The organism is Acidithiobacillus ferrooxidans ATCC 23270, from assembly GCF_000021485.1.
GTDB lineage: Bacteria > Pseudomonadota > Gammaproteobacteria > Acidithiobacillales > Acidithiobacillaceae > Acidithiobacillus > Acidithiobacillus ferrooxidans.
Map to the genome: position 1 here is coordinate 1 of NC_011761.1, position 57,671 is coordinate 57,671.

The 57,671-nt window shown below is 60.1% G+C and carries 52 protein-coding genes and 1 pseudogene (1 of these 53 running past the window's edge); 25 read left to right on the plus strand and 28 right to left on the minus strand.

Annotation, left to right across the window (positions count from 1 at the left end):
- Positions 1-85: 85 nt before the first annotated feature.
- From dnaN to AFE_RS00040, 8 genes are all read left to right on the plus strand, one after another.
- A complete protein-coding gene (gene dnaN / locus AFE_RS00005; RefSeq protein WP_009560802.1) occupies positions 86-1,183 on the plus strand; it encodes a DNA polymerase III subunit beta in 1,098 nt (365 codons plus the stop codon).
- A 1-nt stretch (position 1,184) separates the two neighbouring features.
- A complete protein-coding gene (recF, locus tag AFE_RS00010) occupies positions 1,185-2,237 on the plus strand; it encodes a DNA replication/repair protein RecF (RefSeq protein ID WP_009560801.1) in 1,053 nt (350 codons plus the stop codon).
- Positions 2,237-4,639, plus strand: a complete 2,403-nt coding sequence (gene gyrB, locus AFE_RS00015) for a DNA topoisomerase (ATP-hydrolyzing) subunit B (RefSeq protein WP_012606471.1) — start codon at positions 2,237-2,239, stop codon at positions 4,637-4,639. Before recF ends, gyrB begins: the two co-directional genes overlap by 1 nt.
- A gap of 144 nt (positions 4,640-4,783) precedes the next feature.
- Positions 4,784-8,290: an FAD-dependent oxidoreductase gene (locus AFE_RS00020; protein WP_012535741.1), complete on the plus strand. Its 3,507-nt coding sequence runs from the start codon at positions 4,784-4,786 to the stop codon at positions 8,288-8,290.
- Between the two features lie 94 nt (positions 8,291-8,384).
- Positions 8,385-8,897, plus strand: coding sequence for a Csu type fimbrial protein (locus AFE_RS00025; RefSeq protein WP_009568596.1), 513 nt, complete (start codon positions 8,385-8,387; stop codon positions 8,895-8,897).
- A 10-nt stretch (positions 8,898-8,907) separates the two neighbouring features.
- Positions 8,908-9,654, plus strand: a complete 747-nt coding sequence (locus AFE_RS00030; RefSeq protein WP_225487352.1) for a fimbrial biogenesis chaperone — start codon at positions 8,908-8,910, stop codon at positions 9,652-9,654.
- On the plus strand, positions 9,620-12,064 hold the full coding sequence (locus AFE_RS00035; protein WP_012606472.1) for a fimbria/pilus outer membrane usher protein: 2,445 nt from the start codon (positions 9,620-9,622) through the stop codon (positions 12,062-12,064). Before AFE_RS00030 ends, AFE_RS00035 begins: the two co-directional genes overlap by 35 nt.
- A complete protein-coding gene (locus AFE_RS00040) occupies positions 12,061-12,525 on the plus strand; it encodes a Csu type fimbrial protein (protein ID WP_009562187.1) in 465 nt (154 codons plus the stop codon). The genes AFE_RS00035 and AFE_RS00040 overlap by 4 nt, the downstream gene beginning before the upstream one ends.
- Positions 12,526-12,547: 22 nt before the next feature.
- Here AFE_RS00040 and AFE_RS00045 read toward each other — a convergent pair.
- From AFE_RS00045 to AFE_RS00090, 10 genes and pseudogenes are all read right to left on the minus strand, one after another.
- A pseudogene (locus AFE_RS00045) lies at positions 12,548-12,658 on the minus strand (cell division topological specificity factor MinE); the annotation flags it as partial.
- A 25-nt stretch (positions 12,659-12,683) separates the two neighbouring features.
- Positions 12,684-13,118, minus strand: coding sequence for a DUF2442 domain-containing protein (locus tag AFE_RS00050; protein WP_012535745.1), 435 nt, complete (start codon positions 13,116-13,118; stop codon positions 12,684-12,686).
- A 332-nt stretch (positions 13,119-13,450) separates the two neighbouring features.
- Positions 13,451-13,702, minus strand: coding sequence for a cell division topological specificity factor MinE (minE, locus tag AFE_RS00055; RefSeq protein WP_009562192.1), 252 nt, complete (start codon positions 13,700-13,702; stop codon positions 13,451-13,453).
- 1 nt (position 13,703) lies between these two features.
- A complete protein-coding gene (gene minD, locus AFE_RS00060; RefSeq protein ID WP_009562194.1) occupies positions 13,704-14,513 on the minus strand; it encodes a septum site-determining protein MinD in 810 nt (269 codons plus the stop codon).
- Between the two features lie 18 nt (positions 14,514-14,531).
- Complete coding sequence (gene minC / locus AFE_RS00065; protein WP_012535746.1) at positions 14,532-15,263, minus strand: septum site-determining protein MinC; 732 nt, start codon at positions 15,261-15,263, stop codon at positions 14,532-14,534.
- A 30-nt stretch (positions 15,264-15,293) separates the two neighbouring features.
- Positions 15,294-15,620 carry a ferredoxin FdxA gene (fdxA, locus tag AFE_RS00070; RefSeq protein WP_012535747.1) on the minus strand — a complete coding sequence of 109 codons (327 nt, stop codon included), beginning with the start codon at positions 15,618-15,620 and terminating at the stop codon, positions 15,294-15,296.
- Complete coding sequence (gene topA, locus AFE_RS00075) at positions 15,617-18,172, minus strand: type I DNA topoisomerase (RefSeq protein WP_012535748.1); 2,556 nt, start codon at positions 18,170-18,172, stop codon at positions 15,617-15,619. The genes fdxA and topA overlap by 4 nt, the downstream gene beginning before the upstream one ends.
- Before the next feature lie 3 nt (positions 18,173-18,175).
- Positions 18,176-18,616, minus strand: a complete 441-nt coding sequence (locus AFE_RS00080) for a DUF494 domain-containing protein (protein WP_009562199.1) — start codon at positions 18,614-18,616, stop codon at positions 18,176-18,178.
- A 9-nt stretch (positions 18,617-18,625) separates the two neighbouring features.
- Entirely contained in the window at positions 18,626-19,723 is a 1,098-nt protein-coding gene (gene dprA, locus AFE_RS00085; protein ID WP_009562201.1) for a DNA-processing protein DprA, read from the minus strand.
- Complete coding sequence (locus AFE_RS00090; RefSeq protein ID WP_009562203.1) at positions 19,720-20,769, minus strand: LysM peptidoglycan-binding domain-containing protein; 1,050 nt, start codon at positions 20,767-20,769, stop codon at positions 19,720-19,722. The genes dprA and AFE_RS00090 overlap by 4 nt, the downstream gene beginning before the upstream one ends.
- Before the next feature lie 82 nt (positions 20,770-20,851).
- On the opposite strand from AFE_RS00090, the gene def reads away from it, so the two are divergent.
- From def to AFE_RS00140, 11 genes are all read left to right on the plus strand, one after another.
- On the plus strand, positions 20,852-21,355 hold the full coding sequence (def, locus tag AFE_RS00095) for a peptide deformylase (RefSeq protein ID WP_009562205.1): 504 nt from the start codon (positions 20,852-20,854) through the stop codon (positions 21,353-21,355).
- Positions 21,348-22,289 carry a methionyl-tRNA formyltransferase gene (gene fmt / locus AFE_RS00100; protein ID WP_012535749.1) on the plus strand — a complete coding sequence of 314 codons (942 nt, stop codon included), beginning with the start codon at positions 21,348-21,350 and terminating at the stop codon, positions 22,287-22,289. Before def ends, fmt begins: the two co-directional genes overlap by 8 nt.
- Before the next feature lie 5 nt (positions 22,290-22,294).
- Positions 22,295-23,590 carry a 16S rRNA (cytosine(967)-C(5))-methyltransferase RsmB gene (rsmB, locus tag AFE_RS00105; RefSeq protein WP_012535750.1) on the plus strand — a complete coding sequence of 432 codons (1,296 nt, stop codon included), beginning with the start codon at positions 22,295-22,297 and terminating at the stop codon, positions 23,588-23,590.
- Entirely contained in the window at positions 23,581-24,180 is a 600-nt protein-coding gene (locus tag AFE_RS00110; RefSeq protein ID WP_009566309.1) for a DUF4390 domain-containing protein, read from the plus strand. Before rsmB ends, AFE_RS00110 begins: the two co-directional genes overlap by 10 nt.
- The gene (locus AFE_RS00115; RefSeq protein WP_009566310.1) at positions 24,153-26,363 is read left to right on the plus strand and encodes a sensor histidine kinase; all 2,211 of its coding nucleotides are present in this window, start codon (positions 24,153-24,155) and stop codon (positions 26,361-26,363) included. The genes AFE_RS00110 and AFE_RS00115 overlap by 28 nt, the downstream gene beginning before the upstream one ends.
- 21 nt (positions 26,364-26,384) lie before the next feature.
- A complete protein-coding gene (locus AFE_RS00120) occupies positions 26,385-27,791 on the plus strand; it encodes a sigma-54-dependent transcriptional regulator (RefSeq protein WP_009566311.1) in 1,407 nt (468 codons plus the stop codon).
- 147 nt (positions 27,792-27,938) lie between these two features.
- Complete coding sequence (locus AFE_RS16445) at positions 27,939-28,106, plus strand: hypothetical protein (protein ID WP_009566312.1); 168 nt, start codon at positions 27,939-27,941, stop codon at positions 28,104-28,106.
- 11 nt (positions 28,107-28,117) lie between these two features.
- A complete protein-coding gene (locus AFE_RS00125; RefSeq protein WP_012606474.1) occupies positions 28,118-29,713 on the plus strand; it encodes an ATP-binding protein in 1,596 nt (531 codons plus the stop codon).
- Positions 29,710-31,122: a sigma-54-dependent transcriptional regulator gene (locus AFE_RS00130; RefSeq protein ID WP_229129755.1), complete on the plus strand. Its 1,413-nt coding sequence runs from the start codon at positions 29,710-29,712 to the stop codon at positions 31,120-31,122. Before AFE_RS00125 ends, AFE_RS00130 begins: the two co-directional genes overlap by 4 nt.
- A gap of 422 nt (positions 31,123-31,544) precedes the next feature.
- A complete protein-coding gene (locus AFE_RS00135) occupies positions 31,545-33,044 on the plus strand; it encodes an outer membrane protein assembly factor BamB family protein (protein ID WP_012535754.1) in 1,500 nt (499 codons plus the stop codon).
- A 116-nt stretch (positions 33,045-33,160) separates the two neighbouring features.
- Positions 33,161-34,519: a porin family protein gene (locus AFE_RS00140; protein WP_041645227.1), complete on the plus strand. Its 1,359-nt coding sequence runs from the start codon at positions 33,161-33,163 to the stop codon at positions 34,517-34,519.
- 71 nt (positions 34,520-34,590) lie between these two features.
- Here the strand turns inward: AFE_RS00140 and mnmE are convergent, their stop codons facing one another.
- The 10 genes from mnmE to AFE_RS00190 form a co-directional block, all read right to left on the minus strand.
- Positions 34,591-35,946 carry a tRNA uridine-5-carboxymethylaminomethyl(34) synthesis GTPase MnmE gene (gene mnmE / locus AFE_RS00145; protein WP_012535756.1) on the minus strand — a complete coding sequence of 452 codons (1,356 nt, stop codon included), beginning with the start codon at positions 35,944-35,946 and terminating at the stop codon, positions 34,591-34,593.
- Between the two features lie 37 nt (positions 35,947-35,983).
- Complete coding sequence (gene yidC / locus AFE_RS00150; protein WP_009560912.1) at positions 35,984-37,570, minus strand: membrane protein insertase YidC; 1,587 nt, start codon at positions 37,568-37,570, stop codon at positions 35,984-35,986.
- 15 nt (positions 37,571-37,585) lie between these two features.
- The gene (yidD, locus tag AFE_RS00155) at positions 37,586-37,801 is read right to left on the minus strand and encodes a membrane protein insertion efficiency factor YidD (RefSeq protein ID WP_009560913.1); all 216 of its coding nucleotides are present in this window, start codon (positions 37,799-37,801) and stop codon (positions 37,586-37,588) included.
- Complete coding sequence (gene rnpA, locus AFE_RS00160; RefSeq protein WP_225487353.1) at positions 37,798-38,184, minus strand: ribonuclease P protein component; 387 nt, start codon at positions 38,182-38,184, stop codon at positions 37,798-37,800. Before rnpA ends, yidD begins: the two co-directional genes overlap by 4 nt.
- The gene (gene rpmH / locus AFE_RS00165) at positions 38,153-38,287 is read right to left on the minus strand and encodes a 50S ribosomal protein L34 (RefSeq protein ID WP_009560916.1); all 135 of its coding nucleotides are present in this window, start codon (positions 38,285-38,287) and stop codon (positions 38,153-38,155) included. Before rpmH ends, rnpA begins: the two co-directional genes overlap by 32 nt.
- Positions 38,288-38,357: 70 nt before the next feature.
- Positions 38,358-40,025, minus strand: a complete 1,668-nt coding sequence (gene ettA, locus AFE_RS00170) for an energy-dependent translational throttle protein EttA (RefSeq protein WP_009560917.1) — start codon at positions 40,023-40,025, stop codon at positions 38,358-38,360.
- Positions 40,026-40,122: 97 nt separating this feature from the next.
- Positions 40,123-41,025, minus strand: a complete 903-nt coding sequence (locus tag AFE_RS00175; protein ID WP_012535757.1) for a LysR family transcriptional regulator — start codon at positions 41,023-41,025, stop codon at positions 40,123-40,125.
- 61 nt (positions 41,026-41,086) lie between these two features.
- Positions 41,087-42,199: an HlyD family secretion protein gene (locus AFE_RS00180; RefSeq protein ID WP_009560918.1), complete on the minus strand. Its 1,113-nt coding sequence runs from the start codon at positions 42,197-42,199 to the stop codon at positions 41,087-41,089.
- Positions 42,174-43,628, minus strand: coding sequence for an efflux transporter outer membrane subunit (locus AFE_RS00185; protein WP_009560919.1), 1,455 nt, complete (start codon positions 43,626-43,628; stop codon positions 42,174-42,176). Before AFE_RS00185 ends, AFE_RS00180 begins: the two co-directional genes overlap by 26 nt.
- Positions 43,609-45,264 (minus strand): MFS transporter, encoded by a 1,656-nt coding sequence (locus tag AFE_RS00190; protein ID WP_012535759.1) that lies wholly within the window; start codon positions 45,262-45,264, stop codon positions 43,609-43,611. Before AFE_RS00190 ends, AFE_RS00185 begins: the two co-directional genes overlap by 20 nt.
- Before the next feature lie 486 nt (positions 45,265-45,750).
- On the opposite strand from AFE_RS00190, the gene AFE_RS00195 reads away from it, so the two are divergent.
- The 6 genes from AFE_RS00195 to AFE_RS00220 all read left to right on the plus strand — a co-directional run bounded on the left by AFE_RS00195 (position 45,751) and on the right by AFE_RS00220 (position 51,173).
- The gene (locus AFE_RS00195) at positions 45,751-46,944 is read left to right on the plus strand and encodes a TDT family transporter (RefSeq protein WP_070807677.1); all 1,194 of its coding nucleotides are present in this window, start codon (positions 45,751-45,753) and stop codon (positions 46,942-46,944) included.
- A 39-nt stretch (positions 46,945-46,983) separates the two neighbouring features.
- The gene (tetH, locus tag AFE_RS00200; RefSeq protein WP_012535761.1) at positions 46,984-47,796 is read left to right on the plus strand and encodes a thiosulfate dehydrogenase; all 813 of its coding nucleotides are present in this window, start codon (positions 46,984-46,986) and stop codon (positions 47,794-47,796) included.
- Between the two features lie 24 nt (positions 47,797-47,820).
- Positions 47,821-48,831 carry a substrate-binding domain-containing protein gene (locus AFE_RS00205; RefSeq protein ID WP_009566763.1) on the plus strand — a complete coding sequence of 337 codons (1,011 nt, stop codon included), beginning with the start codon at positions 47,821-47,823 and terminating at the stop codon, positions 48,829-48,831.
- A gap of 52 nt (positions 48,832-48,883) precedes the next feature.
- Entirely contained in the window at positions 48,884-49,966 is a 1,083-nt protein-coding gene (locus tag AFE_RS00210; RefSeq protein ID WP_009566762.1) for a TQO small subunit DoxD, read from the plus strand.
- A 97-nt stretch (positions 49,967-50,063) separates the two neighbouring features.
- A complete protein-coding gene (locus AFE_RS00215; RefSeq protein WP_009566760.1) occupies positions 50,064-50,711 on the plus strand; it encodes a rhodanese-like domain-containing protein in 648 nt (215 codons plus the stop codon).
- Positions 50,712-50,771: 60 nt separating this feature from the next.
- Positions 50,772-51,173, plus strand: a complete 402-nt coding sequence (locus AFE_RS00220; protein WP_009566758.1) for a rhodanese-like domain-containing protein — start codon at positions 50,772-50,774, stop codon at positions 51,171-51,173.
- Positions 51,174-51,203: 30 nt separating this feature from the next.
- On the opposite strand, the gene AFE_RS00225 is transcribed toward AFE_RS00220, so the two are convergent.
- The 8 genes from AFE_RS00225 to AFE_RS00260 all read right to left on the minus strand — a co-directional run.
- Positions 51,204-51,722: a TlpA disulfide reductase family protein gene (locus tag AFE_RS00225; RefSeq protein WP_012535762.1), complete on the minus strand. Its 519-nt coding sequence runs from the start codon at positions 51,720-51,722 to the stop codon at positions 51,204-51,206.
- A 72-nt stretch (positions 51,723-51,794) separates the two neighbouring features.
- Positions 51,795-52,877 (minus strand): TQO small subunit DoxD, encoded by a 1,083-nt coding sequence (locus AFE_RS00230; protein WP_012535763.1) that lies wholly within the window; start codon positions 52,875-52,877, stop codon positions 51,795-51,797.
- A 52-nt stretch (positions 52,878-52,929) separates the two neighbouring features.
- Complete coding sequence (locus AFE_RS00235; protein ID WP_009565530.1) at positions 52,930-53,943, minus strand: substrate-binding domain-containing protein; 1,014 nt, start codon at positions 53,941-53,943, stop codon at positions 52,930-52,932.
- Between the two features lie 21 nt (positions 53,944-53,964).
- Positions 53,965-54,777 carry a thiosulfate dehydrogenase gene (tetH, locus tag AFE_RS00240; RefSeq protein ID WP_009565532.1) on the minus strand — a complete coding sequence of 271 codons (813 nt, stop codon included), beginning with the start codon at positions 54,775-54,777 and terminating at the stop codon, positions 53,965-53,967.
- A gap of 34 nt (positions 54,778-54,811) precedes the next feature.
- The gene (locus AFE_RS00245) at positions 54,812-55,282 is read right to left on the minus strand and encodes a hypothetical protein (protein WP_009565533.1); all 471 of its coding nucleotides are present in this window, start codon (positions 55,280-55,282) and stop codon (positions 54,812-54,814) included.
- 46 nt (positions 55,283-55,328) lie between these two features.
- Positions 55,329-56,111: a hypothetical protein gene (locus tag AFE_RS00250; protein ID WP_009565535.1), complete on the minus strand. Its 783-nt coding sequence runs from the start codon at positions 56,109-56,111 to the stop codon at positions 55,329-55,331.
- A 3-nt stretch (positions 56,112-56,114) separates the two neighbouring features.
- Entirely contained in the window at positions 56,115-57,173 is a 1,059-nt protein-coding gene (locus tag AFE_RS00255; protein WP_009565537.1) for a YeeE/YedE thiosulfate transporter family protein, read from the minus strand.
- Between the two features lie 136 nt (positions 57,174-57,309).
- Positions 57,310-57,671, minus strand: partial view of a MarC family protein gene (locus AFE_RS00260; RefSeq protein WP_012535764.1) — the 3' portion only. Its footprint extends 295 nt past the window's final position; only the last 362 of its 657 coding nucleotides appear in the window; its start codon lies beyond the right edge, outside the window — the gene reads right to left on this strand; it ends in the stop codon at positions 57,310-57,312.

The following is a 57,671-nucleotide window of genomic DNA, read 5'->3' on the forward strand; positions in this document are numbered from 1 at the left end:
TAGTTAAAAGAAAAAATATAAATTATTTTTATAAAGAGACGCCATCGATCCCTTTCCAGTCCTGGCATTCTAGGAGCACATCCCGATGAAAATCACCATAGATCGTGAAGATCTTCTCCCCATCCTGGCGAATATGGCCAATATTGCCGACCGGCGCCCGGTACAACCAATTCTGGCCCATGTCCTTATCGAAGCCGCAGGCCAACACTGCCGCTTCGTCGCTACCGATCTGGAAGTCCAGCTTTCCGCCGACCTGGATCACCCGGTAGATGCGCCGGGCACTTGCGCCGTCCCCGCTCGCAAACTCTATGACATCTGTCGGGCGTTACCCGAACACACCCCCATAGAATTTCATAAAGACGGCGAAAAGCTGCTCCTGAAGGCCGCCAAGAGCCGCTTTACCCTGCACATATTACCCGCCGATCAATTTCCGTACCTCAGTACCCACAGCAGCCTCTGTCAGGGTAACGGCAATGCCAAAACCTTTCGCGAAGCGCTCGCCGTCGTCGCCAACACCATGGCACAGAACGACGCAAGGCTTTTTCTGAACGGCGTCCTCATCGAGGTGGAAGGTCAGGAGCTGCGTCTCGTAGCCACCGACGGTCATCGTCTGGCCATGATGACCCTGCCTTTTGCCAGCAGCCTGGAAAGCGGAAGCTACCAGGCCATACTGCCGCGCAAAGCCGTCCTCGAACTACTGCGGATTCTCGATGACGGCGACATCGTTCTGGAAATGTCGGATGCCAGCTTTCTGCTCAATGATGGTACACAGCAGTTCGCCTGCAAGCTCATCGACGCCAAATATCCCGATTACCGCCGGGTCATCCCCCAGGGACACCCCCGCTTCGCCATACTGGACCGCCAGGCCTTCAAAAGTGCCTTGCAGCAGAGCGACGTTCTGGTCAGCGACCGTAATCCGACCACCCATCTTCATCTGGAAAACGACCAGATGACCCTGCGCAGCCGCAATGAGGAGCAGGAGGAAGGCGAAATCCAGATTCCCGTCGAGTATCAGGGTGACACCCTGGATATCGCTTTCAACAGCCGCTATCTGACGGACACGACCCAGATATTCCCCCAGGAAAGTTTGCGGATGCGGGTCAAGGACAGCGACAGCAGCGCCGTTTTCACCCCGGTAGACAGCAATAATCCCCTGTATATCATCATGCCCGTTCGTCTTTGAGATGCCCCTGGAGGCACTGCATATCCAGTCTGTGCGTTGCATAGAAACCTTGGATCTGAAAACGGACCGCCAGTGGAACTGGCTGATAGGCGCCAACGGCGCGGGCAAGAGCTCGGTGCTGGAAGCCATCCACGTGCTTGGTACGGGGCAGACCTGGCGACATGGGTCCCGCCATGTCCTGCGGGAGGGGGACGACGCCTATCTGGTCAGTGCGCATCTGTCCGGTCATTTCCTCGCCCTGCGCCGGCGTGGCGAAGAACGAGAAATACGCTATGATGGGGAGCCGCTCGGTTCTGCCTGGCTACTGCTGGATATTTTGCCTCTGCAAAGCCTGCACGAGGACAACAGCCACTTTGTCTCGGGGACGGCGGAGGGCCGCCGGCGCGTACTGGACTGGGGCATTTATTACGCAGACCGGTATTACGGCACGGTATTTCGCCAATACCGACGGGCGTTGCAGCAACGCAATGCCTGGCTGAAAAGCGATCATGGCCGACAACCCTGGGACGATGGTGTCATCGTCGCCGGCGAAGACATCCAGCAGCGGCGGCAGGCCCATCTCGCCGCTGTGCAGCTCGAAGTCGTGACCCTCTGGGAACGCTGGTCCGGATCATTGTCCGGGCTCAGTCTGCATCTGCACAGCGGTTGGAAGGAAGGCATGGCGCTGGGCGACTGCCTGCTGCGGGATCACGAACAGGATCGCGAAGCGGGCTATACCCACAGCGGCCCGCATCGCGCCAATCTGGCATTCCGGGTACGCGGCAAACCGGCACCGGATATTCTTTCGCGGGGCCAGTTGCGGGTATTGGGTCTGGCCTATCGTCTGGCGCAGGTGAAAATCCTGAAGCAGGCCGGGTTGCCCCTGCCGACCATACTGATCGACGATTTCGCGGCGGAGCTGGACGCTTCGGCACGGGATTGGTGGGTCAACGAACTCGATCTGCTGGGTGTGCAGATCTTTGCTGCGGTCACCACCGCCCGGCAGATTCCGGCGACGGTGGGCGGCAGTCATTTTTGTCTGGCAGCAGGCCAGCTTGAGAAGGAAACGGCATGATGATGGAAACATACGATTCTTCCAGTATCCAGGTGTTGAAAGGTCTGGAAGCGGTACGCAAACGCCCCGGCATGTATATCGGCGATACCGATGACGGCAGCGGACTGCATCACATGGTCTTCGAAGTAGTGGATAACGCCATCGATGAGGCGCTCGGCGGGTATTGCGATACCATCATCGTGACCATCCACGAGGATGAATCCGTCAGCATCAGCGACAACGGTCGTGGTATACCGGTGGACATGCACGCCGGGGAGGGCCGATCCGCTGCCGAAGTCATCATGACCGTGCTGCATGCAGGTGGTAAGTTCGATGACAACGCCTACAAGGTTTCCGGCGGCTTGCACGGGGTTGGTGTCTCGGTGGTCAACGCCCTTTCGGAAACTCTGCAATTGCGCATCTTCCGTGACGGTTATGTCTGGACCCAGGAGTATCACGATGGCGAACCCCAGGCACCCATCGCCCGCGGCGATGCATCACGCAAACATGGCAGTACCATCCGCTTCAAACCCTCGCCCCAGGTTTTTGCCGATACCCATTTTCACTTCGAGATCATCGCGAAGCGCTTGCGCGAACTGGCCTTTCTCAATTCCGGCGTGCATATCACCCTGCTGGATGAGCGGGCCAGCCGGGAGGAAACCTTTCATTATGAAGGCGGTATTCGCGCTTTCGTAGAGCATCTCAACCGCAGCAAAACCGCCATTCATCCCAGTGTGATCACTCTCACCGGCGAGCGCGACGGCATTGTCGTCGAAGCGGCCCTGCAGTGGAACGAAGGCTATAACGAGGCGGTGCTCTGCTTCACCAACAATATTCCCCAGGCCGATGGCGGCACCCATTTGGCGGGCTTTCGCGGTGCCCTGACCCGTACCTTGAACCAGTATATGGAACGGGAAGGCATCATCGCCAAGGCCAAGGTTGCGGTGAGTGGCGAGGATGCACGCGAAGGATTGACAGCGGTGCTTTCCGTCAAGGTACCGGACCCCAAATTTTCTTCGCAGACCAAGGAAAAACTGGTCTCCAGCGAGGTCAAACCGATAGTCGAGTCCTCCATGTCCGAGGCGCTGACCATGTTTCTGGATGAGCATCCCAAAGAGGCGCAGGCCATCGCCGCCAAGATCGTCGAAGCGGCGCGGGCGCGGGAAGCCGCCCGGCGGGCACGGGAACTGACCCGCCGCAAGGGGGCGCTGGACATTGCCAACCTTCCCGGCAAGCTGGCCGACTGTCAGGAGAAAGATCCGGCCCAGTGTGAAATCTATCTGGTGGAGGGCGATTCCGCAGGCGGCTCTGCCAAACAGGGCCGGGATCGCCGGCATCAGGCCATCCTTCCCCTGAAGGGCAAAATCCTCAATGTGGAACGGGCGCGTTTCGACCGGATGCTTTCGTCCGACGAAATTGGCACCCTGATTACCGCGCTGGGTACCGGTATCGGTGCCGGGGATTTTGATGTGGCTAAGCTGCGTTATCACCGGGTCATCATCATGACGGACGCGGACGTGGACGGCAGCCACATCCGCACCCTGTTGCTGACCTTTTTCTATCGGCAGATGCCCGATCTCGTGGCACGCGGCCATATTTACATCGCCCAGCCGCCCCTCTACAAGGTCAAGAAGGGCAAGGAGGAACGCTACCTCAAGGATGACGGCGAACTGGCCGCCTATCTGCGTGAAATTGCCATGCAGGGCGCGCAATTCCGTCCCGCGGCGGATGCCGAGCCGGTAACGGATGAGCAACTGGGCGGCATGATGCGTCAATACCAGAACATCGAGGCACTGGTGCAGCGTCTGGAACGGCGTTATCCCAGTACTCTGCTCTGGGCCTTGGCCACCTTGCCACCCATCGTTGCGGAGTCGGCGGATAGCGCCACCTGGGACGATTTTGCGCGGCAGCTCCGCGCGGCACTGGAAGTGAATGCCCTGCCCGCCGAACATTACACGGTGGAGCGGGTGGGTGAAGCGGAGGCCTTGCGCCTGGTGGTGCGCCGCGAACATCATGGCAGCGTGGAACTGCGTTTCTTCGATCAGGATTTTTTTGCCGGGGGCGAATATCGACATCTGGCGGATTATGCGCGGCAGATCGAGGGCAAAATCGGCGTGGGAGCGCGTATGGAAAGGGGCGAACGAGGGCTTGCCGTCAGCCGTTTCCGCACCGCCATGGACTGGCTTCTGGCGGATGCCCGCCGTGGCGTCGAGATTCAGCGCTACAAGGGACTCGGTGAAATGAATCCGGAACAGCTCTGGGAAACCACCATGAATGCCGCAAACCGCCGTCTGGTGCGGGTGGATGTGGAAGACGCCATCGCCGCCGACGAGGTCTTTTCCATGCTCATGGGCGACGCGGTGGAACCGCGTCGGCGCTTTATCGAGGAGAATGCGCGTTTTGTATCCAGACTCGATATCTGATCGCGCGGCGGCTTCCTGATCAAAACGCAGTGATATGGGTCAACGGATGATATTTCCTCCGGCCATCCTGAAAAGATGACAGAATCCCATATTGCCAGCAGAATATGACAGCTTTGTGAATGCAGTCGCAGCGCAGTCGCTGGTATGACTCGGGAGATCCTGGTGCTTAATTTACTAAACTTTGAATATAAAGAACTTTTTACTTCTGAAGGGCTCGCGCGGCTGGATGGGGAATTTCTTCGTGTCCTGGCGGAAAAAGACCAGACCCTGGTGGAAGACCTGCAGGTATATCGTGCCGCCGGAGCGCGGCCTGCGGATAAAGCCCAGAGCGAGTTTCTGCTGCGGCTTGCGCCGCACCTGGAACGATTTGTCGCGCAGCTCTTCCACCTGGGGTCGGAAGTGGCGGCGTTGCAGGCCCGGACCCGCAGTCATGACGTAGTCATGGCGTTCAAAAAGCATTTCGTGTTGCGCCGCGCGCGCCGTTACCGGGGCGAATTCCCCGAATCCTTTGCCGATCTGGATCAGTGGTTGGACAGCGAAATCCGGCAGCGTGGCTGGCCGCTGGAAGATCGCGAATGGGCCATTGCCCGGCTGGGTGAAGCATGGCTCGAGGATGAAGCGGCTCATGCCGTGGCCATCGACCGTCTGACCCGGTGGTGTGCCCGCATCCTGAGTGATCCACAGGCCGCCCTGGCGGTGCAGGGCTGGTCCAGTTTCCGTCTCCCCCAACGAGTGGACCACGAGGCGCTGGTACCCTTGAAACGTCGGGAGGATCTCCCCGGTGCACCCTTCGTGGCGCCGGACGGCACCCTGCGGCGCCGCGACAGCTTTCATCTGACCGATCTGCGTATGGACGCCCGCAGCGTCCAGAATGAAGTCCATTATTGTTTGTACTGCCATGATCACGAAGGTGATTTTTGTTCCAAGGGCTTTCCGGAGAAAAAGGGCGTGCCGGAACTGGGTCTCAAGGTGGACCCCCTGGGCGTCACCCTGACAGGCTGTCCCCTGGAAGAAAAAATCTCCGAGATGCAGGTACTGAAGCGGGACGGATTCCATATCGCCGCCCTGGCCATGGCCATGGTGGACAACCCCATGGTCCCCGCCACCGGACACCGCATCTGCAACGACTGTATGAAGGCCTGCGTCTACCAGAAGCAGGATCCGGTGAACATCCCGCAGATTGAAACGCGGATCCTCACGGATGTGTTGAATCTGCCCTGGGGCGTGGAACTCTACGATCTGCTGACCCGCTGGAACCCGTTGCGCGCCGTGCAATACTTGGCGCAGCCCTATAACGGGCGCAAGGTACTGGTGGCGGGCATGGGCCCGGCTGGCTTCACCATGGCCCATCATCTCCTGCAGGAAGGTTGTGCGGTGGTGGGTATCGATGGCCTGAAAGTCGAACCCCTGCCCCGGCAGTGGCTGGAGCAGCCCATCCGCGACTGGAGCCATCTCCAGGAGGACCTCGACGAACGCATTCTGCTCGGGTTTGGCGGTGTGGCCGAATATGGCATTACCGTGCGCTGGGACAAGAATTTTCTCAAGTTGATCTACCTGACCCTGGCGCGGCGCTCGAATTTCCAGATTTTCGGCGGCGTACGGCTGGGCGGGACCATCACCCTCGAAAACGCCTGGGAACTGGGTTTCGATCATGTCTGCATCGCTACCGGCGCGGGTCTGCCGCGGGTGGTGCCCATGGGCGAGAGTCTGGCGCGCGGTATGCGTCAGGCCAGCGACTTCCTCATGGCGCTGCAGCTCACCGGAGCGGGCAAGCGGTCCAGTCTCGCCAATCTGCAGGTACGCCTGCCGGCGGTGGTGATTGGCGGTGGCCTCACGGCGGTGGATACCGCCACCGAGGTACAGGCCTATTATGTGCGGCAGGTAGAGAAGGTGCTGGCGCGCTACGAAGCGATGGTGACCCATTCCGGAGAAGAAAAACTCCGCGCCGGACTCTCCGCCGAGGATGCCGGGATTCTCGACGAGTTCCTGACCCACGGCCGCGCCGTGCGTGCCGAGCGCGAGCGCGCCGCAGCAGGGAACGAATCGCCCAATTTCGTGCCGCTGATCCAGTCCTGGGGCGGCGTCACCCTGGCATACCGGAAGGGGATGCAGCAGGCACCCGCCTATACCCGCAACCATGAAGAACTCATCAAGGCCATGGAAGAAGGGATCTATTATGGTGAGGGTCTCGATCCTCTCCGGGCAGAATTAGATAGCTATGGGCATATCGCGCACATGGTCTTCCGCCAAATGCGCGAGGTGGAAGGGCGCTGGCTGGCCAGCGATCAGGACGTGCGGCTTCCCGCGCGGGCCGTCTTCATTGCCGCCGGCACTGTCCCCAACACCATCTATGAAAGGGAATATCCGGGGACTTTCCAACTGGACGGGGACCACTTCCTGACCCATGTGGCCCACGACAACGGGCCGTTGCAAGCGGTGCAGGTGGCCGAGCACTGCAAAGCCCCCGAGGCCGGTCCCTTTACTTCCTATGGTGATGCGCAGGGACACCGGATCAGTTTTATTGGGGATACCCACCCGGTCTTCCACGGCAGCGTGGTCAAGGCCATCGCCTCGGCCAAGGCGACGTATCCGCAGGTCATGCAGAGCCTGGGGACGCTGGATACCGCCGTGGATCCCGACGTGCATGGCTTTCAGCAACGGTTGCAGCATCTGCTGAGCATGCGGGTACTCCGCATGGATCGCAGCAACCCCGCCGTCACCGAGATGTGGGTGGAAGCCCCGCTGGCGGCCCGCAATTTCCGGCCGGGACAGTTTTTCCGTTTGCAGACCTTCGAGAGTCACAGCCCGATCGTGGACGGTACCCGCCTGCAGATACCGGTGCTGACGGTCAGCGGTGCAGGGGTGGAAGGCGACGCGGTGCGCCTCATGATCCTGCAGTGGGGCACCGGACCGCGTCTGGTGGGACGTTTGCAGCCGGGCGACCCTCTGATACTCATGGGACCGACCGGCGCGCCCACCGACATCCCCAGCGGCAAGACCATACTGGTGGTCGCGGGACGCTGGGGTGCGGCGGTGATGCTGGATATCGGCCCGGCCTTGCGGGCGGCGGGCAACCGCGTGCTCTATGTGGCGGCATTGGGCAAAGCCAGCGAACTGGATCACCAGGCGGAGCTGGAAGAAGCCGCGGACCAGATCATCTGGTGTACGGGCAGCGGCTCGTTGATCGAGACCCACCGCCAGCAGGACCTCAGTGTCGAGGCCTCTGACATGGTCGCCTTGTTGCGGGCCTATGGGGCCGGGGAGTTGCCGGGGCAAAAGGCCCATGGGATGGAGATCGCCCTGAACAGTGTGGATCGCCTGATGGTCATGGGGTCCACCGGCCTGCTCAAGGCCTTTCAGCAGGCCCTCCAGGGGGAGCTACAGCCCTATTTCCGGGCCGATCTGGAGGCTACGGCGACGGTGGGCAGTCCCATGCAGTGTATGCTCAAAGGCGTCTGCGCCCAGTGTCTGCAATGGCAGATCGACCCCGAAACGGGACAGCGCACCAAGGCGGTATTTTCCTGCGCCCAGCAGGATCAGCCCCTGGCCTGGGTGGATCTGGACAACCTGACCGCCCGCCAGAGTCAGAATCGCTTGCTGGAAAGACTCTCCAGTCAGTGGCTGGATCACCTAACGTTCAGGGGAATATGAAAAAGACATATTATTTACTCGATTTAAATCCAATTATGCTGTGGAATTTGCGTTATACTTACACCCAGGTAGTATAACAAATGGGAGGTGTATCGTGAAATTGTTTCGGGAACAGCACAAAAAATTATTCTTCGGCCTCAGCGTGCTGTCAACGCTGACCCTTGGTCTGTTATCTGGTCAGACCGAGGCCTCTACAGCCACTGCCACGTTCACGGTTACCGCTACCGTTGCGGCCACTTGCACGATTTCCGCCACCAACCTGGCTTTCGGCACCTATACCGGTGCGGTAACAAACGCCAACTCCACGGTTACCGTCACCTGCACCAACACCACACCCTACAATGTTGGTCTTAACGCAGGAACGGCCACTGCTGCAACCGTAAGCACACGGGCAATGACTGGCCCCAGCTCGGCAACCTTGTCTTACGGACTCTTTCAGGATGCGGCGTACACCACTAACTGGGGCAACACCGTGGGCACAGATACGAAAACCGGAACGGGGAATGGCAGCGCCCAGGCACTGACCGTTTATGGCCAAATTCCGGCTGGGCAGTATCCTGCACCAGGAACCTATACCGATACCATCACCGCGACGATCACCTACTGAAGGGAGATGTATGATGTGGAGCGGTGCTGCAAATATCCGGCGCCTTATTGTCGGCGTCACGAGTATATTTATTATCTCGTTTGCCGTCGGCATAGCCAGCGCAGTATCCCTGACCGTGCTGCCGGTCATCATTCAGATGGCGCCCGGGCAGAAGGCAACGACGTTGACGGTCATCAACCACGGTAACCGCGAGATCGCCTTTCAGGTTCGCACCTTCGCCTGGACACAAGTGTCTGGCCACAACAAATTGACGCCCACCGCCGAATTGCTGGCCAGTCCACCCCTTGGCACCCTTGCGCCAGGTGGTCGCCAGATTATTCGCATGGTGTTGCGCCGACCCCCACAGGGAAGGGAGGCCAGTTACCGAATCCTGCTGGATGAAATCCCGCCGCCAGCGGCGCCCGGGATGGTCCGGATCGCACTGCGTATGTCGATCCCGATCTTTGCCGAGCCCCAGACTCGGGTTGCGCCCCATGTGCTATGGCAGGTGGAAAGACGCAACGGACAGACTTTTCTGGTCGGTATTAATGACGGTACACGCCACGAGACTCTCCGCGACATCAAACTCCAGGCCCCTGGCGGGGGCACGCTGAAAGTCGAGTCCAATATCAACCCTTATATCTTGGCGGGGGCCACAATGCGCTGGCACATCGTCACACCGTCCTCTCCACTGGCCCCTGGCGCAGTCCTGCAACTAACGGCACGCACCAATACCGGGCATATTGACCAGTCGGTCCGGGTTGTTGGCAGTCCATGATCAATCGCGCTCCTTCGCGATACGGTTCGCCGCCGCGATCGTCGTCGCGCTGATCTTGATGGGTGCGGCACAGAGGGCAATAGCTGGCGGTGGTGAGACGCTGCTGCTCTCCGTAGTGGTCAACGGCTACCATACGGGCAAGATTGGCGAGTTTCGGTTGAACAAAGGCACGTTGCGCGCTCGGCCACAAGAGTTGCATGATCTTGGCTTCAAGGTTCCCAAGTCCATTCCGGTCGGGACGGATGGCCGCGTCGCCTTGTCCGAACTTCCCGACTTTGCTTGGCATATCGATCAGGCCACGCAGACGCTTTACGTCACGGTGGGCAGCAAACGGCTCTTGCCTCAACTCCTGCACACCGAAACAAGCCCTGCCAGCGAGCTTCCGGTGCAAAGCGGCCTTGGGGCGACCCTCGACTACGATGTCACCGGCACTTCGGTCGCAGGCCAGAAACTGGGTGCCGGGCAATTCAACTTCCGGGCCTTCTCGCCTTGGGGTGTGGCAAGTTCGGGTCTGTTGGCCTATGTCGGCGGCGGCCCTCAGGGCCTGGGAACAAACGCCGTAATACGCCTGAACAGCACCTATACCTATTCGGATCCGGAAACACTGCGCCGCTATCGCGTCGGGGACTTCATTACCGGTGGTTTGAGCTGGACCCGTCCGGTCCGCCTGGGTGGCATACAAATCAGCTCAGACTTCTCTATGCGACCTGATCTAATTACCTTCCCATTGCCCGGCGTCAGCGGAACCGTCGCCGTTCCCTCGACGGTCAACGTGCTGGTCAACGGCATGCAGGTGCTTTCGAGCCAGGTGCGGCCCGGTCCCTTCGAGATCCCGCAGGTCCCGATGATCACTGGTGCCGGAACGGTGGTGACGACGGTGACCAATGCGCTCGGGCAACAGGTCACTACGACCCTGCCGTTCTATGCCAGTGCGAATCTGCTTGCGCCTGGACTGCAGACCTTCTCGGCCGGGCTTGGATTCGTGCGGCTCAACTGGGGTTTCCTCAGCAACGACTATGGCCCATTGGCCGGATCCATAACCTTTCGCCGTGGCCTCACGGACGCGCTGACGGTGGAAGCCCATGCCGAAGGTACGCGGGGAGTGGCCATGGCAGGCGGCGGTATCGTGGTGAATATCGACAATCGTGGCGTACTGAATCTTTCCGCCGCAGGCAGTACATCTCAAGGGCACACCGGTGCGCAGTTCTCCGTCGGGGTCCAGCGCATCGGCCGTGTTTTCAGCGCTGGCGCCTCGGCGATCTTTGCCGATCCCGACTTTCGCGATATAGCAGCAATGAACGGAGATCCGGTCCCGACGCGCCAGATCAGTGCCAACGTCGGTCTGTCCCTCGGCCGTTTCGGCTCCTTTGGTATCAGCTATGCCGGTATCGACCGTAATGCCGCATCGATGCCAATCCCGGTATACGCTCCACCCGGAACCGTGGTGACGGAAGGCGGGGCGCCCGTAAGCGTATATTATTTCCTGCCTGCCGAACACGCTCATATCCTTTCGGCCAGCTATTCGCTGCAGATTGGCCCAGTATCGTTCTACGCCACGGGCTACCATGATTTCGCCAATAGTGGCGACAGTGGTGTGCAGATGGGAGTGACCATTCCGCTCGGCAGCCGGAGCTCGATCGGGGGTAGTCTGGCATCCTCTTCGGGAAACGATTCCGCTCAGGTGCAGCTCATGCAGTCCCCGGTCACGATCGGGGACTGGGGCTATCAGGCCTACGCCACCACTGGCCGGACCAGCCAGGAATTCGGCCAGTTGCAATACAAGTCGCCCTGGGGACTTGTTTCGGCGGGCGCCAGTCGGATCGACCGGCAAACCCTGGTGCAGGGCGAGGTACGGGGCGCTCTTTCTTTTATGGATGGCGGATTGTTCGCGTCCAACACCATCAACAACAGCTTTGCCATCGTTGATACCGATGGTTTCGGAAATATTCGCGTCCTGGACGAGAATCGGTTGGTTGGGCGAACCGACTCGGCTGGACAACTGCTGGTTCCGGACCTGCGCTCTTACCAGGCCAACCATATCGCCATCGATCCCAATGATGTGCCGATCAATGCCACTCTACCCTATGCGACTCGCGACGTGCGCCCACCGGACCGGTCCGGTGTTGTCGTGAAGTTCCCCATACGGGCGAGTTACGGCGCGCTGTTACGTCTAGTGGATCAATCGGGCAAGAATCTTCCGGTCGGTAGCGTCGCCACACTCCAGAAAACCGGTGTCAGTGTCCCGGTCGGCTACGATGGTGAGGCCTACGTAGTCAACCTGAGCCCCCACAATCGGCTGCTTGTCGAGCGGCCGGATGGGCAACGCTGCATCGTTACCTTTACGTATCATCCCATAGCCGGCACGATTCCATCGATTGGCCCCCTAACCTGCCGGAAGGACGGACCATGAAACGGAAGCTCGCTTTAGCCGCACTGCTGATTTTTGCGCCGACGGCGGTCGATGCGGCCTGCAGCGTTACCGCCACCGGCGTTGCGTTCGGAACCTATGTGCCGTCCGCCGCCTCGAATTCCACCGGCACAGTGACGGTCAGTTGTAGCGCTACCCTTGGGCTGTTGTTCAATTGGACGATCGCGCTCAATGCGGGTGTCAACAGCGGTGGCAGCTTTTCCAACCGACGGATGGCCTCCGGAAACTCCTATTTATCCTACCAACTCTATACCGATTCCGGGCATACTACGGTATGGGGCGACGGTACAAGCGGCACCGCGACGGTCAGTGGTAATTGTCTAATTAGTTTCCTGGGCATACCCTGCTCTGGCAGCGCCACCGTCTACGGCCAGATTCCTGCCCTGCAAAATCCAAGCCCCGGCGCCTACACCGACACCATTACGGTAACGGTCACGTACTGACTGGTGATCCTAAACTCGGCGGTTATCCCCGCCGTTCCATGCTCACCTTGATGTTTTCCTTGTCCACCGGGATATATTTGGCGATCACCGCCAGGAGTTCTTCCTGCAATGCCGGCAGGAAGTCGGGGCGGTCTATAGTGGACCCCCTCATCCCGTTATTACGGTACGGCCTTCTTTTCCGTTGATGGCGGACGTCCGCCAAGCCGTCCGTTTTTTCTGGCTGCCTCTGCCTTGGCGGGACTTTTTGATATACCCCCTTTCCGTCCAAGGCTACGCATCCATGCGGATGCGCCGAGAACCCCCCGCGCCAATGCGGGGACGTACAGATCAGCGTCCAGCCGCGGGAAGCGTAACCCAATGCCATGCCCTTCTATGACGATCTCTGCCATGTCTGCGGGGGTGGCATGCTCCATGCCTTGAATCAACGCCGGTGGGATGTGCAGGCCAACGCCGTTGTTCAGCTCGACAACGACTTTTCCCGTAGGTTGGTCATAGTAGGCGGACACCGCCAGCGGGCCAGCGGCAAGCGTCTCCTGTCCACGCTGATTTGCAGCGTCCCAGTCGCGCTCAAGAATTTTGTCTACCTGGTCCATGGTGCCTCTCCAACTTTCCACAGAATAACGTCAATCGGGATATGCATTCTTCCAAAATGTGACGCATCACCGTTCTGGAAAAGCCGATATTCTCCCGTAGCTCCGGTGGCCCATCCGGGCAATGCAATATCAATACAGCTCTACAATCTCCTTGTACCACGTGCACATGAAAGGCATCACCCCCATAATTTTCACCAAGGACGCTTTTTGTTCTCATCGTGCCCTATTGGTTCTGGCTTATCGTCAGCAAGTCATCGCATTGACTTACGGGGTTACCACGTCGGTTTCGGGCCACCGACCTCTTGCTTATAGTTTTTGAGTGGCTGCCGTGCTCAGTGCTGATCCGGGAAAAGAACGTTCAATTCCAGCACTTCAAAATCTCCCCGCCGTTCCATGCTCACCTTGATGTTTTCCTTGTCCACGGGAATGTATTTGGCGATCACCGCCAGGAGTTCTTCCTGCAATGCCGGCAGGAAGTCGGGACCGTCGGCATCCCGCTCGTGGGCGAGGATCAGTTTCAGACGATCCTTCGCGACATTGGCGCTCTTTTTGCGGGAACCGAGGAAGTAATCAAGAAAGGACATGTCAGCCTCCAAAGAGTCGTTTGAAGAACCCCACCTTGACCGGCTGAATAAAGCGCAGGGGGCGCTCTTCACCGAGGAAGCGGGCGACGACGTCCTTATAGGCCTCTGCCACATCGCTGTTTTCCATGTGAATGGCGGGTATGCCCTGATTGGAGGCCTGGAGGATCACTTCGGATTCGGGGATCACGCCCAGCAGGGGGGTGCGCAGCAGCTCCTTCACGTCGCCCAGAGAAAGCATTTCCCCATCCTCGACGCGCTTGGGGGAGTAACGGGTGAGGAGGAGATGCTCCTTCACCGGTTCCTCCCCCTGTTCCGCCCGCCGCGAGCGGGCGGCGAGAATGCCGAGAATACGGTCGGAATCGCGGACGGAGGAGACTTCCGGATTGGTGACCACAATGGCTTCGTCGGCATGGTAGAGCGCCATGAGCGCACCCGACTCGATCCCCGCCGGTGAATCGCAAACGATATAGTCGAAATCCTTGCGCAGTTCATCCATGACCGCCGTTACCCCTTCGGTGGTCAGGGCATCTTTGTCGCGGGTTTGGGACGTGGGCAGCACGTAGAGGTTCTCACAGCGCTTATCCTTGATGAGCGCCTGCTGCAATTTGGCCTCGCCCTGGATGACATTGATGAGGTCGTACACGACCCGTCGCTCGCAACCCATGATCAGATCGAGGTTGCGCAGACCCACGTCGAAGTCGATGACGACGGTACGATAGCCACGCAGGGCGAGGCCGCTGGCAAAGGCGGCGCTGGTGGTGGTTTTGCCGACCCCACCCTTTCCGGAAGTGATGACAATGATTTTGGCCACGGTTCTTTTCTCCAGGATTTATATGTTTAAAGCCGTAATATGCAATTGCTCGTCGCGGCTGTAAATCTGTGCCGCTTTGCCCCAGAGGGGATAGCCAGGTTCCAGCGTCCGGTAGAGACCCGCGACAGAAACCAGTTCCGCCTCCAGGCTCATGCAAAAAATTCGCGCTGTCTCCTGCCCGTTGACACCGGCAAGGGCGCGGCCACGTAAGGGGCCGTATACGTGGATGTTGCCGTCGGCCATGATCTCGGCGCCGGCGTTGACGGCGGCAAGACAGACGAGATCGCCACCGCGGGCGTAGCTGCGTTGGCCACCGCGTATGGGGTGATCCATAATCAGACCGCCCGGATTTGCGGGGACGGGTTGCGCTGGCGGCGGCGTCTCCGGTTGCAGGGCGGCGTTACGCTCCTGGCCCCGCAAAACGGGAAGGTGCAGCGCTTGCGCCAGAGCCTGGTGGCCGGGCGCGGCATTACGCAAACCGACCGGGAACCAGTTGGCGGCGCGCAATACCTCCAGGATTTCGGGCAAAGCCAAAGGCGCTTCTTCGGGTATGGCACTCAGATCCAGGACCACCGGTGCATGGCGATGGAAATCGGCGGCCGCTGGGTGGCGACGATGCTCTTCGGCGATGCGTTGGGCGAGCTGCTGTGGATTATTGCTTTCCAGATGGAGGATGGAGAGGGTGAAAACGCCCCCTGACACGCGTAGGGGTGCGCTGGATTCCGTGCCGGGGGAGCGGGGGTTAGCCATGTTTCACGTGAAACATCGGCGCGCATCGCTTCATGAGCGTCGCAGCAAAGGGCGCTTGTCGCCCTTGCCATTCCAGGTTTCCGCATCCGGCAAAGCCGCTTTTTTACGGAGGATGACCGGCCAGTCTCGGGCAAGCTCCGCGTTGATGGCGGTAAAGTCGCGCTGATCGGGCGGTACCTCGTCGTCTGCGAAGATCGCGTCGGCCGGGCACTCGGGCACGCAGGCAGCGCAGTCTATACACTCAACGGGATCGATGACGAGAAAGTTCGGCCCTTCGTGGAAGCACTCCACCGGGCAGACCTCCGCGCAATCGGTATATTTACACTGGATACAGTTTTCGGTAACGACGTAGGTCATGAATCGCTGGCACCTTTCGCGGCGCGTTTACGGGATGGGGAGGTCTTGCCTTCGCCGGCTGACGGGCCCCTGGCTTTGGAAGCGGCGGGTTTTTTTGCCGCGGCGCTCGTCGTTTTGGCTTTCGCGGTTTTTTGGGCGGCAACCGCCGTGGCTTCCGTGGCCGGTTTTTTGGCCGTTTTCGCTGTGGTTTTGCGGGCGGGAGCAGCCTTCTTGGCCGGGGGCGCGCGCTTTTCGCGGGGCGGCGGCGGGCTGTATCCGGGCAGCAGGGCGGCGATTTCCGCGTCGCTGGCGTTTGCCGGGAAGTGGAAAGCACATTCGCTCTGCGGGCAGGCAAGCTGCTCTCCCAGCCGCTTGCCGCTTTTCTCGATCATGATGGGCCAGCCGCAACGCGGACAGGGCCGTGCCACCGGTGGTCCCCAGACGGCGTAAGTGCATTTGGGGTAGGTATTGCAGGAATAAAAAACCTTGCCGTAGCGGCTGCGTTTTTCGACCAGTTCGCCCTCACCGCACTGGGGACAGGTGACGCCCGATGACTTGGGCTGGGTCAGTGGTTCGATATGTTTACATTCCGGATAGCCGCTGCAGGAGATGAAACGCCCATAACGCCCGGTTTTGTACACCAACGGCTTGCCACAATCGGGACAATCGCGGCCTACGGGTTCGGCGGGTTCGCGCGGCCCGTCTACCGGACGGGTATAGTTGCATTCGGGATAACCGGAACAGGCCACGAAACGCCCATGGCGCCCGAGGCGCAGGAATAAGGGCTTGCCACATTGGGGGCAGGCTTCCTCCAGCGCCTCACTGGTCGCTTCGGCGCGGCTGACGTTGGCTTTTTCGTCGAGCAGCGCGCGGAAGGGGCTCCAGAACGCACTGAGGACGGGTTGCCATTGCTTTTCGCCGCGGGAGACGGCGTCCAGTTCATCTTCCATGCTGGCGGTGAAGCCGTAGTCCACATATCGTTCAAAGTGGTTGATCAGGAACCGGCCGACTACCCGGCCGAGGTCGGTAGGATGGAATCGGCGCTGCTCGACGGCGACGTATTCGCGGTTCTGCAGAGTCTGAATGATGCTGGCGTAGGTGGATGGTCGGCCGATACCGTGGGCTTCCAGGGTTTTGACCAGGGTGGCGTCGCTGTAACGAGGAGGGGGCTCGGTAAAGTGCTGTTCGGGATCGATGCCGAGCACCAGAGGTTCATCGCCGACATCGAGGGGCGGCAGGATGCGGTTGCTCTCATCCTCGTCGCCGTCGTCCTTGCCTTCCTGATAGACGGCCATGAAGCCGGGAAAGGTCACCGTGGAGCCGTTGGCGCGCAGGGTCCAGTGTGTCCCGGCATCCATATCCACGGCGACGAGATCGAGGCGGGCCGGCGCCATCTGGCAGGCAATGCTGCGCTTCCAGACCAGATCGTACAGGCGCCAGAGATCGCGTTCCAGCACCCCCTGGAGGGATTCCGGGGTGCGCGCGATGTCCGTAGGACGGATGGCTTCGTGCGCTTCCTGGGCGTTCTTGGTTTTGGTCTTGTAGCGGCGCGGCGTCTCGGGGACAAATTCGCTGCCGTAGTAGCCATCGATAAAAGTACGGATCGAGGCAATGGCCTCCTCGGCGAGATTGACGGCATCGGTACGCATATAACTGATGAGGCCCACGGTCTCGTTGCCGATATTGATGCCTTCATAAAGCTGTTGGGCAACGCGCATGGTCCGGCTGGCGTTGAAGCCGAGCTTGCGCGACGCTTCCTGCTGCAGAGTGGAGGTGGTGAAGGGCGCGGCCGGCTGGCGTTGCCGGCTTTTGCGCTCCACTTCCCGGACCCGCAGTGCCTGGCGACCGAGGTCGTCTTCCATGCCGCTACGAATGGCCTGGGCCTGGTCACCGTCGGCGATGTCGAACTGTTCGAGCTTTTTATTCTGCCAGTGGGTCAGGCGGCCGGTGAACGCGCTGCCCGCGTGTTGCAGGCGGCTGGCGATGGTCCAGTATTCGCGGCTGACGAAGGCCTCGATTTCGTTTTCGCGCTCACAGATCAGGCGCAGGGCGGCACTTTGTACCCGTCCCGCGGAGAGCCCCGGACGCACCTTGCGCCAGAGCAGCGGTGACAGGTTGAAGCCCACCAGATAATCGAGGGCGCGGCGCGCCTGCTGGGCGTTGACCAGATCCATGGCGATTTCGCGGGGATGGGCAATGGCCTCCTGCACGGCTTTTTTGGTGATTTCATGAAAGACCACGCGTTGCGTCGGCTTGTCGCCGAGCAGCTGGCGTTCGCGCAAGAGCTCCACCAGGTGCCAGGAGATGGCCTCGCCTTCGCGATCCGGATCGGTGGCGAGCCATAGTTTATCGGCACCGCGCAGGGCCTTGGCGATGGCGTCCACATGGCGCTCGTTGCGCTCGATGGGGGTGTAGCGCATGGCGAAATCATGCTCCGTATCCACGGCGCCCTCTTTGGGCTGCAGATCACGGACATGGCCGTAGGACGCAAGGACCTGAAAATCGTCCCCCAGATATTTCTGGATGGTCTTGGCTTTTGCCGGTGATTCTACGATAACGAGCTGGTGTGCCATGGGTCAGTGGAGAATCCGTGCGCCGTCATTGCCCAGCAGGGCATCGACCCAGAAGGCCTCGGGACCGGGGTCGTTGGCCATCACCATGAAGGTCACCCAGTCGAGGGTTTCGAGATCGGTGTCGTCCAGTTCCAGGGCGAGCAGGCGATCGATAATGCGTTCACGCATGGCGCCGTTGATGACACCAAGCCGCTCCCAGTCGTGTAACTGCCCGCGGGCGGCCACCGAAAGACTTTGCTGTTCGTAGGGATGGTAGGCGCGCAGAGAGCGGGGGCTGGTCGCCTCTTGCTCCTCTACCGCAAAGCCTTCCATCCAGTCGAGGGCACGCTGAATATCGCCGTCGGCAAAACCGACAGCACGCAAATGCTCTTCAACCATGTCGTCGTTGTCGTCTTCGTCGAGATGGTCGAGCAAATAACTGATGATATCTATGACGTCTTCCATACCTTGGCCTTAGGAAACAGGTGGGAGGCGACAGAAACGGCCGCCGGGACAGGCCGCGAGGTAACCTTGTAATTCCATGTCCAAGAGGATGGCCGAAAGCTCGGTCAGCGTCAATCCGCAGCGGTTGGCGATCTGTTCCGGGGCGAGGGGGTCGAAATCCATGGCGGCCCAGACTCTGGCCTGGGCCGGATCTTCCGGCTGCCAGTCTGCTGCGGGTGCCATCGCCTGAGCGTTCCGCAACACGGCGTACAGGGGACCGAGTTCGCTGAGCACGTCCTCGGCACTCTCGACCAGTTTGGCGCCGTCGCGGATGAGGCGGTGCGGGCCGCGCGACAGCGGCGAGTGGATGGAGCCGGGGATGGCAAAAACTTCGCGGCCCTGGTCCATCGCCAGACGGGCGGTGATCAGTGAGCCGCTGCCCTCAGCGGCCTCGACCACCAGTACACCCAGGCTGAGGCCGCTGATGATGCGGTTGCGGCGGGGGAAGAGGCCACTGCGCGGGCCGGTATCGGGGGGCTGTTCGCTGAGGATGAGACCCTGTCCGGCAATCTGGCGGGCAAGCTGCAGGTGGCTGCGCGGGTAGATGAGATCGGCGCCGGTCCCGAGCACGGCGACGGTGCCGCTGTTCAGCGCGCCGCGATGGGCGGCGGCATCGATGCCGAGGGCCAGACCGCTGCTGATGATCAGGCCCGCCTCGCCCAGATTTCTGGCGAAGGCTTCGGCCGTCGCGACACCGCTCGCGGTGGGGCTGCGGCTGCCGACGATCGCCAGCATGGCCTGGTTCAGGCAGGCGCGCTGTCCGCGTAAATAGAGCAGCAGGGGCGGGTCGGAGATATGGCGTAGCAACGGCGGGTAGTCGCTGTCCGTCCAGCGACAGAGGTCGGTATCGGGACTTTCCAGCCAGCGCCGGTCTGCGGGCGTGAGAACGTCCTCGGGCGCCTTCTGCAGAGCGGCGATTTGCGCCGCCTGCAAACCAAGGCCCTGCAGGGCGCCGGCACCGGTTTGAAAACAGCGATCCACCGCACCGAAGCGCTCCAGAAGGGCACGTTGGCGGATCGGGCCGAGGCCGGCGATCCGACCGAGGGCGAGCCAGGCCCGGTCGGTCACCCGTTCCCTGCGGAGCTGTCGCTGGCCGTTACGGGACTCGGACTGGCCAGATGGTCACCTACCTGGATGCCACGCGTCGCCGTGGTAATCACCGCGTAGGAGACGGTGGGAAAGACCCGGAACAGCATCACACTGCCCACCTTCTGGGGTGGCAGGGCGAAGGTTTTGCCGGTCACGGCATTTTTCGTCGTTTCCGCGGCTCTTTCAATCTGTAGTACGTTGCCGTCGCGTAGACCGTCTTCCCGGCCCTGGTCCACGATAACCACCTGACCCACCATGATTTCGGGATAATCACTCATCTTGGCGATGATGTGAGCCTTCACCGGGTGGGAGGGGGCGCTGGGGAAGTAGTGGGGTACAACGCTCTTCGTGGCGGGTATCAGCCGGTCGCCCAGCGAGATTTCCTTCAGGGCGTTGGTGATTTCCATGGCGGCGTGGGCGCCATTGCGACGCACGACGGCGCTGCCCAGATCGCGGAGTGCATAACCGACGGCATTTTTGCGGCCGGGACGATAGAGCTCCGGCCCGAGGGCGACAATCTGGTAATGGGCACCAACGGGCGCATGTGCCAGACCGGAGGCATAGAGTTTGTCGCCGACCGCGTAGACGATATGCTCACTGGCGCTGGCGGCAAGATAAGGCAGTTGGTCGTAAGCCTTCTTGCTGGCGATGACACCGGGGTTGCCGAGAAAAGGCATGACCTCGCCGCGTGCGACCGTGGGCAGGGGCTCCGCGGTCATTTGAGGATGCAGCGCGATCACACGGAGTTCCGGCTGGCCGCCCGGCCCGCGGGTGATCACGACGCGGTCGCCCGGATAGATCAGGTTGGGGTTTTTGATGTAGGTATTCCGGTGCCATAGCCGCGGCCATTCCCAAGGGTTTTTGAGAAAATGTGCGGCAATACCCCAGAGGGTATCTCCACGTTTGACGGTGTAGCTGTGCGCAGTGCGCAACAGTGTGCCGGACGGCGCCGCCTGCGCCATTACCGGGGCCATGGCGCAGAGGCCGAGACAAAATAGGGTGTTGCGCCAGATGTTCTTCTGCATGAATGATCTCCGCCGGACTTCCGCAGGGCATAGTATTAGTTCAAGATACGATTTTTGCCGGATTGCAATAATTGGTGACGAAATGCCCCTTTTGAAGATACTGGAGATTCCTGACGCACGCCTCAAGGACGTGGCTCGACCCATAGCCAGGGTGGACAAACAGATTCAGCAGCTTGCCGACGATATGGCGGAGACCATGTATGATGCCCCGGGTATCGGTCTCGCCGCGCCACAGGTGGCCGCTGGCCACCGGCTGATTGTCGTGGATGTTTCGGAAAATCGCAACGATCTGCTGACCCTGCTGAATCCGGAAATCATCGCGCGCACCGGTGAGGAGGAGATGAAGGAGGGTTGTCTGTCGGTGCCAGGGGTGCTGGAAACGGTGCGCCGCGCCGAAAAGGTGACGGTACGCGCCACCACGGTACAGGGCAAAACCGTTGAATTGGAGGCCGACGGTCTGCTGGCGGTTTGCCTGCAGCACGAGATCGACCATCTCGACGGCACGCTTTTTATCGACCATCTGTCCCGCCTCAAGCAAAGTCTGATTCGCCGTAAGGCGGAAAAAAGGGTGCGGCTCGGTGACTGAAAAACAGCGCATTGTTTTTGCCGGGACACCGGAGTTTGCACGCATCACCCTCGCCGAACTGCGGCAAGGTCCGGAAGCCGTCGTCGGAGTGTTTACACAGCCGGATCGCCCGGCGGGCCGAGGGCGGACGTTGCAAGCCAGCCCGGTCAAGCAGGAGGCTCTGGCCGCAGGCATTCCTGTTTTTCAGCCGGAATCCTGTAAAACGGGCGAGGCCCTGGAATTGCTCCGGAGCCTGGCGCCGGATCTGCTGATCGTCGTGGCCTACGGTCAGATTCTTCCTCAAGCGATACTGGCCTTGCCGACGCGCGGCGCCATCAACGTGCATGCCAGCCTTCTGCCGGCCTGGCGCGGCGCGGCGCCTATCGCCCGGGCCATCGCGGCGGGCGACAAAGAAAGCGGTGTCGCCATCATGCAGATGGAGGCCGGGCTCGACTCCGGCCCGGTGCTATGGGAGGAGCGCCTGCCCATCGCAGCTGACGACACGGCGGCCAGCCTGCACGACCGTTTGGCACGGTTGGGTGGCAAGGCTTTGCGTCACGTCCTGGACGATCTCTGGGCGGAGCGGCTCAAACCCGTACCTCAGGACCCCGCGCTGGTGACCTATGCCCACAAGCTGAAGAAGGAGGAGGCCCTGCTCGACTGGCGGCTTCCTGCAGCGACGCTGGAGCGTCTGGTGCGGGCGTTCAATCCCAGTCCGGTCGCCCATACGCTTTTTCGCGACAAGGGCCTGCGGGTCTGGCAGGCGCGGGTGCTGGGCGCCGGAGGTGATCAGGCGCCCGGCAGCATCAGCGCCGTGGAAAAGGACGGGGTGGTGGTGACCTGTGGTGAGGATCGATTGCAGTTGCTGGCGGTTCAGCCTGCAGGTAAGGGAGTGCTCAGTGGCAGTGACTTCGCCCGCGGTTATCGCCCACAGGTCGGTGAAGTACTGGGATGAAGGAAATGCGAACAGGCATTGAACGGGCAAAAAGCACATCGGGTGGGGCCGTGCGCAAGGCCGCCATTACCGTATTGCGCGGTGTGGATAGCGGACAGACGGTGGATGCCGCGCTGCTGCCGGTTTCGTTGACCGGTACGGATCGGGCGACCTTGCAATGGTTGGTTCTGGGTACGCTGCGCGAATTTCTGTCCGTACAGGCCCTTTCCGCAAAATTGTTGCGCAAGCCGTGGCGCGAGGAGGATGCCGATCTCGGCTTTCTGCTCAGTCTGGCCCTTTTCGAGTTACGCCACGGCCAACGACCCGCCTTTGCAGTGGTCAATGACTGGGTGGAGATGACAGAGGCCGTCAAAAAACCGTGGGCGCGCGGCCTGATGAATGCCGTCCTGCGCCGTTATCTGCGAGAGCGTGAGGTTTTGGATACAGCGCTGGTCGATCGCGATCTCGGGCATCCGGCCTGGTTGGCGGCGCGCTTGCGCGCGGCCTATCCGCAGGACTGGCCGGCCATTGCCGCAGCCAATAACAGCGCGCCGCCCCTCTGGCTGCGGGTGAATACGCAGCGGGTGGACCCCGGTGCATATCGGCGGTTGCTGGCGGAACAGGGCCGTGAGGCCGAGGGCGTGACGTGGAGTGCGGCGGCCTTGTGCCTGCCCGCCAGTGTGCCGGTAGCGACCCTGCCGGGCTGGGATGCCGGCTGGGTGGCGGTGCAGGACGGCGCGGCACAACTGGCGGCCCACATTCTCGCGCCCCGGGAGGGGGAGCGAATTCTGGATGCCTGTGCGGCACCCGGCGGCAAAACGGCGCACCTGTGGGCATTGGGGGCTACGCGCCTGGATGCCCTGGACCGCTCCGCGGAACGCCTGAACCGGGTGCGTGAAACTCTGGAAAGACAAGGAGGCGAGGTGCATTTGCAGGCGGCCGATGCGGCGGAAACCGCCACTTGGTGGAATGGTGAGACCTATGACGCCATTCTCCTGGATGCACCCTGTACCGGCACCGGGGTCATTCGCCGCCATCCCGATATTCGTCTGCGCCGCCAACCGGAAGATGTGGCCGAAGCGGTGGCGCAACAGGCGCGTCTGCTGGAAGGGTTGTGGCCTTGTCTGCGCCCCGGCGGTCGGTTGCTCTATGCCACCTGCTCGGTATTGCCCGAGGAGAACGAAGAACAGATCGCCGCCTTTGTTCAGCGGCATTCCGATGCGCGCCGCATGGCGCATCCGCTGACCGGGCAACGCCTGCCCGGCCAGGAAGATATGGATGGTTTTTACTATGCCTTGCTGGAGAAGGACGCATGCGCCTGAGCAGCGCGTTGGGCTTGTCGGTCGGCAGAAGCAGGCAGCGGCTGTTGGTCGTCATACTGCTCGGGCTGGGCGGTATTTTTTGCGCAACCGGGGCGGCAGTGGCTGGTCCGGCGTTTCACGTGGAACGTGTGCGGGTAATCCCCCATGCGAATGCTGTTGAAATCGATGCCAGCGTGCAGTTGGGCAAGGAAGCGCTCCTGCAGCAGGTGCTCGACCAGGGGCAGACGCTGACTTGGGTTGTGGAGGCGGAGTGGCGGGAACCCGAGCCCTTCTCCTTCATTCCCGGTATCGGCGTTCATGCACGCCGGGAACAGCGCTGGCACATCCGTTATTATCCTTTGACAAACCAATATGCCATTGAGGATCAGCAGGGCGTGCTCACCTTGTACGCGCAGTGGAGTGAGGTCGTCACGGCGCTGAGCCGGGTGCGGAACTTCGTGCTCCCGCTGGCTCACGGCGCCGCGCGGGGTGAGGTGGCGTTGCGGGTGTATGTCGATAGTCAGGCCTTACCTTTGCCGTTGCGTTTGCGATCTTTGCTGGACCACTGGAAACTGGAGTCCCCATGGACCGTCGTACCCCTTCCCCGTTGAAAAACTGGTTGCGTGCCCTGAGCACCGGAACCACAGGGGAGCAGCTGCGGGTGGGACCGCGCTGGGACGCCGTTCTGCTCCTGCTCGCCATTGTGGCCTTTTTGGGGATCAACTTTTTCACCAGCGCCGGGGGGCCGCTGAGCCATTATTTCGTGCCCATGCTGGTGATTTCGGCGGGGATCGTCCTCTTTCTGCTCTCCCTGGTACTGATCTCGGTGGTGGCGCTGCTGTTGCGACTGCGGCGAGGCGAGGTGGGCAGTCAACTGGCTACCCGCCTGGTGGTCATCATCACTCTGCTCAGTTTTTTGCCGGCAGCCGTCGTTTTCGGTTTTTCCTGGCAGTATCTGAATCGGGGCGTGGACTCGTGGTTCAGCAGCGCTGTGCAGAGTGCGCTGGATCAGGCCCTGAATGTGGCCAAGGCGGGCGTGGATCGCTACCGCAATTCCACGTTGCTGGCGGCGGAAAGCATTGCCCAGGCGCTGGTGGGGGAGTCGGACAGCAGCGCCGTAATCACCGTGATTGCCCTGCGCGATCAGTATCGCCTGAGCAGCGTAACCCTTTTCTCCAGCGACAACCGGATCATCGCCACCAGCAGTGATAACCTCAGTCTGGCCCCGCGTGTGCCGCGCCGGGAAATTCTCGCCATGGAAGAGGGCCATCCGACCGCCACCATCGAGCCGGAACCCAAGGGCGGCCTGCTGGTAAAGGTGCTGATCCCGGTGCTGAGCCCACACCTGGGGGAAAGCAACCGCATGCTTTATGTGGAGCAACCCATCCCCGAGCAACTGACTCGGGCCGCAGAGGCGGTGCAGGTGGCATATACCCGGTATCACCAGTTGATGCTGATGCGCGAACCGATGAAAACGGCCTTTCAGCTCAGCCTGGCGGTGGCCTTGCTGCTGGCTGTGCTGTCGGCGGTGTGGATGGGTTTGCATCTGGCGCGACGACTGACCGCGCCCATCGCGCGTCTGGCGGCGGGAACCCAGGCGGTGGCACGTGGGGAGTTCATTCCCTTGCAGACAGTGGCGAGTCACGACGAGCTGGGCGTCCTGATACATTCGTTCAACAATATGACCCGACAACTGGCGCGGGCCAAGCAGCAGGCGGCGGCGGCCCAGGAGCAGGCGGAGCAGCGGCGGTTGTATCTGGAGACCGTGCTCGGCCAGATTTCCAGCGGCATCCTGACCTTCGATGGCGAAAATCGTTTGGCCGAAGTCAACGCTGCGGCGACCCATATCCTTCAGGAGGATCTGCTCAGAGGCAGCGCCCTGGAAGGCCTGCATGACGGCACCGCGCTGGAACCCCTGTGGAAACTGGTGGCGGATTGGGTGGAACATCCTCGTAACGGGATGCAGAAAGAGTTGCAGATCGAGCGCTCCGACGGGCCGCAGACCATTATCGTGCATGGCGCGCATTTTGCGGATGACGCCGGTAGTCGGGGTTTCGTCCTGGTTTTCGATGACATCAGTACGCTGGTCGCCGCCCAACGCAGCGCCGCCTGGAGTGAAGTGGCGCGGCGTCTGGCCCACGAGATCAAGAACCCGCTCACCCCCATTCAGCTCTCCGCCGAGCGGCTGCGGCGCAAATATCTGGAACGCCTTGGCGACGAGGGGGAGACCCTGGATCGTGCCACCCGCACCATCATCCATCAGGTGGACGCCCTCAAGGTGATGGTGGATGCCTTCTCGGAGTACGCCCGGCAGCCGCAACTGGAGTTGCGCCCGCTCGATCTCAACACGCTGATTCTGGACGTGCTCGACCTGTATCGTGGGCAAGAGAGCGGAGTGGAGATTCGGGCGGAGCTGGGTGCGGGCCTGCCCCCCCTGCGGGCCGATGTGCATCGCCTGCGCCAAATCCTCAATAATCTTCTGCGCAATGCCCTTGACGCCTTACAGGGTGGCGTAGAATCCACTGATGGTAAGCATATTCTGATTCGCACCCGTTTGACGGACGCCGGCCCCACAAAGATGCTAGAGTTGAGTGTGTTGGATGACGGGCCCGGCTTCCCGGTCGAGTTGCTGGCGCGGGTTTTTGAGCCCTACGTCAGCACCAAGGTGAAGGGTTCCGGGCTGGGTCTCGCCATCGTCCGGCGTATCGTTGAGGAGCACGGCGGGCAGATTATCGCCGATAATCAGGGTTTGCAGGGCGGTGCGCGTATCGTTATTGATTTTCCGTTAGGTTGAGACAGGTGTTCAGGAGGCGGCATGGAAGATGCACGATTGAATATTCTGGTGGTAGATGACGAACCCGATATCTGCGCGACCCTGGCAGAAATTCTGGAGGACGAAGGCTACGGCGTGCATACCGCCGGTAGTGCGGAAGCGGCCGAAGTGCTGTTGCGCGAGCAGATGGTGGACCTCGTACTCCTCGATATCTGGATGCCGGGTGAGGATGGCGTCAGCCTCTTGCGACGCTGGGCCGAAACGGGTCTGGCGCAGCCGGTGGTGATGATGTCCGGGCACGCCACCATCGAAACGGCGGTGCAGGCGACCAAGCTGGGCGCCTATGACTTCATCGAAAAGCCACTGTCGTTGGACAAGACCCTGCTTACCGTCACCCATGCCCTGGAATCCAGCCGCTTGCAGCGCGAGAACCGGGATCTGCGTGCGCAGGCGGGTTGGGTGGAGCGACCGAGCGGTGACAGTCCGGCCATCCGCCAGTTCCGCGAACAGTTGCAGCGGGTGGCGGCGGTGGATTCCTGGGCCTTGCTGCTGGGCGAGCCGGGCAGCGGCAAGGAAGTGGCCGCGCGTTATCTGCACCGACGAAGCCGGCGGGCACAGGGGCCTTTCGTGGATCTGCGTGCCGCCGCCATCGCCCGCCCCAATGTGGCGGTCGAACTGTTCGGCAGCGAGGAGCATGGCAAGCTGACCCGCGGGCGTCTGGAAGTCGCCCATGGCGGCACGCTCTTCATCGACGAAATTGCCGATATGGATCTGGAAACTCAGGCGCGCCTGTTCTCGGCACTGCAGGAGCGGCGCATCATCCGGGTGGGCGGGACGACGCCCGTGCCCGTGGATGTGCGCGTTATCGCCGGGAGTGCGCAGGATCTGGCGCACGCGGTGCAGAGCGGGCAATTTCGCAGCGATCTCTACTACCGTCTCAGCGCCCTGCCCCTGAAGGTGCCGCCGCTGTCGGCGCGGAGTGTGGATATTCCGGTGCTCATAGAAGAGTTCGTACGCTTTTATGGCGCTCGCGATGGTCTGGCGCCGCGCCGTTTTGCCCCGGAAACCCTGGAGGTGCTGCGGCATTATCCATGGCCGGGCAATATCCGGGAATTGCAGAACCTGGTGGAACGCCTGCTGATTCTGGCGGAAGGCCCGGAGATCAGCGCGGAAGAGGTGGAGGGCGCCCTGGGACTGGATAATCGTCTCGTCCTCGCCAACAGCAATTTCGACGGGGAAGATTTCGGCGGTACCCTGAAGCGCGCGCGGGAGCGCTTCGAGCGCGCCTTCCTGGAGTACCATCTGGCGCGTAACGAGTGGAATATCGCGCGGACGGCGGAAGTGGTAGGGCTGGAGCGCACACATCTCTATCGCAAGCTGAAGAACCTGAGTATCGCCCTGAAGGGCGAGCGGCGGGCGGGCGAGGATGGGGATGAGGGGGAGGGGTGATCAGTAAGCGCGGTAAACCGCTTGTCAAAACGGTGCCTATCACCGATGAAACGCGGAATAGTATGTTTGGATATATGAAAGGTAGCGTCACCATTCACGGAGATATTGTAGCCCCATCGGGCGAAGTCTGGTCTGCGGAAAGTGGTGATGAAGACCATTTCTATGCAGGCTTGCGACCCCGCGAGAACGATTAAACAACCTTTCTATCGCCATGATCCTCTGCGCCTGGAAACGCTGGCCGCCATACTGGACGCTGTGCCCGCGCATCGTGGCATCCGTCGTGAGGTGCTGTTGGATTTGCTGTTTGAGAGATGACGGGGCTGATCATGGTAGCCACCGAATATCCGGCCGAACACATGTGTGCAGTCCATCCAATCCAAAATCTACGGCATCTTGCAAGACCGAGGACGTTCATACATGGAACACGCATGGTATGCGCTGGATTCGGAGTGCTACTGGTACAACGGAAACATGAGGATTTACTATTGACAGCACATATCAGTCAGTCCGTTGCTCTTAATTTCTGGCGCCGTCTGAGCGTGCGTTCCAAAAGTATAATCTTTGTGCTCATGCTCATCGCCGGCATCTATGGGACGATCGTGCTGTTTCTCTACACCGCTGTCGAACGAAATATGGAGAAACAGATTCATAGCAAGGTTCTCCATCTCAGCCGAGGACTTGCCCGCGATGCCGCTGATCCTTTATTATCAGAAAACAGCAACACGCTGATTAAACTGGTTGAACAGGTCGAGAACAACCCGCTTATCCGCCACGCAATCATAACAGATCAGCAAGGTCTGACTGTCGCAAGCACACAGTCAACGGCGATCGGTCGGCAAGGCCTCGTGCCGACAAACCTCGAGCGCGAGGAATTTACGGCTCCTATCCGTGCTGGATCGCATATCCTCGGCTACGTCAGTCTGCGGGCCAATAACGATGTCATCCAAAGCATAGTGGATACCCGAATGGACCTTGCGATCCGGCGTCTTTCCTTTCTTGGCATGATCACGGCTTTCATTGGTCTCATCGGTGCTTCTCTAATCAGCAACACGTTTACTCGCCCCATTCGTCGTCTCTCGCAGAAAATGGCGGATGTGGAGTCGCGGCTCCATGTGGACGGTTTCCCGCAGTATTCTCCCATTCCGGGGGATGGCGACGAGATAACCCGCCTGGAGGAAGGTTTCAAGAGGCTGGAACAGCGGTTGCAGCAATACCTGGTGGAACTCGACCAGTTACACCGGAGACAACAGGCGATGCAATGCATGGCGACGATTGGAGAGATGTCAGCCCAGGTGGCGCACGAGATCCGCAACGCGCTTTCCTCCTTACGTGGTGCGGCGCGATACCTGGTCCGCTACGAGCAGCCGGTGAACCGGCAAGAATTTATAAATATCATAGAAGAAGAGGTTCAGCGACTGTATGATATGACCCAGGGATTTCTCGATTTCGGGCGTCCTTATCATATAAAGCTCACAGAAGTGCCCGCGCTGGACTTGTTCTTCCGCAGCAGCAAAAGGCACGCGACGGATCTGGAGGCCAAACAAATCACTCTTACTATAAATTGCCCTCCGTCTCTGCAGGTCGTCGCCGATCCGCAGTTGTTTGAACAGGCTATCAGCAACTTGTTGCTCAACGCTGTCGAAGCCTTGCCGAACCACGGTGGCTGCATTACGTTATACGGTCGGCGCGAAGAAAACGGGCAGTTTGTGGCCGGGGTCGTGGACAATGGCCCAGGGGTGCCGCCGGAGCGGGCCAACGACATTTTCAAGCCTTACGTGACGGGGAAGGCAAAGGGTGGCGGCCTTGGTCTGGCGGTGGTCACGAAAATCATGATGGTCCACGACGGCCGAGTGGAATTGCGCCATCGGGAAGTCGGAGCCGAGTTCGCGCTTTGTTTGCCTCCGCAGGGTTTCGGCCAGTGATCCACACATCAACATTTCAGGGTATCGAAAAAACCATCGGCATGCGATCCCAGAAAATCCTCATCGTCGAGGACGAAAAAAATCTGCGTAGCGTACTCGCAGCCACCCTGGAGGCTGAAGGCTTCTCGACTGCACAAACAGAAAGTGCGGAGGACGCCCTGGCCATCATGGCCAGGGAACTCCCCGTCCTGGTCCTTACAGACCAGCGCCTGCCAGGGATGAGCGGTACCGAACTGCTGGCACGCATCAAGGAGCGCTGGCCCAGAACACCTGTGCTGATTGCCACGGCCTACGGTGAAATCGAACAGGCTGTGCAAGCTATCAAGGCCGGGGCGGAGCATTACCTGACCAAGCCGGTGGATGAAGGGGAGCTCGTCGCCATCATTCGCCAGGCGTTGAGTTGCCGGGGTCACACCAACCCGCCACGCAGCCAGGACTTGCCGCGCCACGGCATTATCGGGGAGAGTCCAGGCACACTCGAAATTCTGGAGATGATAAATCTCGTCGCGCCCGCCCCTTCCAATGTTCTTATTACCGGAGAGTCAGGAACCGGCAAAGAGATGGTTGCCAGGGGGTTGCATGTGGCGTCCCCCCGTGCCCATGCGCCTTTTCTTGCATTCAACTGTGGTGCCATTCCCCTGGATCTGGTGGAAAGCGAAATTTTTGGTCACGAGAAAGGCGCCTTCACCGGTGCGGTGCGGTCTCAGGCAGGGAAATTGGAAATGGCGGGCTCCGGAACCCTCTTTCTGGACGAAGTGGGTGACATGCCCCTGGCTATGCAGGTCAAGTTGTTACGCACCTTGCAGGAGCGGGAATATACCCGCCTCGGCGGGAACCAACCCCTGCGTCTCGCGGCTCGTATCATCGCTGCAACCCATGTGGACCTCGCCAAGGCGGTGGAGGCAGGCAGTTTTCGGGAAGACCTGTATTATCGGTTGAATGTCATCCCGTTGCACATCCCGCCGCTGCGGGAGCGGCGGGAGGATGTCGCGCCCCTCGTCCATCATTTTTTGCGGCGTGTGTGCACAGAGTTGGGGCGGCCTGAAGTAGACATAGCGACTGCGGCGTTAGCTGCCATGGAGGCCTATTCGTGGCCCGGCAACATTCGCCAGCTCGAGAATATCGTCGAGCGTTTGGTGGTGCTGAATCGGGGGGGCACCATACTTGCCGCCGATCTCCCGAACGAGATGCGTACCACGGAAACAGAGAGAATACGCCCCTTTGGGGGGGCTTATGATCTCCACGCCGTAGAGCGCGAGGCAGTCGTGTCGGCCCTGAACAAGGCGCAATCCAACAAGAGTCAGGCCGCACTGTTGCTTGGTATCAGCCGTAAGCAACTGCACACCCGCATGAAAAATCTCGGACTGATCGTCGACCGTGAAGATGTGCCGGGCGGCGAGAAGCTATAATTTCGAGCGAGGCGCCAGTCTGGCCCCTTACTTGGCAAGGCCAAATGAGATCGAAATACGCGCTCGTTGGCCCTTTTGGGACAACTTCACGGCCGACCTGTGCCGTTTGGCCCTTCCCCACTCCTTCCAGATAACCCACGTTGTAAGAATAACAAAATAAAACAGCATCCTGTAATCATTATGCGGCTGGCACAATACATGCATAAAACATCTCGTGCTGCCGCGGGATTCTCATTTTCATTTACTCATTGAATATCATAAGCGGGATGCAGCCATAAATATAACGCTGGTTGTGTTATTGGGAGCGAGCATTTAATTCTGTTGATATCGTTTATGGGAATAACAAAAGTGGAGACGCAGCTGAAAAAGCGAAGCTGATGACAGAGTACGTTATACCTCACCAAATGGATTGGAGACTTGATATGCCAAGTATTGTACGTAACCATGGTCCACATAACAAAATTCTTTTATCGGCATTATTGCTGGCCCTCTTCGGCTGGGTGCCGTTGGCGTCCGCCGCTGTTGCTGTTCCAATGGATTCAACCGGGCCCTATCGAACGGTATCCCATCCGGAAAACGCACCATCTGGCGTGGATGCCGGTGTCGGCCCATCCGAATGGACACACGCATACGCCAATCCCGCCCACAATGCTGCATTTCCGGTCCCTGACGACGCGCCGGAATGGATAAGGAACGGCGTATCATGGTTGTTTCCGGAAGCCCGTGCATGGCCTCTGGCAAACCCGCCGTTCGGGAGTAAGACCTATGGGGCCGCAGAAGCTTCCGTAACACAAACCCAGTTCTATGGAAACGCACTGGGGCCATCGGTGGTCGACGGTGTGGTCTATGCGGAAAGCGATGATATGTTTGCATATGCGGTTAACGCAAAAACCGGGAAACTCATCTGGCGCGCGAGTCCTGTCGGAAATAATTTGATGGGCAACCCGTTGGTCATTGGAAATACAGTATATCTATCCGCCGGCAGTGTAGCCTTCAACTTCGCCAACGTCTTGCGATATGCCCACAATCCATCGGCCTCAGCGCGAGGCCTGAATGTGAGTTTCAACGGCATTTATGCCCTTAACCGCAGCAACGGCAAGCTTCTTTGGTACTTCGCGACGCCTGGCGAAACCATGGCGACACCGGCCTATGACAATAACACCTTGTTTATTGCCGATGGCGCGGGAAATGCGTTTGGGATTAATGCCACGACTGGCAAGCAGGTCTGGAAAACCCATGTGGGGGGCATGGACAACATGTCCAGTGTGACAGCGTATCGGCACAATATCTATTTTGCTATGGCTATCAAGCCATATCTTTATTGTCTGAATGAATCCAACGGGCATATCGTATGGAAAGGGACGATACCGGGTGCCAGTAATACTGGTATTGGCGACGTATCTCCGGCGGCGGCCGATGGTGTTGTCGTACTCGATGCGACAACGAAACCGCAAGCCAATAAAAAGGCCATGTTCAGCAACGTCATTCGCGCATTTGATGCCAAGACCGGCGCGGTTCTGTGGACCAGAAACATGGGTAGCGGAGGAAAAATACCCGCGTTTAAAGGGGGCGTTCCCATGATCCACAACAACATCGTATATGTGGGCAATCCCGTCGCGTCAACATACCAGGCGTATGAACTTAAAACGGGCAAGCTGCTCTGGACATGGCATGTCCCAACCAAAGTTGCAGCAGGCGCGGGGCGTTCGGCTCCAACCTATTACAAAGGATTGCTGTACATAACTACCGGGCAGTACATATTTGTTGTGAATCCCGCCACCGGAAAGGAACTTCACCAACATCATATCGGTGGTCAGTTCGGGATCGAAAGCCCCGTAATAGTGGGGGGCACCGTCTACCTGACCAACTCCTGGGACTGGATCATGGCGATTCCGCTAAAAACGATAAGCCATGGCAGTTAGGTTTTCCAACGTGTTATCGGCCGGACCGATAACACGTAACCAGCCAGCCATCTGCCTCGTTAGCTTTCTGGTCAACGAAACCAGCACGCCCGGGGCGATGTCTGAAGGAGATAGATATGGGGAAGAGGAAACAACCAAAAAAATATGCAATATATGCCGTTGCCGTTGCCGTTCTGGCTGCGGGTTCAATAGATTCTGCCGCTGCTGCAAATTGGTTCAAGCTGGAAGGTATCTCTCCAGTACAAGCACCGCTGTTAAACTTCAGCGGGTTCTTTATTCCGCTTTACAAATACATGAATGGCACAGCGGCAGAAAATGGCCAGACTCCGAGGTTTAACCTGGTGGCACCTCAAGACACATCCAGCAAGTCATTTAATATTCTCTTTGCGCATATCATGCTGCGAGGAAATATCAATAAGCATATTTCATATATGTTGGCCGGCGAGTTCGGGAACAATCAGTTCACTCATGTTGGCGGCAACTATACACCACAGCTTATGGACGCCCATGCTACATTTAGTTATGTCCCTGGCGCCCGCTTTGAAGTAGGTATCATCCGCGCACCAGGTCCGGAAGAGGATATGCAGGGATACCCGAACTTTGCGTTTGGGTTCAATTATAGTACCGTCGTACAACAACTGATGTTGCAGCCGTTTTATTCAACAAATACCAATTATGGGTCAGGGCCATACGAAAGTTATTCTGTTCCCGGTAAAAACATAATGGGAAACAACGCATTCAGATATCCTGGTGCGGAAGTAATGGACTGGTTCCGTGCGGGAAATATGGAGTACGCCTATGGCGTGATGGTCGGCAACTTTGGACCTCTGGTGGCGACCAACACCTCGAGCGGAGCGCTCGTCGCAGCGCGCCTGCAGGCGTCTTACATTTTAAAAGGGTTTGGGCCAATTCATGGACCATTTCGCAGTGACGTGACGGGATTCCTCTGGTATCAGCATGCGAACCCCATTTTTAATGGACAATCCTACTCCATGACACGGGATGGACTTGGTCTGACGTATACGCAGGGATATATGCACCGTTGGGGAAGATGGCTCAAGTTTGAATATATCCGTGGCTCCGGAATGATCGATGCCCCCGCGGTGTTTAATGCCTACGCAGGAGCCGCACCCACGCTTACGGACGCCCAGGTTTACCCTGGAAGCCAGAATACGGCTAAAGGATATTATGTTTCCGGCGGATTTTTTGTCACCAACCGTTTAGAGTTCGATCTGCGCTATGACTTCTATGATCGATTACCCAATGTTGCGACGCAGGAGAGAATATTCAAAACCTGGGCGATCGGTGGCCAGTACCATATTACCAAGTCCACCAGAATAATGGTTGATTATTTCGTTAGAAGTGTGAAAATACCTGATCTGTCCGGTATTCCGCCAGCACAAAGAGTATTACCACAAAGTGTTGCGGATGCCGCTGACAACGAGTTTGCGGTTACCGCGTTTATTGCATTCTGAATAGCCGTGCGCTTTGCTACCATTAAGAAACCGTATTGCCGGCTCATTTCGCCTTTACGCTAGTTCCTGCGTTATTTCCCGATGCAAAAGCGCGAAAAAATCTCGCCGAGAATGTCTTCCACGTCCATGTGGCCGGTGATGCCGGCCAACGCTGCCGCGGCTTCACGCAGGGACTGGGCGACCAGTTCCGGGGCATCTCCCAGGCGGAGCGTGTCACCTGCGATGCCGAGCCGGTGCGCACAGCTTTCCAGGGCTTCGACATGGCGACGGCGCGCGCTGAAGGGGCAACTGTCGCCCTGCACCCCCAGTGCTTCAATCAGGCTGCAGTGTAATGTATCGAGACCTGCGCCGGTTTGGGCGGAGAGTGTTATGGCTTCCTCACCCGTCGGGGTGGCGGGTGGTGCGGAAACCAGATCCATTTTGTTCCAGATGATGCGGCGCGGTCCTTCCGGTAGGTCGCGCAGGATGACTTCGTCCTCCGATTGCCATCCCGTGCTCGCATCAGCCACCAGCAGGATCAGTTGTGCGCTGTGCAATATGTTGCGGGCGCGGGCGACGCCCTCCGCCTCCACGGCGTCCGTCGCCTCGCGCAGTCCCGCGGTGTCGACGAGTTCCACCGGCAGTCCGCCGAGGATGATCTCCTCTCGGAGCAGGTCGCGGGTGGTGCCGGGGATGGCGGTGACAATGGCTGACTCGCGCCGGGCGAGGGCGTTCATCAGGCTGGACTTGCCGACGTTGGGTCGTCCGGCGAGCACCACGCGACCGCCGCGGGCGAGTCGGGCGCCTTGCTGTGCCTGCTTGAGCAGATGGGCGACCTGAGCATCCAGCCGTACCAGGCTGTCGCTGATGGCCTGCGCATGGGCATCGCCAAGGTCTTCTTCACTGAAGTCCAGTCCGGCTTCGGCGAGAGCGAGAAGGCGCAGGAGCTGGCCGTGAATGTCATCGACGGCTTGTGAAAAGGCGCCCTCCAGACTCGCTGCCGCGGCTCGTGCCTGAGCATCGCTGCGGGCGTGGATGAGGTCGGCCACCGCTTCGGCCTGGGCAAGATCAAGCCGGCCATTGAGAAAGGCCCGTTCGCTGAACTCCCCGGCACGCGCCGCCCGTGCGCCAAGGGCGATAGCCTCGGTGAGCAGGCTGGCGAGGGCCAGCGGGCTGCCATGGCCCTGCAATTCCACGACGGTTTCGCCGGTGTAGCTGTTCGGGGCTGGAAAATAGAGGACAATGCCGTGATCGATCAGGCTGCCGTCGCGGGCGTAAAAGCGGCGAAAATGAGCATGACGGGGTGTCAGCGGTTTGGCGGACCGCCGGCCGCAGAGCGCCGTCGCGATGGACGGCGCCTGTGGTCCGGAGAAGCGCAAAATGCCGACACCGCCTTCTCCCGGCGGCGTGGCAATCGCCACGATAGTGTCTCCCTGCTGATAATCCATGCCCTTAACTCAGCGCGGACAAATCCTCACCGGCACCCTAGTCCTTGGCCTTCATGATATGACGGGTGATCAGGTACTGCTGGCCGATGGAAACCACGTTGTTGGTCAGCCAGTAGAGCACTAGGCCTGCGGGGAAGAAGGAGAAGAACACGGCGAAGACCACCGGCAGCGCGGACATGATGCGCTTCTGCATGGGGTCTACCGGCGCGGGATTGAGGCGCTGCTGGAAGAACATGGATATGCCCATGAGCAGGGGCAGGATGAAGTAAGGGTCGGGTATGGCCAGATCATGAATCCAGAGGATGAAGGGCGCCTGCCGCAGGGAGACGCTCTCCACCAGTACCCAGTACAGGGCGATAAAGAAGGGCATCTGCAGTATGATGGGCAGACAGCCTGCCATGGGGTTGACCTTCTCGCTGCGATACAACTCCATCATGGCCGCGCCCAGCTTCTGGCGATCGTCGCCGACTTCCTGCTTCAGTTTCTCCAGCTTGGGCTGGAGCTTCCGCATGTTGGCCATGGAACGGTAGCTGATGGCCGAGGGGTAGAAGAAGATGGACTTGACCACTATGACGAGCAGGATGATCGCCAGCCCCCAGTTGCCGACCAGCCCGTGGAACCAGGTCAGGACTACATGCATGGGCTCGGCGATGATGGCGAACCAGCCGTAGTCCACGGTCTGTTCCAGGCCGCGCCCCATGGCGGCCAGCGTTTGTTGCCGCTTCGGCCCAAGGAAGAGCTGTTGGGTGATGGTGGTGCTCTGACCCGGCGCCAGGGTGGGCAGCGGGGTGCTCACCCCGGCAACATAATTGGTACCCGAAGGACGCGCATAAACCTGAACTTGCGCATGAGCAGAGGGCAGGATGGCGGTGAGAAAGTAATGGTCCATCATCCCCGCCCAGCCGGGGCCGGATTTCAGTACCGGATGGTCGTGGATATCGCTGAAACTCACCTCGCTGAAGTTGCCCTGGTGCATGAGCACCGCGCCAGTGAAAATCGACATGAACATGTGCGTTTCGGTGCGGTCGTTACGCAGGATCTGATCGAAATAGCTGCCGTTCCACGGCGCGGACCCGCTATTGGTGATGGTGACGTGTTCTTCCGCCACATAGCTGTCGGGTTGGAATGTCCAGGTTTTTTCTACGGTCAGGGGGCCGGCCTTGCCGGTGAGGACGATGGGCTGGCCTGCGGTCGTCTGGCCGGCGGGGGCGGCAAACCGGGCGGTCAGGGTCTGCCCGTCGCTGCTGACGAAGCCGCTCTGTTGTATGGTGAGCCTGGCCGGTGCTCCGTCGAGGAGAGGATAAGGGGCGGTATCGTCCACCGCCTGTGGGTAGTGGCGCAGGCCCAGGTTTTGAATATCTCCGCCGTTCAGGCTGATCCGACCGGTGAACACCTGCGTCTGGAAAGATACCGCGGCCCCGGTCGCCGGTGGGAGACCGCCGGCGCTAGCCGGCACTACATCCACCGGCGCCGGCGAGGTGGCCGTAGCGCCGGGCGCCGTCACACTCCGGCTGACAGCAGGTCCGGCTGCAGGTTTCGGCGCATTCTGCTCCTGCCAGGCCTGAAACAGCAGAAAGACGACTACGGCAAGTGCAACGGCGAGGATGGTCTTCTGATTATCCATGGGGCCCCAGGGCTTTTAAGGAACGGGATCGACACCACCGGGGTGCCAGGGATGGCAGCGGCTGATGCGTTTGATGCCTAGCCAGGAACCTTTGGCGATGCCGTAGCGTTCGATGGCCTGACAGGTATATTCGGAGCAGGTCGGAAAAAAGCGGCAGTTGTGTCCGAGCATGGGGCTGATGATGTACTGGTAGCCGCGCACCACGACCACTGCCGCGCGCCGCACACTCATGTTCTCTCCAGGGTTTGCTGAAGGTAGGCACCCATGGCCCGCATGCTGAGTTGCCGGGCGCTCGGCCGCGCCACGACCAGCACGTCGCGCCCCCGTGTGCGCACCGACTGCTGCCGGAAGGCTTCGCGCAGGCGCCGCTTGATGCGGTTGCGGACCACGGCATTGCCCACCTTGCGACTCACCGCCAGACCCAGCCTGGGATGTGGCAGCTCATTACGCAGGGCGTAGATCACCAATTCCGGAAAAACCTTCTTGCGCCCCTGCTTGAGGGTGCGCTGGATAGCCACCTTCTGGCGGAGACGATCCTCGCGGGTAAAACGATGAGGATGCGCCAGCGCCGGGTTCATCGGCTTACGGACAAAGGCGCTGACGGCCCTTGGCACGACGGCGCTTGAGCACGAGGCGGCCGGATTTGGTGGCCATGCGGGCACGGAAACCGTGGGTCCGCTTACGGTGAACGACGCTGGGCTGAAAAGTACGCTTCATGAGACACTTCCTGCGGGTAATTCTTAAGGGCTGAGAAGATAAGGAGATGCTGCGTGAAAGTCAAGGCGCCTCAGCGCACGATGGGCTTGTAACGCAGGCGGTGGGGCCGGGCACCCTCTTCACCCAGGCGCCGTTTTTTGTCGGCTTCATACTCATGGTAGTTGCCCGCAAAAAACTCGACATGGGCATCGCCTTCAAAAGCGATGATGTGGGTGGCGATGCGGTCGAGGAACCAGCGGTCATGGGAGATGACCATAACGCTGCCGGCGAACTCCAGCAGGGCATCTTCCAGGGCGCGCAGCGTCTCCACATCGAGGTCGTTGGAAGGTTCATCGAGGAGGAGGACGTTGCCGCCGGCGATGAGGGTCTTGGCCAGATGCAGGCGGCCGCGCTCGCCGCCGGACAACTGTCCCACCAGCTTTTGTTGGTCGGCACCCTTGAAGTTGAAGCGGCCGCAATAAGCACGGGATTGGATTTCAAACTTGCCGACGGTGAGGATGTCCAACCCACCGGATATTTCTTCCCAGACATTGTTTTTGGCGGCGAGCGCATCGCGGGACTGGTCCACATAGGCGAGTTTGACGGTGGAGCCAAGGATGACTGCCCCGCTATCCGGGCTTTCCTGGCCCACGATCATGCGGAAAAAGGTCGATTTACCAGCACCGTTGGGACCGATGACGCCGACGATGGCGCCCGGCGGCACTTTAAAGCTGAGATGCTCAAAAAGCAGTTTGTCGCCGAAGCCCTTGGTCACATCACGGAACTCGATCACCTCGTTGCCGAGGCGTTCCGCCACCGGGATGAAAATCTCCTGGGTTTCATTGCGGGTCTGGTATTCGTAGGAACTCAATTCTTCAAAGCGGGCCATGCGCGCCTTACTTTTGCTCTGGCGGCCTTTGGCGTTTTGACGCACCCATTCCAGCTCGTGCTGCATCGCCTTGAGGCGCGACACCTCGGTTCTGGCCTCCTGCTCCAGGCGTTTTTCTTTCTGCTCCAGCCAGGCGGAGTAGTTGCCCTTGTAAGGGAAGCCATGACCACGATCCAGCTCCAGAATCCACTCGGCGGCGTTGTCGAGAAAGTAGCGATCATGGGTGACGGCGACCACGGTGCCGGAGAAGCGTTGTAAATATTGCTCCAGCCAGTCTACCGATTCGGCGTCCAGATGGTTGGTGGGTTCGTCGAGGAGGAGCATGTCGGGGCGGCTGATGAGCAGACGGCAGAGGGCGATACGGCGCTTTTCACCACCGGATAACGGGCCAACCAAGGCGTCCCAGGGGGCGAGACGCAAGGCGTCAGCGGCGACTTCCATCTGTTGCGCCGCCTGGTGGCCATCACCGGCGGCGACAATGGCCTCCAGGCGCGCCTGCTCGGCCGCGAGGACGTCGAAGTCCGCATCGGGCTCGGCGTAGGCGGCGTAAACCGCCTCCAGTTCCTGTTGCGCACCGAGGATGTCACTGAGACCCTCCTCTACCACCTGGCGCACCGTCTTGTTCGGATCCACCTGCGGTTCCTGCGACAGATAACCAATTTTGAGACCGGGCATGGGCAGCGCCTCGCCTTCGAACTCCTTGTCGATACCCGCCATGATCTTGATCAGGGTGGACTTGCCGGCACCATTCATGCCGAGCACGCCGATTTTGGCGCCGGGGAAGAAGGACAGGGAGATGTCCTTGAGCAGGGCGCGCTTGGGCGGCACGATCTTGCTGAGGTGATTCATCGTAAAAACGTATTGCGCCATGCCGTGTTCCATCCAGAGAGTGGGTTCAGACCGCCGGAGGGCGGAGTCGGCCTAGTGTAGCGCAAATCAGGGCTCGATGTGGACTATGCAGCCGGTCTCAGGGCTGGGCCTGCAGCGCATATCGCTGCTGCACCATGGTTACAAAAGTTCGCGCTGCCGGATTTCCGTCCTCCTGTCGTCCGCGCCAGGCGAGACTTACCTCACTGTCTCCCAGGACATCCGCCAGCGGTCGGAAGACGATTCCCGGACGTTGAATTTCCGCAAAGGCCGAGAACAGGAAACCCAGTCCGAGGCCCGCCAAGACCGCGCTGAACACGGCATTGGAATCGGCGAGTTCCATCAGGATATGTGGCTTCAGGGCATGGATGTGGCATTGGGCAAGGATGCGGTCATAGGACGCTGGTGCCACCTCGCGGCGCAGGAGAATCAACGACTCATGGTGCAGGCGATGGAGGGCTATGGCGCTCTCTGCGGCGAAGGGATGATCCTCCGGGAGCACCAGCATCAGCGCCTCCCGTTGCAGCAGATGCTGGTGGATATCCGGCAGGATGCCGATATCGCGGATGAAGCCGATATCGATCTGGTCATCGCGCAGGGCCTGCAACTGCGCATCGCTGCTCATCTCCCGCAACTCCAGATGCACCTGCGAAAAGTGCTGACGAAAACCGCGCAACAGCCCAGGCAGAAGGGCGATGGCGGTGGAGGCAAGAAAGCCGATCCGCAGGGTGCCGGCCTGCCCGTTTTGCAGATCGCCGAGCAGAGCCTCCGTGCGCCGCGCCTGCGCCAGCAATTGTCGGGCTTCGGGCAGGAGCACCCGACCGGCGGCCGTGAGGGAGACTTCCCGCTGGTTGCGCAAAAAAAGCGGCAGACCGATCTCCTCTTCCAGAGCGCGGATGCTGCGGCTCAGGGAGGGCTGGGCGAGATGCAGGCGAGTCGCCGCCCGATGAAAGTTCAGGGCCTCGGCGAGCACGACAAAATGGCGCAGATGACGCAGGTCCACTCCGGTATTACTCCTGGATTCGGGACTGGGAGTGTAGCCCAGGGCCGGCGCGGGCGGCCAGTCAGGGAGCCGGGCGCGAAGCGGCTGCGGAACGCAGGAACCAGTCCGGTACCGGCCGCCGTATCCACGGGCCATGCAGCGCGATCCGGGCCGTCATGGTCAGACCGGGACGCAGCGGGTGCCGGGTCAAGTCCTTCGGATCGACGGCGATGCGCACCGGTACCCGCTGGGTGAACTTGATCCAGTTGCCGCTGGCATTCTCCGGCGGCAGCACCGCGAAGACGGCGCCGGAGCCCCCTCCCAGTCCCACCACCCAGCCGTGATAGGTAACGCCGTTACCATAAAGATCAGAATGCAGTGTCACCGCCGCGCCGGGGCGCACTCCCGCCAGACGGGTTTCCTTGATGTTGGCAGTGACCCATATCTGCTGCAATGGCACCACCGTGAACAGGCGCTGGCCCGCGCTCACCCACTGTCCGGGCTGCACCGCCTGCTGCGCGACGATACCGGTGACCGGGGCGCGGATGATGCGTCGTGTCCAGTTCAGGCGGGCCAGGGCCAGGGCCTGCGTCGCCGCACGTACGGCGGGATTGCCCGCCGGACCGGCGGCCCCGAGCTGCGCGATGAGGGCGGCGCTATGCGCCGATTCGGCGCCGATTTCGGCTTGCAGGCGCCGCACCGCGTCGGCCGCCGTGATGGCGTCCATATCCTCGCTCGCACCGGCGCTGGCCGACGCCCGTAGGCGCCAGGCTTTCTGCTGCGCACTGTTCAGGCTGGCCCGCAGGGCGGCCTCCTTGCTGCGACTGGCCTGAATTTCGTGGACCAGCGCCAGCGCATTTTGCCGGGCCTGCGCCAGTTGTGCTTCCGCCTGTTGCAGCTTGCGACCGGCACGTTCGCCGCGGAGTATCACCAGAGGGGAGCCTGCCTCCACCCGCATGGTGTCGTAGGCGGGGATCGCGGCGACGGTTCCGGTCGTGCGCGCATCCACCGCGTAAAGGTTGCCCTCGACATAGGCATCGTCTACCTCCAGTCGCCTTTGTCCGATCAGCAGCCACCAGAGGCCGTAGACCAGCAGACCGAGCAGGACGACGGCGGCCAGTATCCAGAGGTTGCGCCGCCTCTGGTCCGCCCCGGCCTTGCTCGCGTTGTCAGGGGTGCTGTCGGGACTGATCATAGCCGCCTCCCAATGCGGTTTCCAACTGGGCCCAGGCCTGTAGTGCCGCATAATGGGCAAGGCGCTGGGTCATTTGCTGATGGATGAGGGCGATCTGCCGCTGCAGCAGCGCCGCGCGGTCACTGAGGCCCAACGCCTGGGCGGTGGCGGTCAGCTTTTCCTGCTCCCGAGTGGCGCCGGTACCGACCACCTCGGCTTGCCAAACCTGCCGGCCGTGCTGGTATCCCGACAGTGCCGTCAGTACCTGCCGGACCGATTGCAGGATGCTTTCCTGGTAAACGGCCACCGCCTTGGCCTGCTGCGCCTCGGCGCCGCGGAAGCGGCCGGTCAGGGCGCCGCTGGTGAAAATCGGTAACCGCAAGGCGGGTCCAAAACTGTAGGCAAAGCTCGCCGGGTTCAGAAGCGTGGCGAGGTGGGCGCTGTTCATGTCCAGCAAGGCCGAGAAGGAAATATCCGGATAAAAAGCGGCGCGGGCGGCTTTGGTCTGCTGGACGCTGGCCCGCGCCAGCGCGCGAGCCGCCTGCACGTCGGGGCGGTGGGCAAGGAGGTCCAGACTCAGGTGTGGGGGCAGGGTGGGGATTACTGCAGACGCGGGCGCCACCGGCCGTGGCGGGAGGGCGTCCGGTGCAATCGCCGCGAGCTCTGCCACGGCGAAGCGTGCGGCAGCCGCCCGTTGCTGCCAGCGGGCCAGGCGGGCGGTATTCTGCTGGATCTGCAAAGACAGACTGGCAATGGATAAGTCGGTTCCGAGGCCGAGATACCGCCGGGTTCGTATCAACGCTTGCCGCTGTTGGTAGAGGTGCTGTAAACGCCGGGTGCTGGCGAGCTGCTGTTCGGCTTCCGCCCAGCGCAGATAGGCATTGACGACGGCGGCGGCGAGCAGGCGGCGGGTGTCCGCCAGCCGCGCTTCGGCGGCGCGTTGTTCACCCAGCGCCGCCTTGAGGCGGTCCGCATATTTGCCCCAGAAATCGAGCGCCTGCGTAAAACCGAGGCCGATATCGCCGCTGTCATAGAGTTTGTTGCCCAGACCGAGCGCCCCCAGCGGGCTGTTGCCGCTGAACTGCAAAGGCGTGATGGCCGCCTGCCCGGAAAGCTGCGGACCGAGGGCCGCCGCCCGCCAGGTGCTGACCGATGCCGCCCACTGGACCGTATCGACGGCCTCCGCCAAACGCGGATTGGCCGGGCTCAGGGCACGGGTCATGACTTGATCGAGTCCGGCGCTGGCCAGTCCCGTCCACCAGTCCTGTTGCGGCCACGCGCCGGTGGGCAATGCCTGGGCGCCGTCCATCCGTTGCACGCTCATCGCCCAGGCCGGCGCCTTGACATCCGCGGGGTTCGGGGCACGGATGGTCGGCGCGCAGCCGCCGAGGGCCACGACGCCGAGGGCCGCGCATGCGGCGATCCAGCGTTTACGGTGCACGTTCCACATCCTCCCGCCGACTCGGCTCCGCGTCAAAACCGGCGCTTTCCATGATCTGCTGCTCGATGGTGACCCGCCGAACCTGCCCTGCCCTGCGGCGATATGGCCCTTTGGTGAGCCATACGAGGGCAAGCACAACCAGCGCCATCCAGCCCCAGAGCCAGAGCATGGATTGCATGGATAGTGCGGCACTCTGGGTGGTCAGGTGCTGGATGGACAGGGCCCGCGCTGCGGAGCCCCTTACGGGCCAGTGCTCCAGCATGCTTTGCAGGGGCAAAGTGGGGGATTGCCAGGTCAGATGCGCCCTGAAGGTGTCGCCATGACGCATCCACAGCGCCGAGAAAGCGCTGGACAGATAAGCGCCGCCGAGAATCCGCACGAAGTTCTGCAAGGTGGCCGCCGCGGGCAGGCGGCTCTGGGGCAGCCGTGAAAACATGATCAAGCTCAGGGGTACCAGATAAAACCCGATGGCGACGCCTTCGATCAAATGGCTGAGAAGCAGGCTGCGCAGATTGCTGTGCAGGTTGAGCCGAGTGGTGAATCCATAAATGGCGACGAATCCAAAGCAGATGGTTGCCAGCCAGCGCGGATTCACCCGGTGCGAGATGGGTCCCATCACCGCGATCAGTGGCACGCCGCCGAGGGCCATGGGCAGCAACACCACGCCCGCCCAGAAAGCGGAATAGTTGGCATGACTGATGAGGGCCGAGACAAAAAGACTGTTCCCGCCCAGCAGCAGTCCCCACCCGAAAACCAGCGCCGGCAGCGCCAGCACGTAATTCCGTCGCCGCAGGAGGCGGAGGTCCAGGCAGGGGTGCGGTTGATCCCTTTCCCAGAGGAAGAAGGCCACGAGGAGCACGGCGCCCAGCGCGGTCAGCCAGCGGATGGCGGGGGCATCCCACCAGTTCCAGTCCTCGCCGCGGTTGAGCACGATCTGGAAGGTGGCGCTCCATGCGGCGAGCAGCACCAGCCCGATCCAGTCGAAGGGTTGGCGCAGGTGTTCCTCGGGATTGTCGCGCAACAGGGCGGAGACCATGCCCAGCGCCAGTAAACCCACGGGAAAGGTCAACACCGCCGCGGCCCGCCAGTCCCAGGTATAGGCGATCCAGCCCGCCAGCGAGGGCCCGGCAAGCAAGGGCAGCACCAGATTGACGATGCTGAGATCGGCAGCCGTCTTTTGCCAGCGCAACGGCGCATAGCGGATCAGCAGTCGCCGGGTCAGGGGCGTCAGAAAACCCGCCGCCATGCCCTGCACAAACCTGCCGCCCAAAAATAAGCCGAAATGGTCGCTGAAGACATCGGGCAGGGTGGCCACCATCAGCAGGGTGAGGGAGATCTGAAACATCCGCAGTTCACCGAAACGCTGGTAGAGCCAGGTCGCGGGTACCACCGCGAGCGCCCAGGCCAGCAGGTAAAAAGTCAGCGACCAGATCGCGTGGTCGAGGCTGGTGCTGTAGGCGCCAGCGATGTACGGCAGCATCGGGATGGACCAGGCGAGGCTCCACGAAGCCAGCAGCAGGCCGCTGCTCAGGCCCAGCAACAGCAGCACGCTATCTACCCTGGTAAATGTGGGGTCAGCGACGGCGTCTGGAGAAACAGGGCGAACGGCCAAGCAGATACCCGGAGCGGCGAAGATACGATGCATCTTAGAGGACTGCCGTGCCCGGGGCAAAATGCGTTTTCAGAGCGGGAGTGATGGCTTTTGCACATCACCGGGAAGGCGCGAGGCGGCGAAGGCCGCTGTCCGCCGAATTTCGCGCCAGAGCGGCCTCGAAACCGTGACGTGGCTGTTGCGGAATTCATATCGATGAGAACAGTGGATGATAACGCGGAGCCAAATAGCCGCAGCACAGCTAATAGACATGCATTATGTACATATAAGGATGATGAATGAATAAGTTTTATTATGATCCTGTCGTTGTCTGGATATGAATAAGTGACGTAATTTCAGTCGTTAACGCGAGATTTATGGTTTTTTCCGCTGGTCACATCGATAACGTGTCATAGATCAAAGGCCAACTATCTCATTAAATATAAAAATTACTTATAGAATTGGCAAAAATCGTAATTTTCAATTGACTGCAAAGTGTTTTATGTTTCGAGGCCGCTACAACAGATGGGTAATCAATGCATGGCTAGGTTTTTATCAGCAGTTCCTAATGGTGATTTGCGCGAAGTGGTGCGCCACTTTACACCAAACTGGTTTGCCGCGAACATGGGGACAGGTATCCTGGCCCTGATGCTCGCCGATTTCCCATACCATTTCTCCGGTCAGCTCGTGGTTGCGCGAGGGCTCTGGTCGATCAACGTCTTTTTTTTCGGCCTTTTCACGGTATTGTTTCTGGGGCGCGCCATTTTTTATCCGGCCGCCTTTCGTCGGCTCTTTGAACACCCCGTGCAGTCCCTGTTCATCGGGGCCATTCCCATGGGATTTGCCACGATCGTCAACGGCATCTTCCTGCTGTGGCCGCTAACGCCCGAAACCACCCTCGTTGCCCACTATCTCTGGTGGGTAGACGTGGTCCTCTCGCTTTTTTCCGTGCTGGCAGTCCCTTATTATATGTTTACGACCCAGCACCATGCCATGGACCGCATGACCGCGGCATGGCTGCTGCCGGTGGTTCCGCCGGAGGTGGCGGCGGCAAGCGGCGGGATGCTGGCGGGGCATCTGAGCACGGGCGCGGCCGGCTGGGTGATTTATACCAGTTACGTGCTTTGGGCCATTTCCGTGCCCCTGGCCTTTGCCATACTGACGATCCTCTTCCTCCGTCTGACCCTGCACAAAATGCCGCACATCGACATGGCCGTATCCGCCTGGCTGCCTCTCGGTCCCCTGGGCACCGGTTCACTGGCAATGCTGGTGCTGGGTCCCTCTGATCAGTATGCCTTTGCTAACAGTTCCATGGCGGCAGTGGGTGCGTTGGGAGAGCCCGTTGGTATCATCACGGGCCTCGTATTGTGGGGTTTCGGGTTGTGGTGGATGGCGATTGCCATATTTTTCACCTTGCGCTATCTGAATGAGGGCCTACCCTTCAACATGGGCTGGTGGGGTTTCACCTTCCCTCTGGGCGTCTTTACGGCGTCCACCTATGCCCTGGCGAGGGAAACGAGGTTCGTAGTGTTCGATCATATCGGTGCCGCTTTTACCATTCTCCTGGCCTTTTTCTGGGTGGTGGTGACCTGGCGGACCTTTGGCGGCATGTGGGTCGGGCGCCTGTTCCGCGACCCCTCCCTTTCGGAAGAAACCGCCATGTTGATCGACAGCAAAGAAGATGTGCAGCGACTGATTACAAAAGAGGATGTGATCAAGGATCTTAGGAGTTGAGTGGTGTTCTAGTTGGATCAACTTGAAAGGAGAATGGACATGAGCAACGAATCAAATCTGTTGAGCCGCAGAGAAGCAATGAAGCGTACGGTGCTGGGCGCGGGGGCGGTCGCCGTGGGTGCCCTGGGGGCCAATGCCTCCGCCATGGCCGCCGGCATGAGCGGAAACCCCGCCAACCTGTTGCCCACCGGTGCCGGCACGCTGCAGGAATTGAGTAACCGGCTGGCCAAAGCGCCGCGGCGGCGCGATTTCAAAACCGTTCCCATGATGTTGACCAGCCCGGACCAATGGGACAGCGAAGCATTGGATGAGATACTGCACTACGCCGGCGGTCCCAAGCAGGTATGGGACAATACCGCGCTGACCAGCCCGTGGCTGAACCTGATGCGCAACAGCATGAATGTGCAGATCTGGTCGTTCAAGCATCCGGACTTCCTCGCCCTGTCGGCCACCCATGGTTCCGCGCATTTTGCCCTGTACGACAACTACATCTGGAACAAGTATCTCGCCACCGCCACCAAAGGTAAATGGAAGGCGAACGCCTGGTTGAAACAGCCCCCGGCGTCGGCGACCAATCCGGCCGATTTTGAGGATCCCGAAGGCGTTTTCTCCCCCCACGACAACAGCATCATCGTGCTGCAGCGCCGTGGTGCCGTATTCCTGGCCTGCCACAACGAGGTGTGGGAGCTCACCATGGGTTTACATTCCAAGGGCATCAACCCGGATCATCTGAGCCATGAAGAAATGGCTGCGGAATTCACCAACCACTTGATTCCCGGCGTAGTGCTCACCCCGGGTATTGTCGGTACCTTACCGGAGTTGCAGTTGGCGGGCTATCAGTACGCCAAATAACTGTCCATAAATGAGGGTAATGAGATGAAAAAAAGTAAAACGCTGCAAGTCGCTACCGTAGCTGCAGTCGCATCCTTGCTGTTCTGCGGAGTAGCCGCCCAGGCCGCGGATATGGGATGGAACGGAAAAGCCGAGGCTCCCCGTTATCAGGAGCAGGTGTTTCCGCCCTGGCAACATGGTGAAAACAATCCCGCGATCCATCAGGGCCTGGAGTTCACGGTCCCCGAAGTCGATGATCTGGCGGACTTCCACGGCTCCATAGACAATCCGCAACTCACGATTTTTGTGGGCGGCAATTACTACTTCGCCATGGCTCCGCTGGTAAAAGCCTTTGAAAAGGAATACCCGGCTCTCCGGGGGAAGATCTACTACGAGACGTTGCCGCCCGGCATCCTGATCAAGCAGATGAAGCAGGGTGGCACCATCACCATCGGCAACATGACGTGGACCGTCAAGCCCGATGTCTATGCTGCCGGGCTGAAGAAAGTGAACGCCTTCATCAAGGAAGGTTTGTTGCAGGGTCCTGCGGTGCCTTATGTCACCAATGATCTGACCATCATGATCCCGAAAGGCAACCCCGCCCACATTACCGGACTCCAGGATCTGGGCAAGCCCGGTGTGCGTTTATCCATGCCCAATCCCGCCTGGGAAGGCGTCGCCAGACAGATCAAAATGTCTCTGACCAAGGCTGGCGGCCCTGCGCTGGAGAAAATGGTGTACGACACCAAAGTCAAGAACGGGGAAACGATCCTCACCCATATCCATCATCGTCAGACGCCGCTCTTCCTGATGCAGGGCCTCGCTGACGCGGGGGTAACGTGGAAATCGGAAGCGATCTTCCAGGAACAGGCGGGGCACCCCATTGCCAACGTCCCGATCCCCGCGAAGGACAACACCACGGCGATCTATGCTTCCGCCGTAGTCAAGGGCGCGGCGCATCCCAAGTGGGCTAAGGACTGGGTGAATTTTTTGAAGTCACCCACCGCCTTGCAGATCTTTGAGCACTACGGTTTCAAGCCGTACACGGGCAAATAAGTAAAAAGGGAGGGAATTCCCTCCCTTTTTCAGTCAGAACAGGAGAAACTTCATGGCAACGACCATGTCAAATACCACCCCGCAGGACACGCCGGATCGCAGTTGGCGTTTCGCCGCCATCGCCCTTCTTGCCGTACGCTTCGTCCAGGGATGGATCTACTGGGGCGGCGGGACCCGGCGTTTTATCTACGGCCCGCAAAAGCTGGACGTACATGGCCACTGGATGGCCTACAAATTTCAGACGGCAATGCCCGGAGCCATACTGGGCACGGATCATCTGGTCGCTTTTTTATTGCATCATTTCACCCTGCTCTATGCTGGGGTGATCATTTTCAGCGCCGTTGAAATGATCGCAGGCTTTATGCTGATTGTCGGCTTGTATACCCGCCTCGCGGCGGTGGCCACCCTCGGTTTGTCCTTCGTGCTGATGCTGCTGTTTGGTTGGCAGGGCGCCACCTGCATCGATGAATGGACCATGGCTGCGTCCAACTTTGCCATGGGCATCACGCTGTTTCTTGCGGGAAGCGGCGCGTATTCCGTGGACAACTGGCTCCTGTCGCGGAAACCGACGCTGGCCCAAAATGGTCTGTTCCGCTGGCTGGGGGGTGCCCTGCCTTTGCCTTTGAGCGATGGCGCCTTCAAGAAGCTCGCGTTGACATTGTTCTGGATTGCCGTGGCCTTTATCGTCGCCACTTACAGTTATTACCGCGGTTCGGTGTTCACGCCTTTTCACGGTGGCCCAGTGAGTCCGGCGAAGCATCACTGGAAGCTGGACGGAGCCACGCTGCAGAAGGGCGGTGGTGTGACATTCCACGCCTATGTGGATTCCGGAGTGGCCGCAGAGCCGTCCAATGTGCTCGAGGCGGCGCTGATCGATACCAGCACCGGGAAGCCGGTGGAGAAGTGGGCCAGTTCGACCCTCTCCACGTTGCCAAAAAGCGCCTTTTCCAACGATTTTGCCTACCAGCAGATTCACACCGGGAAGTTCGGCATTACCGGACCTGTCGGTGCGCAGGCCACCGTACGCCTGCCGTCAACGATGCCAAGCGGGGTCACCATCGGTCAGGGCTCTTACGTTCTCGAGCTGACCTCCGTAAACGGCCATGTATGGAAAGCGCCAGTGCAGCATCCATGAGCACCATCTAGTCAGGTCAGGCAGTTGCCAGCCTCAAATTGTGGCATGGGCGTCGGTTCATCCATGCCATTTTCCGGAAATTCAACAGGAGAATAAAATGTTCAAGCGCCTAGCAAACGCCGCAATTCCATTTGCCTTGGTCGGTATGTTATTCGGGCTGTCGGTATCGGTGGCCTCCGCCGACGACAGTGGTAACCAAGCCGCACAACAAGTGTTGAATGCACGCATGGAGAAATTCTTTGCGGATCAGAAACCCTTTCCCTACGGCACCTATCAGTATACGGACCGCAGCTTGTTATTGGCGATCAGCAAGGATCCCAGCAAATATGCGTTGATCGATATCCGGACGCCAACCTATCACGATTTTTTCTGCGGAGTGCATTCCAACAAGCATGTCTGCACCGGACGGGGCTGGCAACGTATTTACGGCTATGCACAGGGCCATGTGCCAGGTGCTCAGAATATCCCGTATCTGAACCTTCCTGCGGCCATCAAGAGCGACAGCATTCCCAAAAACAAGACCGTTATCCTCATGTGTCCGACAGGCCAGCTATCCAACCAGACGGCCGGAGTATTGCGCATGCTCGGTTATGACGCCTACGCCTTGCGTGGCGGGGTCAATGGCTGGAAAAAAGCAGGGTACCCCATTGTCATCGGTAAAGAGCCGGGCACCATGGCGCAGGCGTGTCATCCCTGGCAGACGTGCTGGCGGCAGTTCCAGTATGACAACCCGCAGGCGCATTGACGGGTTTGGAAACAGGTTTCCGGGGGCCGTGCGTGCCCCCGCCGGTGTGAGTCAGGTCTTATGTCCCACCTAATCAAAGAAGCAACCTGTCAGCAGGCGCTTGCGGCGCTGGGCGATCGCGATTCCGTCGTCATTGACGTGCGATGCCAGGAGGAATATGCGTTATACGGGCAAATCGCGGGGGCGCACCTCATCCCGTGGAAGCTGATTCGTGATGACGCACTGGTGGATAATCAGCATTTTCACCGCGAAGTGAAAAACGCCGTGAGCAACTGCAAGGGGGGCTTGGGCGGTTTCAAGCTATACTTCATCTGCGGTAGCGGAAACCGTTCCTGTGATGCTGCGGAATGCGCCCTGGACATGCTGGGAGACGATGGTTACGAGGTTTATAACGTCGTCGGCGGTATAGATGAGTGGGTCTGCAGTGGCCTGCCGACATCGCCTGCTGCCCTCTCGGCGTAGGCTGGCAAAACCCGTATTTCGTCCTTTCCCTCACTTCTGCTGTAATGCCCGCAGAATCTCGTCCATCGGCTCCTCCCCGGAAACGACGCCCTGGTATTTGTCGATCACCCGCCCTTCCCTGTCGATGATTACCTGTGTGGGTGTAACCATGATTCCGCCCACTGCACGGGTGAGGGTGCCATTTTGATCCACAGATAAAGGATAAGTCACGTGGGCCATGGCTGCGGCGGCGAGGCTTCTGGACCTGGACGATCCCGGCGTGGCGATGCCTACCACCACCAGACCCTGCGCGCGGTAGGTCTGATAAAGTCGTTCCAGATCGGGCAGTTCCTGGATACAGGGCGGGCAATCGGGAGACCAGAAATTCAATACCACGACCTTGCCGCGCAGCGCCGTTACATCCAAGGTTTTGCCATTCACCAGCGGAATGGTTGCCGTTGCCACATCGGACTTATGAAGCATGGGCTTGATAAGGCTGATCCACAGCAGGAATGCGCCGATCATCGCGATGATGGCCACTTTGGCCATAGGCCAAACCGTTTTTGACATGATGGTATGTTATCCCCCAAAAGTAGCCCCCACTGTACGCCGCGCGGGGGCTGTCCGGATAGCCGGGAGATGTCAGCGTTGCAGGGGTATGGTCCAGACGCTGCCATTTACCGAATTCAGCTTGAGCGTATAAGTACCTGCCGGCAGCTTCAGATCGCTCGCCGCTGGGGGCAGGATAATGGTAGCCTTGGAACCCACCGGGCCGGTGATCCCGTATTTACCGATATGAATTTTTTGATAATCATAGTCGTTTTTCAAGGCCGTTTTGGGCAAGGCGGCAAGCTTGGCGCTATCCCACTCCTCGACCACACTGCCATTCCGGGGGTCGACAAGTGTGACATGCAGCACGTTGGATGGTGCTTCGGGGGTGCCCGCGTCCACATAGGCATGGAAGGTCACCGTGCCGTCCCCTTGCAGGCGGCCGTTAGAGAGGGACCAATGATGTTTGGAGGGGCTCACGGGGCCGCCATGGAAAGGGGTGACCACCGAGCCGCGATAGTAGCTGTAGGTACCGACGATGAAAGCGACGGCGATCCAGAACAGCACCAGCGCGAATTTCTTGTAGGCCTGATCGCTCAGGGGCAACGGCAAACTGCCGCCCATCCAGCGAAACCACCCTTTTTGGGCCAGGCCGGGCTTTTTCGCGAGGAGCCAGTTGTCCAGGGAATAAGCGCCTCCGCCCACCAGCAGGAGGGTCACGCCCATGGCGAAATTGGATGCGGCCATGGTCCATTCGTCTATGCAGGTAGCCCCCTGCCAACCGAACAGGAGCATCAGCACGAAGGACAAGCCGATGGTGGTCAGGGCGGCGATGCGCGTCAGCAGGCCGGTGATGAGCATGAAGCCCGCAAATAGCTCCACCAGGCTGAAGACGATGACCCCGACATAGAGCAGAACGAAATGCTGCAGCAGGAAGGAGACGAGATGCTCCGTGCCCAGCAGGGCACCCGGCATGGCCGTCTGAAACTTATAGGCCATCCAGTGCCCGCCACCCCACGCATCCAGCTTTTGCGGGCCGTAGATGAACCGTCTGGTGCCGCCGCCCCAGTAAATCCAACCCTGCACAAAACGCACGGCGAGCAGCCCTATCGCCGCCAGGCGCCATCCTCTGTCCACTGAAAATGTACTGCCGTTTACGCTCGTTGCACTACCCATGATCTTTCTCCTGATGATCCGGGGGGCCATGCCCCCCTAATGCGCGCGTGGATCACTTCCCCTGGGTATACGGCTGAAAGCCATACTCTTCGAAGATGTGCAGGGCCGTTGGCGACTTGAGGAAGTTTACCCACGCCTCTGCCCATTTGGGGTGAGGCGCATCCTTGACTGCAGCAGCCGCATAGATGGCCTTGGTATTGAATTGGGCCGGAATCGCGACGTTGCCGATGGGATTGCCGATCTTTTCCTGGAAGATGGCTTCGGATTTCCAGGTTACTCCGGCAACGGCCCTTCCCTGCATCAGGAACATGGGACTCTGGCGGTGGTGAATTTCCGTCAGAATGGTTTCGCCGTTCTTTACCTTGGTGTCATACACCGCGGTGGCCAGTGCCGGTCCACCCGCCTTCGTGAGGCTCATCTTGATTTGCCGGGCGATGCCCTCCCATGCGGGATTGGGCATGACCAGCCGCATTCCGGGTTTGCCCAGATCCTGGAGTCCGCTGATGTGGGCCGGGTTGCCCTTGGGAACCATGATGGTGAGGTCGTTGGTGACATAAGGCACCGCCGGCCCCTTTAGCAGACCGTGCTGAACGTAATAGTCCACTTTCTGCAACCCGGCGGCGTATACGTCGGGCTTGACCGTCCAGGTCATGTTCCCCACCGTGATGGTATTGCCATGCTCCATCTGCCGGATCAGCAAGCCCGGCGGAATGGTCTCGTAATAGATTCTGCCTTTGATCTCCGGGTGCTCCTTCTCAAACGCGGCCACCAGCGGTGCCATGGCAAAAAAGTAGTTACCCCCCACGAAGATGCTCAGTTTCGGGTTGTCGATGCTACCGTGAAAATCCGGCAGGTTGTCGACTTCTGGGATGGTAAAATCCAGACCTTTGGAGGTCGCTGGATTGTTGGCGCCATTTTGCCAGGGAGGAAATACCTGACTCTTCGTGCCATGGAACTCGCCCGGGGCACCCCAGCCGTTGTCCGCCGCCACGGCGCAGGTACCAAAAACCATCAGGGAGGCGGCTGCCAGCAGTGGGGCCAGCCGTAGTGTGCTGCTTTTCGTCATCCTATCGCTCCTCTTGATCTACTATTTTGCGTATTGAAAGCCGGCCAACTGCAGTTCCGGCAACGTACCTACCACCCCCGGCGTCAGGATGACACCGGGAATGAGATGGTTGGTAAACTCGGCCGCCATCTGTTCATGGCTGAGGCCATCGGGATTGATGCCCTTCTTGAGTACGCCTTCGGTGATTTCCCAGATGCCGTTGTGACAGCCCAGGAAAACGGCACCGCGACGCTGCAATACCGTGACACTGTTGTCCCCCGGAGAGAACACTCCTTCGGGATTCTCAAAGTTGGCGGGGTCGGCCGCCGCCGCCGGCGGTTCTTTGATCCATTCATTGTCTTTCCATTTTCCGCCGGTCATCTGCGCCAGATATTTGTTCCAGATGAAATCGTCGTACAGCGCCCAGTGGGCGCTGCCATGGGTGGCCGATACACAGAGGAAATCCGGATGCCTGAACGACCAGACCTGCACATTCATGCTGTTGCGCATCAAGTTCAGCCACGGACTGGAAACATCGGTATTATCCCAGACCTGTTTGGGGCCACCGGCGTAATGGATGATCTCCCTCAGCGCCGCATCATCCCATTCGTCGGGTTTGGTGAGGATCATGGGAACCGTTTTGAAGTCGCGCCGCCGCGGCGTTTTGGCCAGGCGTTCGCCGAGTTCCTTCAGACTCCTGGCGCCAGTCGGCAACAAGTTGCCGGGATTCCCGCTCAGGCCGGCCGCCACGGCGCTCGTCTGGGTACCCACGGCACCCACAGCCAGGGCTCCGGCACCCCACAATGCATGTTTCATGGCGTCGCGACGGCTCAGCAGATTTTGCTCGTTACTCATGGTTCTCTCCTTTTGGTGTGCCAAACTATACGGTCTACTGTTTTTGCGCCGCATGAAGGGCGTCCAGAACGGATTCGTCGGTTTTCTGGCCAACCGCCCGCGCCGCGGTGTTATCCGTCAGCAATGCGCCACGCTGGAGATAGTAGGCGGTGGTTTTGCCGTTTATCTGGACCAGCGACAGGGTGAGCGGACAGAGACTCGTGGCGGCGGGGTCGGTGCGCAGGTAGCCGACAATGGAGCTGGACTGGCATACGACCAACAGCCGCTCGGCCTGGATGTCCGGAGGAATCCGGGCGGCAAGCTGGGGGTTGCCCTTGTGAATGCGGGGGAGCACGTTCAGATCGTCCACGATCTTGAAGTGGCGCTCCGTCAGTTGCCGGCTGATTTTGACGGCGGCAATATCCGCAGGCATGGCAAAAGAGGTGCTGATGATGGCTGGCGCGGCGCTGGCCGTATCCATGGCCAGGCAGGCAAGAGCAGAGAGAAGAAACCGTTTTTTCCACATGAATTTAGAGTCTCCGGAAATGGGTAAAACATCGGTTGGGAAAAGGTCACTGGAACTTGTGCATCACCCCGATATACGCGCGAGAGTCATCCACCTCCTGTGGCGAAAGGGCTTTCGTGTGGCTGACATAGTCTACGCCGGACAAGATATCCCAGCCCCGCACGATGCCGTAATGGCCATGCACACCCAGTGTCAGATACGATCCGTTCCGCCAGGAGTACCGGTACCTGGAAATGGGCGCAAGTTCCAGGCCGCTCTGGACGGCAAGGGCACCGGTGCCGTAACGCGGAAAGGCCAGGTGCAGCGGCCGCCTGGACATATAGGGGTTGCGGTTCACACCGGCTATGGGATGGGGCCTGCCGGGATGGTGACGCAGGAGGGCGACGGCTCTGTGCCCCGGCCTCAGACGGATGCGGAGGGCACGTTTGGCCCGCCGGTGAGCGGGTTTCCGGGGCGCTGATTTTCTGGCGAGGAATCGTTGCTTCTGTGGCGCGCGGGTCCAATCCGCCAGCGGGTTTTCAGGGCATCCCGGAAAAATGCATAACCCGCCGGATAGCGGTGACACCTGGCCGGCGCCGACGGCGGGCGGTACCGCCGCAGACGTTCCTGCATTCCCCGCGACGCTGGGCGCGGGTCCGCCGCCCGGTCGCTGGGTGCTGTCGGCCTTCAGGCCCGCGTCGGCGCCGGCCGGTCCTATGGAGGTAAACATCGCCACGCCGCAGAGTGCGAATAACCGGAGGGCGAAATCATCACCCCCCGTCCGCCGGCGTTTCCGTTCTTCGGAAACCCGTTTCCTACCGCGCAGGAAGAAGACGGTTCGCCGTATCATCGCTCAACGGGCTTCCATCTCGTTGACCTCGACGATCCGGGGTGAGGGCGGGATAGGCACTGCCTGGCGTATCCGATAAAAATAATGACCGGTTGTCAGGAATGCCGCGAATACGACCACGGCGAACACCAGGCTGCTGATCGCCAGTTGCATTCCCCCGGAAATCACGTGGCCAGAGGTGCATCCGCCCGCCATGCGCGCCCCGAAGAGGAGCAGGAAGCCGCCGACGAACGCCCAGAAAAAACGTTTGGCCGGCTTGGGACCGTGATACCGCACCCACAACTCGGGCACGCTGGAGATGCGAAAGCTGCGGTGCAGCAGGGCAAACACCAGCCCGGCCAGAAACGCCCCGGTGAGAAACCATAATTCCCATGCGCCTGGCGCCGCGATGGCGGCCTGGTAGGATTCCGCGCCCAGTTCGGTAATGGTCATGGCCGCATAAGGAAAGGCCGTGGATGCGCCCATGGGGTGACCGGCGACAAAGGGCAGGGTGAGTACGCAGTTGAGCAACGCCAGACCCACGGCGGCGTGCAGCCAGCGCCAGTCATGATGCTGCAATTTCTGTAAATACAAGGCGATTCCCATGAACAGGATCGCCACGGCACTGGTGACGCTCCAGAACAGGATGTCATCGGGCAACAGGCTGCGGACAGACAGGGCGCCCAGGTTCGGGCCGAGAAGGGGATTTAGGGAGGGGTAGACCACGGCAAAAACCAGGGCGCCGCACAAACCGCCGATGATGCCGACCAGGGCATCGAGATTGCCCTGGCCCAGGGATATGGCGACGGTGCCCGGACAATAGCCGAGCACGGCCATGCCCACGCCGAAGAGCAGTCCGCCCACGACCACGCCGACGAGGATCAGGGGCTTGACGTGGTAGTCCGCCCATCCCAGGAGGATCTCGGACTGCAACAAAAGCATCCCCAGGCCGACAGTGAAGGCCATGGTTTTGGCGACGGCGAGATTTTGCAGCACCGCCATGCCCGCTATGGTGTTAAATCGGTTCAGGCGCGCATATTGCAGAATCGCCCCGAACATGAAACCCCAAACGATGGTCTCCATACGCTCCTCCATCTTGTAACAGGCATAGGGGGAAACCCCACCTTGCCACTTTCTTTATATCAATCAAAATAACCTATTGTTCAGCGCTGGCAAATATAATTAATCTATGGGCTGATCAGCGACTATAGGGCGCCGCTCAGGACATGCGGATGTGTACCAGACCCGGAAACAAGGCGGCCAGACCGTTGGCGATGAAGGTCACCGCAATGGCGGCGAGCACCAGCCCGAAGATACGGGTAGAGATGTTGATGCCCGTCACCCCCAGCCGGCGAGACAGGGGCTCCGCCAGGCGCAGGGCCGCATAGGCCACTCCGGCGATTACCAGGATGTCGATGATCAGCAGGCCGCTGGCCAGCCACGACGCATTTTTGTGATGGGCAATGATTACGGTGACCATGGTGCCGGGACCCGCGAGCAGCGGGATGGCGAGAGGGACTACGGCGACGGCCTCTTTCTGCATGCCCTCGGCGGCTTCCTCCGGGGTGTGGCGATAGCGAC

Excerpts from the sequence above, each read along its gene's own strand:
- dnaN (WP_009560802.1), top strand. The coding sequence starts at position 86 with ATGAAAATCACCATAGATCGTGAAGATCTTCTCCCCATCCTGGCGAAT.
- recF (WP_009560801.1), top strand. The coding sequence starts at position 1,185 with ATGCCCCTGGAGGCACTGCATATCCAGTCTGTGCGTTGCATAGAAACC.
- gyrB (WP_012606471.1), top strand. The coding sequence starts at position 2,237 with ATGATGGAAACATACGATTCTTCCAGTATCCAGGTGTTGAAAGGTCTG.
- AFE_RS00020 (WP_012535741.1), top strand. The coding sequence starts at position 4,784 with ATGACTCGGGAGATCCTGGTGCTTAATTTACTAAACTTTGAATATAAA.
- AFE_RS00030 (WP_225487352.1), top strand. The coding sequence starts at position 8,908 with ATGATGTGGAGCGGTGCTGCAAATATCCGGCGCCTTATTGTCGGCGTC.
- AFE_RS00040 (WP_009562187.1), top strand. The coding sequence starts at position 12,061 with ATGAAACGGAAGCTCGCTTTAGCCGCACTGCTGATTTTTGCGCCGACG.
- AFE_RS00050 (WP_012535745.1), bottom strand. The coding sequence starts at position 13,118 with ATGGACCAGGTAGACAAAATTCTTGAGCGCGACTGGGACGCTGCAAAT.
- minE (WP_009562192.1), bottom strand. The coding sequence starts at position 13,702 with ATGTCCTTTCTTGATTACTTCCTCGGTTCCCGCAAAAAGAGCGCCAAT.
- minC (WP_012535746.1), bottom strand. The coding sequence starts at position 15,263 with ATGGCTAACCCCCGCTCCCCCGGCACGGAATCCAGCGCACCCCTACGC.
- fdxA (WP_012535747.1), bottom strand. The coding sequence starts at position 15,620 with ATGACCTACGTCGTTACCGAAAACTGTATCCAGTGTAAATATACCGAT.
- topA (WP_012535748.1), bottom strand. The coding sequence starts at position 18,172 with ATGGCACACCAGCTCGTTATCGTAGAATCACCGGCAAAAGCCAAGACC.
- AFE_RS00080 (WP_009562199.1), bottom strand. The coding sequence starts at position 18,616 with ATGGAAGACGTCATAGATATCATCAGTTATTTGCTCGACCATCTCGAC.
- AFE_RS00090 (WP_009562203.1), bottom strand. The coding sequence starts at position 20,769 with ATGCAGAAGAACATCTGGCGCAACACCCTATTTTGTCTCGGCCTCTGC.
- def (WP_009562205.1), top strand. The coding sequence starts at position 20,852 with ATGCCCCTTTTGAAGATACTGGAGATTCCTGACGCACGCCTCAAGGAC.
- rsmB (WP_012535750.1), top strand. The coding sequence starts at position 22,295 with ATGCGAACAGGCATTGAACGGGCAAAAAGCACATCGGGTGGGGCCGTG.
- AFE_RS00110 (WP_009566309.1), top strand. The coding sequence starts at position 23,581 with ATGCGCCTGAGCAGCGCGTTGGGCTTGTCGGTCGGCAGAAGCAGGCAG.
- AFE_RS00115 (WP_009566310.1), top strand. The coding sequence starts at position 24,153 with ATGGACCGTCGTACCCCTTCCCCGTTGAAAAACTGGTTGCGTGCCCTG.
- AFE_RS00120 (WP_009566311.1), top strand. The coding sequence starts at position 26,385 with ATGGAAGATGCACGATTGAATATTCTGGTGGTAGATGACGAACCCGAT.
- AFE_RS16445 (WP_009566312.1), top strand. The coding sequence starts at position 27,939 with ATGAAGACCATTTCTATGCAGGCTTGCGACCCCGCGAGAACGATTAAA.
- AFE_RS00125 (WP_012606474.1), top strand. The coding sequence starts at position 28,118 with ATGGTAGCCACCGAATATCCGGCCGAACACATGTGTGCAGTCCATCCA.
- AFE_RS00135 (WP_012535754.1), top strand. The coding sequence starts at position 31,545 with ATGCCAAGTATTGTACGTAACCATGGTCCACATAACAAAATTCTTTTA.
- AFE_RS00140 (WP_041645227.1), top strand. The coding sequence starts at position 33,161 with ATGGGGAAGAGGAAACAACCAAAAAAATATGCAATATATGCCGTTGCC.
- mnmE (WP_012535756.1), bottom strand. The coding sequence starts at position 35,946 with ATGGATTATCAGCAGGGAGACACTATCGTGGCGATTGCCACGCCGCCG.
- yidC (WP_009560912.1), bottom strand. The coding sequence starts at position 37,570 with ATGGATAATCAGAAGACCATCCTCGCCGTTGCACTTGCCGTAGTCGTC.
- yidD (WP_009560913.1), bottom strand. The coding sequence starts at position 37,801 with ATGAGTGTGCGGCGCGCGGCAGTGGTCGTGGTGCGCGGCTACCAGTAC.
- rpmH (WP_009560916.1), bottom strand. The coding sequence starts at position 38,287 with ATGAAGCGTACTTTTCAGCCCAGCGTCGTTCACCGTAAGCGGACCCAC.
- ettA (WP_009560917.1), bottom strand. The coding sequence starts at position 40,025 with ATGGCGCAATACGTTTTTACGATGAATCACCTCAGCAAGATCGTGCCG.
- AFE_RS00180 (WP_009560918.1), bottom strand. The coding sequence starts at position 42,199 with ATGATCAGTCCCGACAGCACCCCTGACAACGCGAGCAAGGCCGGGGCG.
- AFE_RS00185 (WP_009560919.1), bottom strand. The coding sequence starts at position 43,628 with ATGTGGAACGTGCACCGTAAACGCTGGATCGCCGCATGCGCGGCCCTC.
- AFE_RS00190 (WP_012535759.1), bottom strand. The coding sequence starts at position 45,264 with ATGCATCGTATCTTCGCCGCTCCGGGTATCTGCTTGGCCGTTCGCCCT.
- AFE_RS00195 (WP_070807677.1), top strand. The coding sequence starts at position 45,751 with ATGGCTAGGTTTTTATCAGCAGTTCCTAATGGTGATTTGCGCGAAGTG.
- tetH (WP_012535761.1), top strand. The coding sequence starts at position 46,984 with ATGAGCAACGAATCAAATCTGTTGAGCCGCAGAGAAGCAATGAAGCGT.
- AFE_RS00205 (WP_009566763.1), top strand. The coding sequence starts at position 47,821 with ATGAAAAAAAGTAAAACGCTGCAAGTCGCTACCGTAGCTGCAGTCGCA.
- AFE_RS00210 (WP_009566762.1), top strand. The coding sequence starts at position 48,884 with ATGGCAACGACCATGTCAAATACCACCCCGCAGGACACGCCGGATCGC.
- AFE_RS00215 (WP_009566760.1), top strand. The coding sequence starts at position 50,064 with ATGTTCAAGCGCCTAGCAAACGCCGCAATTCCATTTGCCTTGGTCGGT.
- AFE_RS00220 (WP_009566758.1), top strand. The coding sequence starts at position 50,772 with ATGTCCCACCTAATCAAAGAAGCAACCTGTCAGCAGGCGCTTGCGGCG.
- AFE_RS00225 (WP_012535762.1), bottom strand. The coding sequence starts at position 51,722 with ATGTCAAAAACGGTTTGGCCTATGGCCAAAGTGGCCATCATCGCGATG.
- AFE_RS00230 (WP_012535763.1), bottom strand. The coding sequence starts at position 52,877 with ATGGGTAGTGCAACGAGCGTAAACGGCAGTACATTTTCAGTGGACAGA.
- AFE_RS00235 (WP_009565530.1), bottom strand. The coding sequence starts at position 53,943 with ATGACGAAAAGCAGCACACTACGGCTGGCCCCACTGCTGGCAGCCGCC.
- tetH (WP_009565532.1), bottom strand. The coding sequence starts at position 54,777 with ATGAGTAACGAGCAAAATCTGCTGAGCCGTCGCGACGCCATGAAACAT.
- AFE_RS00245 (WP_009565533.1), bottom strand. The coding sequence starts at position 55,282 with ATGTGGAAAAAACGGTTTCTTCTCTCTGCTCTTGCCTGCCTGGCCATG.
- AFE_RS00250 (WP_009565535.1), bottom strand. The coding sequence starts at position 56,111 with ATGATACGGCGAACCGTCTTCTTCCTGCGCGGTAGGAAACGGGTTTCC.
- AFE_RS00255 (WP_009565537.1), bottom strand. The coding sequence starts at position 57,173 with ATGGAGACCATCGTTTGGGGTTTCATGTTCGGGGCGATTCTGCAATAT.